At 34.7% G+C, this 57,671-nt stretch carries 55 protein-coding genes and 4 pseudogenes (1 of these 59 only partly in view); 29 read left to right on the top strand and 30 right to left on the bottom strand.

Features of this window, described 5'->3' with window-relative positions; all coding sequences use genetic code 11:
• From CIGNP109_RS04725 to CIGNP109_RS04685, 9 genes and pseudogenes are all read left to right on the top strand, one after another.
• Window positions 1-4: pseudogene (locus CIGNP109_RS04725) on the top strand (flagellin); its annotated part reaches 275 nt to the left of the window's first position; the annotation flags it as partial.
• Window positions 5-242: 238 nt separating this feature from the next.
• Entirely contained in the window at window positions 243-1,310 is a 1,068-nt protein-coding gene (locus CIGNP109_RS04720) for an NAD(P)-dependent alcohol dehydrogenase (protein ID WP_086228393.1), read from the top strand.
• Between the two features lies 1 nt (window position 1,311).
• Window positions 1,312-2,592, top strand: coding sequence for an ArsB/NhaD family transporter (locus CIGNP109_RS04715; RefSeq protein ID WP_086228392.1), 1,281 nt, complete (start codon window positions 1,312-1,314; stop codon window positions 2,590-2,592).
• On the top strand, window positions 2,570-3,139 hold the full coding sequence (locus CIGNP109_RS04710) for a metal-dependent hydrolase (RefSeq protein WP_086228391.1): 570 nt from the start codon (window positions 2,570-2,572) through the stop codon (window positions 3,137-3,139). Before CIGNP109_RS04715 ends, CIGNP109_RS04710 begins: the two co-directional genes overlap by 23 nt.
• Before the next feature lie 131 nt (window positions 3,140-3,270).
• Window positions 3,271-4,626: a hypothetical protein gene (locus tag CIGNP109_RS04705; protein ID WP_236847561.1), complete on the top strand. Its 1,356-nt coding sequence runs from the start codon at window positions 3,271-3,273 to the stop codon at window positions 4,624-4,626.
• 3 nt (window positions 4,627-4,629) lie between these two features.
• Window positions 4,630-5,013, top strand: a complete 384-nt coding sequence (locus CIGNP109_RS04700; RefSeq protein WP_086228390.1) for a YcfL family protein — start codon at window positions 4,630-4,632, stop codon at window positions 5,011-5,013.
• Window positions 5,014-5,032: 19 nt separating this feature from the next.
• Window positions 5,033-5,635 (top strand): penicillin-binding protein activator LpoB, encoded by a 603-nt coding sequence (lpoB, locus tag CIGNP109_RS04695; protein ID WP_442861891.1) that lies wholly within the window; start codon window positions 5,033-5,035, stop codon window positions 5,633-5,635.
• Between the two features lie 20 nt (window positions 5,636-5,655).
• Window positions 5,656-6,999: a DUF6844 domain-containing protein gene (locus tag CIGNP109_RS04690; protein ID WP_086228388.1), complete on the top strand. Its 1,344-nt coding sequence runs from the start codon at window positions 5,656-5,658 to the stop codon at window positions 6,997-6,999.
• 8 nt (window positions 7,000-7,007) lie between these two features.
• A complete protein-coding gene (locus CIGNP109_RS04685) occupies window positions 7,008-8,201 on the top strand; it encodes a CsgG/HfaB family protein (RefSeq protein WP_086228387.1) in 1,194 nt (397 codons plus the stop codon).
• Between the two features lie 112 nt (window positions 8,202-8,313).
• Here the strand turns inward: CIGNP109_RS04685 and CIGNP109_RS04680 are convergent, their stop codons facing one another.
• Window positions 8,314-9,606, bottom strand: a complete 1,293-nt coding sequence (locus tag CIGNP109_RS04680; protein ID WP_086228386.1) for a glycosyltransferase family 8 protein — start codon at window positions 9,604-9,606, stop codon at window positions 8,314-8,316.
• Between the two features lie 90 nt (window positions 9,607-9,696).
• Between CIGNP109_RS04680 and rfbA the strand changes: the two genes are divergently transcribed.
• The 9 genes and pseudogenes from rfbA to CIGNP109_RS04640 all read left to right on the top strand — a co-directional run bounded on the left by rfbA (window position 9,697) and on the right by CIGNP109_RS04640 (window position 17,061).
• On the top strand, window positions 9,697-10,566 hold the full coding sequence (gene rfbA / locus CIGNP109_RS04675) for a glucose-1-phosphate thymidylyltransferase RfbA (RefSeq protein WP_086228385.1): 870 nt from the start codon (window positions 9,697-9,699) through the stop codon (window positions 10,564-10,566).
• Entirely contained in the window at window positions 10,563-11,570 is a 1,008-nt protein-coding gene (gene rfbB / locus CIGNP109_RS04670) for a dTDP-glucose 4,6-dehydratase (RefSeq protein WP_086228384.1), read from the top strand. Before rfbA ends, rfbB begins: the two co-directional genes overlap by 4 nt.
• A 167-nt stretch (window positions 11,571-11,737) precedes the next feature.
• Window positions 11,738-12,135: pseudogene (locus CIGNP109_RS04665) on the top strand (sugar 3,4-ketoisomerase).
• Window positions 12,125-12,535, top strand: a pseudogene (locus CIGNP109_RS04660) (acyltransferase); the annotation flags it as partial. The pseudogenes CIGNP109_RS04665 and CIGNP109_RS04660, both read left to right, overlap by 11 nt.
• A gap of 311 nt (window positions 12,536-12,846) precedes the next feature.
• Window positions 12,847-13,197 (top strand): hypothetical protein, encoded by a 351-nt coding sequence (locus CIGNP109_RS08615; protein ID WP_236847560.1) that lies wholly within the window; start codon window positions 12,847-12,849, stop codon window positions 13,195-13,197.
• A 27-nt stretch (window positions 13,198-13,224) separates the two neighbouring features.
• Window positions 13,225-13,368: a hypothetical protein gene (locus CIGNP109_RS08810; RefSeq protein ID WP_336526414.1), complete on the top strand. Its 144-nt coding sequence runs from the start codon at window positions 13,225-13,227 to the stop codon at window positions 13,366-13,368.
• Window positions 13,369-14,036: 668 nt separating this feature from the next.
• On the top strand, window positions 14,037-14,831 hold the full coding sequence (locus tag CIGNP109_RS04650; protein WP_236847559.1) for a glycosyltransferase family 2 protein: 795 nt from the start codon (window positions 14,037-14,039) through the stop codon (window positions 14,829-14,831).
• A 270-nt stretch (window positions 14,832-15,101) separates the two neighbouring features.
• A pseudogene (locus CIGNP109_RS04645) lies at window positions 15,102-16,190 on the top strand (DegT/DnrJ/EryC1/StrS family aminotransferase).
• A gap of 286 nt (window positions 16,191-16,476) precedes the next feature.
• The gene (locus CIGNP109_RS04640) at window positions 16,477-17,061 is read left to right on the top strand and encodes a hypothetical protein (protein WP_086228382.1); all 585 of its coding nucleotides are present in this window, start codon (window positions 16,477-16,479) and stop codon (window positions 17,059-17,061) included.
• A gap of 450 nt (window positions 17,062-17,511) precedes the next feature.
• Here the strand turns inward: CIGNP109_RS04640 and CIGNP109_RS04635 are convergent, their stop codons facing one another.
• The 4 genes from CIGNP109_RS04635 to CIGNP109_RS04620 form a co-directional block, all read right to left on the bottom strand.
• The gene (locus CIGNP109_RS04635) at window positions 17,512-19,536 is read right to left on the bottom strand and encodes a motility associated factor glycosyltransferase family protein (RefSeq protein WP_086228381.1); all 2,025 of its coding nucleotides are present in this window, start codon (window positions 19,534-19,536) and stop codon (window positions 17,512-17,514) included.
• Window positions 19,529-20,074: a UbiX family flavin prenyltransferase gene (locus tag CIGNP109_RS04630; protein WP_086228380.1), complete on the bottom strand. Its 546-nt coding sequence runs from the start codon at window positions 20,072-20,074 to the stop codon at window positions 19,529-19,531. The genes CIGNP109_RS04635 and CIGNP109_RS04630 overlap by 8 nt, the downstream gene beginning before the upstream one ends.
• Window positions 20,071-21,246, bottom strand: a complete 1,176-nt coding sequence (locus CIGNP109_RS04625; RefSeq protein ID WP_086228379.1) for a glutathionylspermidine synthase family protein — start codon at window positions 21,244-21,246, stop codon at window positions 20,071-20,073. The genes CIGNP109_RS04630 and CIGNP109_RS04625 overlap by 4 nt, the downstream gene beginning before the upstream one ends.
• 225 nt (window positions 21,247-21,471) lie before the next feature.
• On the bottom strand, window positions 21,472-22,863 hold the full coding sequence (locus CIGNP109_RS04620; RefSeq protein ID WP_086224972.1) for a cation:dicarboxylate symporter family transporter: 1,392 nt from the start codon (window positions 22,861-22,863) through the stop codon (window positions 21,472-21,474).
• Window positions 22,864-23,182: 319 nt separating this feature from the next.
• Here CIGNP109_RS04620 and CIGNP109_RS04615 point away from each other — a divergent pair, with 319 nt between their 5' ends.
• From CIGNP109_RS04615 to CIGNP109_RS04605, 3 genes are read left to right on the top strand one after another with little or no spacing between them, the layout of a single operon-like run.
• The gene (locus CIGNP109_RS04615; RefSeq protein ID WP_086224971.1) at window positions 23,183-23,596 is read left to right on the top strand and encodes a DUF1924 domain-containing protein; all 414 of its coding nucleotides are present in this window, start codon (window positions 23,183-23,185) and stop codon (window positions 23,594-23,596) included.
• Between the two features lie 10 nt (window positions 23,597-23,606).
• Window positions 23,607-24,104: a diheme cytochrome c gene (locus CIGNP109_RS04610; protein WP_086228378.1), complete on the top strand. Its 498-nt coding sequence runs from the start codon at window positions 23,607-23,609 to the stop codon at window positions 24,102-24,104.
• Window positions 24,097-25,191, top strand: a complete 1,095-nt coding sequence (locus CIGNP109_RS04605; protein WP_180380017.1) for a cytochrome b/b6 domain-containing protein — start codon at window positions 24,097-24,099, stop codon at window positions 25,189-25,191. Before CIGNP109_RS04610 ends, CIGNP109_RS04605 begins: the two co-directional genes overlap by 8 nt.
• A 77-nt stretch (window positions 25,192-25,268) precedes the next feature.
• Here CIGNP109_RS04605 and CIGNP109_RS04600 read toward each other — a convergent pair whose 3' ends face one another.
• The 9 genes from CIGNP109_RS04600 to CIGNP109_RS04560 form a co-directional block, all read right to left on the bottom strand.
• A complete protein-coding gene (locus tag CIGNP109_RS04600; RefSeq protein ID WP_086228376.1) occupies window positions 25,269-25,568 on the bottom strand; it encodes a hypothetical protein in 300 nt (99 codons plus the stop codon).
• Window positions 25,569-25,878: 310 nt separating this feature from the next.
• Window positions 25,879-27,096, bottom strand: coding sequence for a major outer membrane protein (locus tag CIGNP109_RS04595; RefSeq protein ID WP_086226080.1), 1,218 nt, complete (start codon window positions 27,094-27,096; stop codon window positions 25,879-25,881).
• A 187-nt stretch (window positions 27,097-27,283) separates the two neighbouring features.
• Complete coding sequence (locus tag CIGNP109_RS04590) at window positions 27,284-27,580, bottom strand: hypothetical protein (RefSeq protein ID WP_086228375.1); 297 nt, start codon at window positions 27,578-27,580, stop codon at window positions 27,284-27,286.
• A gap of 55 nt (window positions 27,581-27,635) precedes the next feature.
• Window positions 27,636-28,253, bottom strand: a complete 618-nt coding sequence (locus tag CIGNP109_RS04585) for a UPF0323 family lipoprotein (RefSeq protein WP_086228374.1) — start codon at window positions 28,251-28,253, stop codon at window positions 27,636-27,638.
• Window positions 28,254-28,305: 52 nt separating this feature from the next.
• Window positions 28,306-29,424, bottom strand: coding sequence for an N-acetyl sugar amidotransferase (locus tag CIGNP109_RS04580; protein ID WP_086228420.1), 1,119 nt, complete (start codon window positions 29,422-29,424; stop codon window positions 28,306-28,308).
• A gap of 24 nt (window positions 29,425-29,448) precedes the next feature.
• Complete coding sequence (aroC, locus tag CIGNP109_RS04575; protein ID WP_086228373.1) at window positions 29,449-30,519, bottom strand: chorismate synthase; 1,071 nt, start codon at window positions 30,517-30,519, stop codon at window positions 29,449-29,451.
• Between the two features lie 3 nt (window positions 30,520-30,522).
• Window positions 30,523-31,200: a ribonuclease III gene (rnc, locus tag CIGNP109_RS04570; protein WP_086228372.1), complete on the bottom strand. Its 678-nt coding sequence runs from the start codon at window positions 31,198-31,200 to the stop codon at window positions 30,523-30,525.
• Window positions 31,201-31,211: 11 nt separating this feature from the next.
• Complete coding sequence (gene rnhA, locus CIGNP109_RS04565; RefSeq protein ID WP_086226075.1) at window positions 31,212-31,637, bottom strand: ribonuclease HI; 426 nt, start codon at window positions 31,635-31,637, stop codon at window positions 31,212-31,214.
• Window positions 31,615-32,622: a tetratricopeptide repeat protein gene (locus tag CIGNP109_RS04560; RefSeq protein ID WP_086228371.1), complete on the bottom strand. Its 1,008-nt coding sequence runs from the start codon at window positions 32,620-32,622 to the stop codon at window positions 31,615-31,617. Before CIGNP109_RS04560 ends, rnhA begins: the two co-directional genes overlap by 23 nt.
• A 60-nt stretch (window positions 32,623-32,682) precedes the next feature.
• On the opposite strand from CIGNP109_RS04560, the gene dnaG reads away from it, so the two are divergent.
• Genes dnaG through CIGNP109_RS04545 form a run of 3 tightly spaced genes read left to right on the top strand, consistent with a single transcriptional unit; the run spans window position 32,683 to window position 36,152 of the window.
• Entirely contained in the window at window positions 32,683-34,329 is a 1,647-nt protein-coding gene (gene dnaG / locus CIGNP109_RS04555; RefSeq protein ID WP_086228370.1) for a DNA primase, read from the top strand.
• Window positions 34,326-35,309, top strand: coding sequence for an ATP-binding protein (locus tag CIGNP109_RS04550; RefSeq protein WP_086228369.1), 984 nt, complete (start codon window positions 34,326-34,328; stop codon window positions 35,307-35,309). The genes dnaG and CIGNP109_RS04550 overlap by 4 nt, the downstream gene beginning before the upstream one ends.
• Before the next feature lie 9 nt (window positions 35,310-35,318).
• Entirely contained in the window at window positions 35,319-36,152 is an 834-nt protein-coding gene (locus CIGNP109_RS04545) for a radical SAM/SPASM domain-containing protein (RefSeq protein WP_180380016.1), read from the top strand.
• 195 nt (window positions 36,153-36,347) lie between these two features.
• Here the strand turns inward: CIGNP109_RS04545 and CIGNP109_RS04540 are convergent, their stop codons facing one another.
• The 11 genes from CIGNP109_RS04540 to CIGNP109_RS04490 all read right to left on the bottom strand — a co-directional run bounded on the left by CIGNP109_RS04540 (window position 36,348) and on the right by CIGNP109_RS04490 (window position 44,506).
• Window positions 36,348-36,923 (bottom strand): NAD(P)H-dependent oxidoreductase, encoded by a 576-nt coding sequence (locus CIGNP109_RS04540; RefSeq protein ID WP_086228368.1) that lies wholly within the window; start codon window positions 36,921-36,923, stop codon window positions 36,348-36,350.
• Between the two features lie 175 nt (window positions 36,924-37,098).
• Window positions 37,099-38,241, bottom strand: coding sequence for an NAD(P)-dependent alcohol dehydrogenase (locus CIGNP109_RS04535; protein ID WP_086228367.1), 1,143 nt, complete (start codon window positions 38,239-38,241; stop codon window positions 37,099-37,101).
• A gap of 155 nt (window positions 38,242-38,396) precedes the next feature.
• Window positions 38,397-38,750: a cyclophilin-like fold protein gene (locus tag CIGNP109_RS04530; RefSeq protein ID WP_086228418.1), complete on the bottom strand. Its 354-nt coding sequence runs from the start codon at window positions 38,748-38,750 to the stop codon at window positions 38,397-38,399.
• Between the two features lie 44 nt (window positions 38,751-38,794).
• Window positions 38,795-39,196 (bottom strand): MerR family transcriptional regulator, encoded by a 402-nt coding sequence (locus tag CIGNP109_RS04525; protein ID WP_086228366.1) that lies wholly within the window; start codon window positions 39,194-39,196, stop codon window positions 38,795-38,797.
• Entirely contained in the window at window positions 39,196-39,918 is a 723-nt protein-coding gene (locus CIGNP109_RS04520) for a carboxymuconolactone decarboxylase family protein (protein ID WP_086228365.1), read from the bottom strand. The genes CIGNP109_RS04525 and CIGNP109_RS04520 overlap by 1 nt, the downstream gene beginning before the upstream one ends.
• Entirely contained in the window at window positions 39,915-40,364 is a 450-nt protein-coding gene (locus CIGNP109_RS04515; protein WP_086228364.1) for a cupin domain-containing protein, read from the bottom strand. Before CIGNP109_RS04515 ends, CIGNP109_RS04520 begins: the two co-directional genes overlap by 4 nt.
• Before the next feature lie 438 nt (window positions 40,365-40,802).
• Window positions 40,803-41,219, bottom strand: a complete 417-nt coding sequence (locus tag CIGNP109_RS04510; RefSeq protein WP_086228363.1) for a hypothetical protein — start codon at window positions 41,217-41,219, stop codon at window positions 40,803-40,805.
• A gap of 92 nt (window positions 41,220-41,311) precedes the next feature.
• Window positions 41,312-41,941 (bottom strand): class I SAM-dependent methyltransferase, encoded by a 630-nt coding sequence (locus CIGNP109_RS04505; protein ID WP_086228362.1) that lies wholly within the window; start codon window positions 41,939-41,941, stop codon window positions 41,312-41,314.
• On the bottom strand, window positions 41,934-42,296 hold the full coding sequence (locus tag CIGNP109_RS04500; protein ID WP_086226065.1) for a diacylglycerol kinase: 363 nt from the start codon (window positions 42,294-42,296) through the stop codon (window positions 41,934-41,936). The genes CIGNP109_RS04505 and CIGNP109_RS04500 overlap by 8 nt, the downstream gene beginning before the upstream one ends.
• 10 nt (window positions 42,297-42,306) lie before the next feature.
• Window positions 42,307-42,504: a hypothetical protein gene (locus tag CIGNP109_RS04495; protein ID WP_086228361.1), complete on the bottom strand. Its 198-nt coding sequence runs from the start codon at window positions 42,502-42,504 to the stop codon at window positions 42,307-42,309.
• Window positions 42,479-44,506 (bottom strand): phosphoethanolamine transferase, encoded by a 2,028-nt coding sequence (locus tag CIGNP109_RS04490; RefSeq protein WP_086228360.1) that lies wholly within the window; start codon window positions 44,504-44,506, stop codon window positions 42,479-42,481. Before CIGNP109_RS04490 ends, CIGNP109_RS04495 begins: the two co-directional genes overlap by 26 nt.
• Before the next feature lie 316 nt (window positions 44,507-44,822).
• On the opposite strand from CIGNP109_RS04490, the gene CIGNP109_RS04485 reads away from it, so the two are divergent.
• The 5 genes from CIGNP109_RS04485 to CIGNP109_RS04465 all read left to right on the top strand — a co-directional run bounded on the left by CIGNP109_RS04485 (window position 44,823) and on the right by CIGNP109_RS04465 (window position 53,052).
• A complete protein-coding gene (locus CIGNP109_RS04485) occupies window positions 44,823-46,139 on the top strand; it encodes an MATE family efflux transporter (protein WP_086228359.1) in 1,317 nt (438 codons plus the stop codon).
• Between the two features lie 205 nt (window positions 46,140-46,344).
• Window positions 46,345-46,815 (top strand): cytochrome c nitrite reductase small subunit, encoded by a 471-nt coding sequence (nrfH, locus tag CIGNP109_RS04480; RefSeq protein WP_086228417.1) that lies wholly within the window; start codon window positions 46,345-46,347, stop codon window positions 46,813-46,815.
• A 58-nt stretch (window positions 46,816-46,873) separates the two neighbouring features.
• Window positions 46,874-48,730, top strand: a complete 1,857-nt coding sequence (locus CIGNP109_RS04475) for an ammonia-forming cytochrome c nitrite reductase subunit c552 (protein WP_086228358.1) — start codon at window positions 46,874-46,876, stop codon at window positions 48,728-48,730.
• Window positions 48,731-48,944: 214 nt separating this feature from the next.
• The gene (locus CIGNP109_RS04470) at window positions 48,945-49,925 is read left to right on the top strand and encodes an extracellular solute-binding protein (protein ID WP_086228357.1); all 981 of its coding nucleotides are present in this window, start codon (window positions 48,945-48,947) and stop codon (window positions 49,923-49,925) included.
• Between the two features lie 313 nt (window positions 49,926-50,238).
• A complete protein-coding gene (locus CIGNP109_RS04465; protein WP_086228356.1) occupies window positions 50,239-53,052 on the top strand; it encodes a flagellar hook-basal body complex protein in 2,814 nt (937 codons plus the stop codon).
• 399 nt (window positions 53,053-53,451) lie between these two features.
• Here CIGNP109_RS04465 and CIGNP109_RS04460 read toward each other — a convergent pair whose 3' ends face one another.
• The 5 genes from CIGNP109_RS04460 to CIGNP109_RS08435 form a co-directional block, all read right to left on the bottom strand.
• On the bottom strand, window positions 53,452-54,372 hold the full coding sequence (locus CIGNP109_RS04460; RefSeq protein WP_086228355.1) for a helix-turn-helix transcriptional regulator: 921 nt from the start codon (window positions 54,370-54,372) through the stop codon (window positions 53,452-53,454).
• Window positions 54,369-54,548 (bottom strand): hypothetical protein, encoded by a 180-nt coding sequence (locus CIGNP109_RS04455; RefSeq protein ID WP_086226058.1) that lies wholly within the window; start codon window positions 54,546-54,548, stop codon window positions 54,369-54,371. Before CIGNP109_RS04455 ends, CIGNP109_RS04460 begins: the two co-directional genes overlap by 4 nt.
• A gap of 13 nt (window positions 54,549-54,561) precedes the next feature.
• The gene (locus CIGNP109_RS04450; protein ID WP_086228354.1) at window positions 54,562-55,689 is read right to left on the bottom strand and encodes an HP0729 family protein; all 1,128 of its coding nucleotides are present in this window, start codon (window positions 55,687-55,689) and stop codon (window positions 54,562-54,564) included.
• A 40-nt stretch (window positions 55,690-55,729) separates the two neighbouring features.
• Window positions 55,730-57,142, bottom strand: a complete 1,413-nt coding sequence (locus tag CIGNP109_RS04445; RefSeq protein ID WP_086228353.1) for a dynamin family protein — start codon at window positions 57,140-57,142, stop codon at window positions 55,730-55,732.
• Between the two features lie 15 nt (window positions 57,143-57,157).
• On the bottom strand, window positions 57,158-57,671 hold a 514-nt coding region (locus CIGNP109_RS08435; protein ID WP_236847558.1), incomplete at its 5' end, for a BspA family leucine-rich repeat surface protein.

Below are 57,671 nucleotides of genomic sequence, written 5' to 3'. Positions count from 1 at the left end.
GTAGCTTAAATTTAAATCTTTAATAGCTTAAATTTACTCGCAATGCTTAGCCATTGCGAGGGTTTATTAAATTCTAGTAATATTTATCAAATAACACTTATGTAAAAAATTACTTTATATTTATTAAAAATTTGCAATGACGATTTAAAGTATAAATTTGATTTAAATCATCCTAATTTTTACTAAACTTAGATAAAATTACCTAAATTTAAATAATATAAAATTCAAAAAAAGGTTATAAAATGAACAATATTTTCACAATTCCAGCCACTGGTTATGCGATGTTATCTAAGGATTCTAAATTCACTCCAATTGAATTTACCCGTCATAGTGTAGGAGATAATGATATATTAATTGAAATTCTATATTCGGGAATTTGCCATAGCGATATTCACACGGCCAAAGATGAATGGGGTGGTACGAGCTATCCATGTATTCCAGGTCATGAGATCGCAGGTCAGGTAATAGCTGTAGGTAAAAATGTAACTAAATTTAAAATTGGCGACTATGCTGGAGTTGGTTGTATGGTAAATAGCTGCGGTGAGTGCGAGGCGTGTAAGGCTAGTCAAGAGCAGTTTTGTCAGCAAGGAAAAACAGTTTATACCTATAATTGCCCTGACTTTTTCCATGGTGGCAAGATAACATTTGGTGGATACTCAAGCAACATTGTAGTAAGTCAAAATTTCGCTATTAAAGTTCGAGCAAACGCCCCATTAGATAAAGTAGCTCCACTACTTTGTGCTGGAATTACCACATATTCGCCACTTAAATTTTCTAAAATTAAAGCCGGTGATAAGGTTGGTGTAGCTGGATTTGGTGGGCTTGGAATGATGGCTGTGAAATATGCTGTTAAGATGGGGGCTAGTGTAAGTGTCTTTGCTAGAAATGATAAGAAAAAATCTCAAGCTATGGAGCTTGGGGTTAGTAATTTCTATACTACCAATGATAAAAATATAGTTAATGAGAGATTTGATCTTATCATCTCTACTATACCGACTAGTTATAATGTGGGAGCTTATATAGATCTGCTTAAATATGGCGGAGAACTGGCTATCGTGGGATTGCCGCCGTATTCACAGGCGCCTAGCGTGAGTATAATAGATCTAGTATTTAAAGCGGGTAAAAAGGTATATGGCTCACTTATTGGTGGGATTAAAGAGACACAAGAGATGATGGATTTTTCGCTTGAAAATGAAATTTACCCTGAAACTATAATAGTATCGCCATCGCAAATCGATGAAGTATATGAGAAGCTCACAAATGGCTCTGGGCAGTTTAGATATGTGATTGATATGAAGGCAAGTAACTAGAGTGGCGTTTGCGATTTTTGCTATTTCAATGGCGCTAATTTATACTAGGCCGTTTGGACTTCCAGTGTGGGCTAGTGCGGTTGCAGGTGCGATAGCGGCTATGATGTTTGGCGTGGTGAGCGTCTCATCTGCTTTTGGCGTATTGGCAATGGTATGGGATTCTACTTTGGTGCTAGTGGGGCTAATTATAATTGCTATGGCGTTTGAGCAGATGGGATTTTTTGACGCTTTGGCTGGGAGAATTATTGGAAAATTTGCTAAAGGTAGTGGTGGAATTTATAGAATTGGAACGCTTAAATTTTTTGCTCTTATGATGGGATTGGGTCTATTTGTAGCTACATTTTTAGCAAATGATGGGGCAATTTTAGTGCTAACCCCTTTAGTTTTTGCACTATTTTCTAATACTAAAGATGAGCTAAGTATAACCACACCCTTAGTGGCATTTTTATTATTTTTTGGTTTTTTGAGTGATTTTGGTTCTAATGCTTTGATTATCTCAAATTTAACCAATATCATAACTGCAAAGCTTTTTAATCTCTCATTTAAAGAGTATTTTGAGGCGATGGTTTTAGCCCAAATTTTTGCTTTTATTGCTGCGTGTGGGTTGTTTTGGTTGGTGTTAGCTAGACGACTTCCTGCAGTGCTAGAGTTTAAGCTGCCAGCTAGAAGGATTGGGTCTGGGAGATTTTTGGCGTGTCTATTTTTGCTGATTTTGCTGCCTGTTGGGAGTATGATTTTTGAAGAGATGGAGTTGCCAATTAGCCTATTTATCTTGCTGGTTGCGTTGATTTCTATCATGATGCAAGATAGTGGCAAATTTGCACTTTTTAAGCGTGCACCTTTTGGCGTAGTAGTCTTTAGTGTAGGGCTTTTTGTGATGGTTTATGGTGTTGGAATGGCTGGGATTTTGGAGTTTTTACGCCAAAATATCCAGATGCTTGCTGGGCTTGATAGATTTAGTTCGCTTCTTGGTATCGCACTTGGTTCAAGTATTGGCTCAGCATTAATTAATAACTTGCCAATGGTAATGCTAGGAGATCTTGCGCTTAGGGATTTTGGTGCTGATATGGGGCTGATTTATGCTCATTTACTAGGGTGTAATATCGGTTCAAAGCTTACGCCAATTGGTTCGCTAGCTACGCTTTTATGGCTTGCAAACCTTAAGCTTCGTGGGGTGAAAATATCCCTTTTAGATTATTTTAAATTTACTTTTATTTTTAGCCTTGGCGTGCTATTTGCAGCAGTTTTAGGCTTGTGGATTGGAGATAGTTTTGACATTTAGAACGCATTTAGCAATTGGAGCCCTTGGAGCGATGGGCTTTGTGAGCGCAGTAGATTTAAGCGGTGTGGCAAATTTAGATAAAACACAAACTACTTATGTGGTAGGGTTGATTTTATTTGGTTCTGTTTTGCCTGATATTGATGAGCCTAGAAGCTTTATTTCACGCAAATTTCCACTGATTTCGCAGATTACTGCGACATTTTTTAAACATCGTGGACCAACACATTTTTTATTTATTCCGGTGCTGCTTTTTGTAGCGTGGGCGATTTTTGGACAGATTGCATGGGGGGCGCTAGGATTTGGTATGATTATGCATCATGTCGGGGATATGCTTACACCTAGTGGAATACAGGGATATTTTTATCCATTTAAAAAGCGTTTTGTGGCTCGAATTTTGCCTAAGAAAATAGCAGTAAAGACTGGCTCAACAGTTGAGATGGCTATAGTTTTGCCAGCTATTTTAGCAGTTGATGGACTTTTAGGAGCAAAGATTTTGGGCTTTGATATTGATATGGGTAGGATACTTGGAATTTTAAATTTGATTTAAATTCACCCGCTTAAATCTAAAGATATATAACAAAAGTAATATAAATAATTAATGTAAATTTAATATATAATTTACCATTAATTAATTATATTTTGCGACAATTTTTCGGTAAATTTAAAATTAGGTTATCTATGATTAGAGTTGCTCTTTTGTGTTGGATTATATTGCTTGGATTTAGTGGTTGTGCTGTGCCAAATGCCCTTTCTATCGCTGTTACGCCTGATGATTATATAAGCAAATTTGTGGTGAATGAATGCGATCAGAGCTACTTTGAAAATGAGCTTCAAAAGGCTAAAAATAATAAAGATCCGATATATACTGCTATAAATGCTGCTTCAATAGCTAGAGTTTGTCAGGAATTCGCACTTAGCAATGAGCTTTTGGATATTGCTGAAGATAAATATAAATATGATGTGGATTTAGAAAGTACAGGTAATAAGATAGCTAGAAATCTTGTAGGGATACTTTTAAATGATACATTTAGTGATTATGATGGGAATTTGTATGAGAGAATAATGGTAAATCTCTATAAGGGACTGAATTTTATGAGTTTAAATGACTTTGAAAATGCTAGAGTGGAGTTTAATCGTGCTTTAATCCGCCAAGATATGGCTAAGGAGTATTTCGCTCCACAGATCCAAGCGGCCAAAGAGGAGCTAGAGAAACAAAAAAGCGACCCAAATTACAAAAAGAATTTAAAAAATACTAAATTAGTATATGATGAGTATTCTAGGCTTTTTAAGGAGTTTAAAACTAGTGAAAATTTCATCAATCCATATGCTACTTATGCGGCTTCTGTCTTTTTCTATTTAGATAAGGATTATAAAAATTCAGCAGATAAATTCCGGGAAATAGCTATCGCTAATCCTAAAAATAAAGCGATATCAGCTATAAACAAAAGATTGCAAACTAGAGCCAAAAATGTAAAATCTAAGGGCAAAAAATATATATTTTTAGCTTATGAAGATGGCCTTGGGACTATAAAAAATGAATTTGCTATGAATATTCCATATATTATTAGTGATGGGGTGGCAACTGTGAGTTTATCTTTGCCGATGCTTAAAAAGCGTGATTTTAGCTATAAAGATATAAGCATAAATGGGGTTAAGGCGACTCAAATTAGTAATTTTGATAATATTTTTGCTAGTGAGTTTAAAATAGAGCTTCCTTGGATAATCACTAAATCTATATTATCAGGCGCTATTAAATCCACAACTAGTGCCGTCGTGGCTAGTGAGGTTGGTGGGGTAGCGTCTTTGGCTACAACTTTTTTGCTTTCAGCAACAAATAAAGCTGATATAAGAGTGTGGCAAACTCTACCGAAAATAGCTAGTATCGCTATGGTAGAAAATAAAGGCTCATATACAATCAAAGATAGTAGTGGTAAAATCATAGTTAGTGATAAGATAGATAAGAGCAAAGATGCGTTGATCTGGCTACGATCATCAAATAAAGATATGGTAAAATCCATTATAATACAGAGGTAAAATATGAAAAAATTAGTAATGTTTTTGGTATGTGCTATGCTGTTTGGCTGTGCTGGTAATAGCGATATAGTCTTAGGGGATAATGGCTATAACTCGAATTTAGTAAGCTTAGAGGCGATAGATAGGGATATAGTCCAAGATATCAATCATAGATTTAATGAACTTGGGTTATTGGAGTTTCAAGTTGTTTTAAAAAGTAATTCTGAAATGGATGTGGCCTATAAGGTGGTTTGGCTAGATGAGAGTGGATTTGAGCTTAGGAATCCGGTAGATGAGAGCTATAAGGTTTTGCGTCTCAATGCTAATCGCCAAATCTCTATCAATAAACTAGCTCAAGACAAAAGGGCTAAAAGCTTTAAAATTTATCTAACTACAAAGGGGTTATAAGATGAGAAAATTAACTTTAATGAGTGTGGTGGCGGCAACTTTGTTGCTTAGTGGATGTACTAATCAGCCATTTTATACAGATAATAGTGGCAAAGTCAATCAAGGCGATACAGTTACGCTTGGACTAAGCAATGAGGATTTTGAGTTGGCGGCTGAAACTATGATAAATAGCCTGCTTAGTGATCCGGCATTTGCTAATCAAAAGCCAGGGGTCAGAAAAGTTGTAGCCATAGGCAGAATAGTCAATGATACTGCTCTTAGACTAGATAGTGATAAACTAACTAGGAAAATCACTCAAGCTATGAGAAGATCGGGTAAGTTTGTGCTTACTTCTGCGGTGGCATCTGGTGGGGCGCTTGATAGTATGAGCGAAGATGTTAGAGAGCTAAGGGGTAATGATGAATTTAATCAAAAAACAATAGCCAAAAAGGGAACTCTAATCTCGCCTGATTTTTCGCTATTTGGTAAAATTCGTCAAGATAATATAAGATTAAGCAACGGCAAAATAAAGGTTGAATATCTATTTTTACTTGGTTTGACTGATCTGAATTCGGGTCTAGTGTATTGGGAGGATGAAAAGACAATCAATAAAGCCGGCTCTAGCGATAGCGTAACTTGGTAAGATATTATAAAGGATAAGAGATGAAAAAAATACTATTATCAATGGCAGTTTGTGCGGCTTTGGCTTTTGGGATGGGGGATAAGGCTAATGAGATAACTCAAGCCGATGTGGATATCCAAAACAAATTAAGCGATGCTAGCACGCAAGATATAACGCCTAAAAGCGTAGAAGATTTTTTTGATGAGTTTGAGGATGAATTTGGTATAGAGTATGGTATCACAAAAGATGGCAAGACATTTTATACCGGAGTTAGCGATGTAACGCTAAGCCCAACTGATAAAAGTTTTGCTAAATCTTTACAAAATGCCTATAATAGAGCTCTATTAAATTTACAAGGTGAGTTTGTCAAAGATGCCTTTGGTAGGATAGCTACAAATAGCATAAGCAGATACAAAGCAGATCAATCAGACAACGCTAGGGAATTTGAAGAGTTGCCAAAAGGCGGGACTATCTCTCAAATTTTTGATCAGCTAACGCAGCTAGCGGGTGCTGAATTAAATAGGGCTTTAAATGATCTAGGTGTAGATAGCCAAGGGCTAGAAGAGGTGAGAAAAAAAGAGCTTTTAAAAGATGAATTTACTAAAAATATCGTTACAAAAGCTTTTGGTAATATGAGTGGCTTGGTGCCGGTAAAAACGGTTGTAACACAGACAAAAAGGGGTAATTATAGAATTGGTGTTATCGCTGTAATGAGCGATAAAACTAGACAAATCGCAAAAGATATGAAAAATAAAACCTCTTCACTCATAAAAGCAAAAGGTGGTAAGCCAGTAGTAGAGTATCTACCAAAAGAAAAAGCCGGTTTTATACAAGAGTATGGAATTAGGCTAGTATATGATGAGAATGGTGCGCCTATAATTTTAAGCTATGGAAATTGGGGTTATATCCCAGATGCTAATATTAAAATAGCAGATAGACAAGAGAGTATAGCCAAAGATACCGCCGCAGCACAAGCTGATGCGGCTATAATAGAGTTTATCAATACTAGTGTATCATTTAGCGATGAGAAAGAGACAGGCGAGGCAATAAATCAAAATATAAAAGAGACAAAAAATATTCTCTCAGGTGATACGCAAATTCAAGAAGAGACATTAGAAAATATGATAGATAGAGTCTCTAAAACCATACAAGCAAAAGCTTCAGGTCAAATCCGTGGGATACAAACGCTAAAAAGATGGGATTATACCGATGAAAATGGCGTGGAATATGTAGGTGTAGTGAGATACTACTCTTATGCTAATTATCTAAATATCACAAACGCCATATCAGATAAAAAGGGTTCAAACGCTACTTCAAATTCCGCTACACCAGCTAAGGCTACTCAAAGAAGCTCAAAAGTGGTAAATACGATAGATGATTTCTAGGGTAGAGTATGAAAAAATATCTATTTATATTTGCTTTTTTGGCTTGCGCTTTAAATGCCGAGGTGGTAACTCACACTAACACCAAAACAGCTATGGGAGAAGGGCATGGCCTTACAAGAGAAGAGGCTATAAATAACGCTATTATAGAAGCTATTGGCAAGATTAACGGGGTGAATATAAACTCTATAAAAAAATCAAACACCCAAGCGATAAGCGATAATAGCGGCTCAAATATCGTAGATGCCTATTCAAATGATATCAGCAAAGCCACAAAAGGCAGAGCCGATAGCTATGAGATTATCAGTGCTAATCAAGATAGCACAGGCAAGTGGGTAGCAGTAGTAGAGATAAAAAACTCAAAAACCACCAAAAGCTATAAAGCTCCAGGCCTTGATAATAAACAAAGAAGAAGTTTAGCGGTATTTAATGCTAGTTATGGAGATACTAGAGGGCTTGGCGAAGGCTTAAAAACTCATATAATCTCAAATTTAACTAAATCAAGAAAATTTAATATCCTAGATAGAGATAATGGCGGATACTATGAGATGGAAAAGGCTTTGATTAAAAGTAGCAATGCTAATAGCGATGAAATATATAAGCTTAAAAATGTGCTTGGTAGCGATTATCTTATGATTTTTGATATTAAGGCCGCACAAGCTAGAACAAAACAGAGTAATCTAACTGGCCAAAATATCACAAAAGCGGAATTTGTGGTGGATTATCAAGTGATTTTATTTGCCACTAGGGAGGTAAAATATAGCAATACTCTTACAATGAGTGTAAGCGTAAAAGATGATCTAAAATCAAATGAAGAAGCCTATAAAAAAATCGCTGATAAGATAACAAGCGATATATTAAATGCTATTTATCCCTTAAAAATCGCTAGTGTAAATGGGCAAGAAGTGGTATTTACACAAAATTTAAATGTAGGCGAGAGATTTGAGTGCTTTTCTCAAGGCAAAGCTCTAAAAGATAGTTACACCAAACAAAGCACAAGCGATATGAGAGTAGAGAGCAAGGCGGGTGAAGTCGAGATAACAAGAGCTACACCAAAGCTTAGCTATGCTAAGATCATAGATGGCCAAATGAAAGAAGGATACATTTGTCGGCCATTAGGTGGTGGTTCTGGTCCAGGATATAGCGAAGGTCGTGATGCAAACTACCAGTTAAATGATGGTGGCGGCGTGAATTTGGGATTTTAGGCTATTTTACCAAACTTTGCGAATTTAAAAAATTGAGTATTAAAAAATTCGCAAAGTTGGGAATTTGAGAAGTTAATACTTTGCGAATTTACGCAATTGTGCGGAATTTGGCTTATAGAAAATTTTTTGTGTTGTATTTGGTAAATGTCGTTTTCATTTTATAAGCTTTTAATATCACGCTTAGAGGGCTCTTTTTGTGTCTTTTGGCGTGTATTATCATCTCGCCTAAAATACAGCAAAGCCCGAAAATATCATCTGGAATTTCGCTATTTAAATTTAGATTATCTAGTGGTTTATCTATCAAATTTTTTATCACAAAATAGCCAAAAACGCTTTTTAAAGCTCTTAAAATCTCAAAGCCTAAAGTAGCAAAAACCTTATACTCATTTATGTCATTTCTCATAGCCATAAGCTCATCTCTAAACTCTGGTGTGCTAGCGGCATACTCCCACCAAATATCATTGATATTTCGATTTTGGCTATCGATATAGCTTTTTAAAAACCGCCAAGGCTTTTCGCCATAATGGATGATTTTAGGCTCTTTGTAGCTTTGCATAAACTCAGCCCTAGAGCAGTTAAGGCGGTGATTTTGCTCATCTTTACAGATCGCAAAACAGAAGCTAATGGATGAAAAATTATAGCTAATAGGTAGCTTTAAGAGCTTATTTGCTGGGATTGTAGCGTTTAATAGATCTTGATCGGCGGCTTTTATATAGGTGGCATTTTGGGCTAGGGATTGGCATTTTTGTTCTATTTTATTCTCTATATAAGCCTTTGTGTTGATGAGTAAAAATCCAGCATTGAAGTAGTCATTTGTAAATTTATGGGTGATGATTTGGTTATTTTGTTTATATTTCATTTTGCGTTTTTTGCTTCCGGGGTCATTGATAGCAGCTAGGATATTATCCTTTAAATCAATAGCAAAAAGCTCCCTTAAATCGCAAAGGCAGAGCATATCAGAATCTAGATATAAGCATCTATCCACGCTTGGGTTGAGATAATTTTTGAGTTTTAATCGATAATAAGTCAAAAAATTGCTATGCGCTGCCCCAGAGATTGGAAAGTTAGCAAATTCTTTATCATCTATTATATGGATTAGAATTTGGCATGGATATATTTGATTAAGCTCGTTTTGAAGGGCTTTTAGTTTATTTTGAGTTTGGCTTGATATATTATCGCTAAGAATGTGAAAGATATAGCCTTCTTGCTCTTGCTCACTGTTTAAATCATCAAAATTAATAGCCTTATAACTGCTAAATGAGCTATCTTTTGGCGCTTCAAATCCACTATTTTGGCATATATCCTTAAAGCTTAAATTTATATTTGTATTTTTAATTATGCTATTTATAAGCACCGCTGTGTATTTGATATAATTTTCATCTGCGCTAAATACTATATGGAACATTTTAAGCCTTTTTTATGTATAATTGTGTCAAATTATAGCAAAATATGGTAATTTTAGAGATTTTGGAGATTGAGATTTTAAGGAGTATTTGTGAAAGGTATAATTCTAGCAGGTGGAAGTGGCACAAGGCTATATCCTAATACCATAACTCTTTGTAAGCAGCTTTTGCCGATTTATGATAAACCTATGATATATTATCCATTATCTGTATTAATGCTATCAGGGATTAAAGAGGTATTGATAATATCCACACCAAAAGATATAACTAGATTTCAAGAGCTTTTTGGGGATGGAAGTTGGCTTGGTATGAATATCGAATATTGCGTTCAAAACTCACCCGATGGCCTAGCTCAGGGGTTGATTTTGGCTGATGGTTTTGTAGGTAGTGATGATATGGCAATGATTTTAGGTGATAATGTATTTTATGGACAAGGCTTTACACCTATGCTTCATCAAGCCAAAAATGATGCCAAAAATGGATTTGCTACTATATTTACCTATCATATGAAAAATCCACAAGCATTTGGTGTAGTAGAAATGGAAGGAGATGGCAAGGTGCTAAGCTTAGAAGAGAAGCCATCAAATCCTAAGAGTAATTTTGTAGCTACTGGATTGTATTTTTACGATAATAGTGCTATAGATATCGCTAAATCTATAAAGCCAAGTGCTAGAGGTGAATTAGAGATAACTGATGTAAATATAGAGTATTTAAAACAAAATAGATTAAAAGCGCAAGGCTTGGGCAGGGGATTTGCGTGGCTAGATACTGGGACTCATGATAATTTGCTTGAAGCGGGGAATTTTGTCCAAACCATCGAGCTAAGACAAGGGTATAAGATCGCTTGTATAGAAGAGATAGCTTTTAATAATGAATGGATTGATGAGGAGATGCTTTTAAAACGAGCTAAGATACTAGATAAGAGCGGGTATGGAAGTTATTTAAGAGGATTATTAAAATGAGAAATATATTGATAACTGGTGGCGCTGGATTTATAGGTAGTAACTTTATAGAGTATTTTATGGATAAATATAGAGATTATAATATTATAAATTTAGATCTGCTTACATACGCAGGAAATTTGGATAATTTATCTAGCGTGGCAACAAATCCTAATTATACATTTATCAAAGGTGATATTTGTGATATAAATTTAGTTAAAAATATATTTAGAGATTATAATATTACAGATGTTATTCACTTTGCGGCTCAATCTCATGTGGATAACTCTATTAAAACTCCAGATATTTTTGTGAAAACTAATATAAATGGGACTTTTAACTTGCTTCATTGTGCTTATTTAAGCTGGTTTGATGCACCATTTACACCAAAAGAGAGTAAGAAAAATTGCATATTTCATCATATTAGTACTGATGAGGTTTTTGGCTCTTTGGGTGATAGTGGATATTTTACAGAGGATACGCCTTATGCGCCAAATTCGCCTTATAGTGCCTCTAAGGCTTCAAGCGATATGCTAGTTAGGAGCTATCACCATACTTATGGATTAAATACATTTATCACTAATTGCTCAAATAATTATGGACCTAAACAACACAACGAAAAGCTAATCCCAACTATAATACACAACGCCCTAGCAGGTAAAAATATCCCAATTTATGGCGATGGCAAAAATGTACGAGATTGGCTATATGTGTTAGATCATTGTAAGGGGATTGACGCTGTATTTCACTCTAAATTTTATGGAGAAACCTTCAATATAGGTGGAAATAGTGAAAAGACAAATTTAGAAGTAGTTGGTGAGATTTGCGCTATTTTGGATCGTATTTCTCCTAAGGCTGATGGAACTTCATATGCTAATCAAATTTCTTTTGTCACGGACCGTGCTGGACATGATAGGCGATATGCGATTGATTGTAGTAAAATAGCCGCAAAATTAGGATGGAATCCAAAAGAGAGTTTTGCAGACGGAATTCATAAGACTGTAGAGTGGTATTTAGGCAAGTAGAAATGCAATATAAATTAATTGATTTGAAATATTATGATGATAAAGATTTTGTATTGATTGTATTACAAAAATATCTGAATTATTCATATAAATTATTAATTTTTTTAAGTTATTGCTATTATAAGATAGATGGAGGGAGGGTGCGAGAATACCCTTTTAACAAAATAATGAACTATAAAATCTTAAATTTCAATGTCATAGGCGATGGGCGTGGTAAATTAGTAAGCTTAGAATCTTTAAAAATATCCCATTTGATATCAAAAGGGTATATTATATCTATGATACAAATACAGAGCCTAGGGGCTTTCACGCCCATACTAGACTTGAGCAAGTCGTGGTAGCACTAGCTGGAAGTTGTGAATTTGAGCTAGATGATGGGAAAAATAAAGAGATAATTAAGCTAAATTCGCCTAATATTGGTCTATATATCGGGGTAAATATGTGGCGGATTATGCGTAATTTCTATAATGATTGTAGGCTAATGGTTTTGGCTAGTGATTATTATCATGAGAGTGAGTATATAAGAGATTATAATGAGTTTTTAAAGGTAGCAAATGATTCATAAATTATCAGAAGTCCAAAGCCAAAATATTGGAAATAATACAAATATTTGGCAGTTTTGTGTGGTTTTGTCTAGAGCAGTAATAGGTGATAATTGTAATATTTGTTCGCATTGTTTTATTGAAAATGATGTAATAATTGGAAACAATGTAACAATAAAATGTGGTGTCCAAATTTGGGATGGAATAACAATAGAAGATAATGTATTTATCGGGCCTAATGTAACATTTTGTAATGATTTATATCCAGGCTCAAAGCAATACCCAACAGAATTTGCTAAAACTATTATCAAAAAAGGTGCATCTATCGGTGCTGGTGCTGTAATTTTGCCTGGTATAATTATAGGAGAAAACTCAATAATCGGGGCTGGAAGCGTGATAACTAAAGATGTTCCGCCAAATGCTAGAGTTATAAATAAAACTATAGATGATTACAAAAGATTGAGCTTAAATACCGGAATTGCTTCTGTAGGGGGGTATAAGTTAAACTATATTACTAATAAGCATCTATTATTTTTAAATTTTAATAAAACATTAAAGGTGGCATAGATGTTTTGCGGTGTTTTAAAAGGCAAGAATATTTTACTGAGACTTGTAGAAACTATTTTAACAAGTGAACATTATAATGAGTTTTTAGTGGAAAATGAAAAAAATACTTAAATAGATATTTATTTATCATAATAAAGAAAAGATTTTTAAATTTAAGGATAAATAAATTGAAATTTTGTATAGCAGGAAAAAATAATATAGCTGTTAATGCTTTGGATTATTTGATAAATGAGTTGCACTTTTGCAAGGAAAATATTTTTGTCGTTATTAATAAAACAGATAGCGGCGTTAATTTATGGCAAAAATCATTAAAAAAATATGCACTTGATAATAATATTAAAATTAAAACATTAGAAGATTGTTATGATATTAAAGATTTAATATTTCTTTCATTAGAGTTTGATAGGATCATAAAAATAGAATTTTTTAAAACTAAGAAAATGTATAATATTCATTTTTCATTGTTGCCTGCATATAAAGGAATGTATACATCTGCTTTGCCAATTATAAATGGCTAAAAATATTCTGGTGTAACATTACATAAAATAGACAATGGAATTGATACTGGAGATATTATCGATCAAATTAAATTTGAAATAGATTTAAATGATACCGCAAGAGATTTGTATTTAAAATATATAGAAAATTCTTTTATCCTTTTTAAAAAAAAATATAAAAAATATTCTTGAAGGCAATTTTATCTCAACATCACAACAAGCAATAGGTTCTTCTTATTATTCCAAAAAAGCCATTGATTATTCTAATCTTAAATTTGATTATAAAAAAACTTCTTTTGAAATATATAATCAATTAAGAGCTTTTATCTTTCCGTAATATCAGCTTCCGACAATAGATAATGAAGAAATATTTAAAGTAGAGTTAACAAATACAAAAGGAGATTTTTGTAATATAAAAAAAGAATCTTTTTATGAAATTACCGGTATTGATGGATATATAATAAAAGCTTTTATAAAAAGATAAAAACAGCATAATTATAACTAAAGCATTAAGATTTTTGATTATTGATGGTTTTAAGGTAAGAAAATAAGATTTTTAGAATTTTGCTTGAGTTTGTGCAATGAAATATTTATTAACTATACAATAGATATGCCAAATTAATTATTGATGGGGTATAGTTCGCTTTTTATGAGCTTGGATTTACACAAAGCCACTTTGATGTTAGAAAAGATAATGTCAAAGTTATAGCATTTCACAAGAGATTTGGTGCTATAATTAATGGCGAAGATGATGAAAATTATTATTTTAAATTTACTTTAGAAGATTATATAAAAATACGAAAAAATATGCTAAATTTTGTAGCGTATAGTTAAATTGAATTTATAAAAGGATAAGTGTCGTGGCTAAAATTTCTATATTGTGTCCTAGCTTTAATCACCAAAGATTTATCGCAGAACATATAAAAAGTGTATTAAATCAAAGTTTTAAAGATTTTGAGCTTGTAATTGTTGATGATTGCTCTACTGATGATAATGTAGCCCAAATAAGCCAATTTAACGACCCAAGGATTAAGCTAATTAGGCATGAGTTTAATAAAGGGATTAACGCTGCTTTAAACACAGCATTTGAAAATGCTAATGGCGAATATTTAATGTTTTTAGCTGGGGATGATTGTTTAGAGCCAAATGCCCTTGAAGTTATGATAAAAGAGCTAGAGAATTTAGATTATATCGTGTTTTATCCGGGCATAATGCGAACTGATATAAATGGCAAAAAAATAGAGCCTTTTAATGTAGAAATTAAAGATAGATATAAGATTTTAAATACTATATTTATGGAGCAAAATTGTCTATGGTCTCCTGGTATGTCAATGCGTAAAGATATATTTGCCAAATATCTATATCCGCTTGATACCTCTATGTGTTTGCATCAAGATACCCAAATGCATGTTAAGCTATTATTAAATATAGAGCCTAAATTTTTAGATGAGAATTTGATTTTATATAGATTTGATGATAATGTAGGTAATATTAGCAGATCATTTATAAGCCTTAGTAGAGATCGTATGGAGACTGAAATTTTGATGGATACATTTTTAAATATAGATGATGTAAATTTATTAAAAAAAATATTTGCCAAAGAGATTGATAAGACAAAATTAGAGCCTAAAATAGAGTATTTGGAGTTTTTTTAGGTAATATGGCGCTTTTAGCTTCTGAATGGTATCGTAAGGTTTGGGGATATCATACTATAATGCGATCTTATAATACTAAAGCCAAAGCTGAGGCCTTAAAAAAGAGTATAATTTTGAATTTAAAGATTATTTAAATTTAATAAAATTTATGTGCGAAAATAATGAGGTTATCAAATTTAGAAATAAATATAAAAAATACAAAAAATTATCAATCGCCTTAGGTGGTTTGAGTGTTGTTATCTTAGTATTTTTAATTATCGGAGTAATTTTATGATGCCATTTCTAGATTTAAAATCAATAAATTCCAAGTATAAAGATGAGATAAAAGCTAGGATTGATGGGGTATTAGATAGTGGTTGGTATCTACTAGGTGAGCAAAATAGGAAGTTTGAGAGCAATTTTGCTGCGTATTGTGGAGCTAGATATTGTATAGGTTGTGCTAATGGCCTAGATGCTTTAAGGCTCATTATCAAAGCTTATGGATTTGGCGAAGGCGATGAGATTATAGCTCCAGCAAATACATATATAGCCAGCATTTTAGCTATCACTGATAATGGATGTAGCCCAGTGCTAGTGGAGCCAGATTTGGATACATACAATATCAATCCAGATTTAATAGAGGCCAAAATAACTGATAAAACCAAAGCTATTTTGGTCGTTCATCTATATGGTCAAGCTGTAAAAATGGATAAAATTTGGGCTTTAGCTAAGAAATATAATCTCAAAATTATCGAAGACTCAGCCCAAGCTCATGGTGCGTATTATAATGACAAAAGAGTTGGGAGCTTAGGCGATGCGAGCGGATTTTCATTTTATCCAGGGAAAAATTTAGACGCATTAGGCGATGGTGGCGCTGTGACTACAAATGATGAAGAGTTAGCACAGAAAATTCGAGCATTAGCCAACTATGGTTCGCATAAAAAATATGAAAATATCTATCAAGGAGTAAATTCTAGATTAGATGAGATCCAAGCTGCTGTTTTGGATGTGAAATTAAAATATTTAGATAGCGATAACGCTAAACGCAAAGAGATAGCGCAATATTATTTACAAAATATTAAAAATCCATTAATTTCTTTACCGCAAACTTATAGCTAAAATTCGCATGTTTGGCATGTGTTTGTCGTGAGGGTTAAAGATAGAGCGAAATTCCAAAGCTATCTAAATGATAATGGAATTCAAACCATCATCCACTATCCGATCCCACCACACAAACAAGAGTGTTATAAAGAGCTAAATCACCTTAGCTTTAAAATAACTGAGCAAATTCATAGCGAGATTATTAGCATTCCAATTTCGCCTGTGATGAGCGATAGCCAAATACAAAAAGTTGTAGAAGTGGTGAATGAATTTAAATAGATTAAAAGGTATATAATGAATAATAGCGAAATTCAAAATTTAAAAGATGGTGTCCAATCTACTTCTTTTTATATATTAGATAAATTCAAAATATTTCAAATAGATAAATCGCTAATGGGGAGTTAACAATAGCTATAAACTATTAAAAATACCAATTTTCCAGACTAAATCTATACAAAATGGCATAAAAATTAGATTATTGCCATTTTTGCCTATACGGCTTAGTTTTAAATTAACAAAAAATACTTCCTATGATCTGTTAGATGAGCATTACAAGCAAACTCTTATGAAATTAAATTCACGCTTTAAAAATGGGCAAATGCATATATATGGCTATACTAAAATGGATAAATTAGCCGGTATTAAATGCAAAAATAAGACAAGAAAACAAATTTTATTATGTCCTCATCATATTATCAATACTAAAGAGTTAGATCTTTCTAATTTTTTAAAATATTCGGATTTCTTTTTAGAGCTACCAAAATTATATCCAGATGTTGATTTTATTTTTAGACCACATCCATTGTTAAAATATAATTTAACCAAGTATTGGGGAGAGAGCAAAACTAATAAATATTATGATCAAATAGCGGCTTACTCAAATGCTATATATGATAATAGCGAAGATTATTTGGAGACATTTGCTAATTCCGATGCAATGATACATGATTGTGGTTCTTTTACTGCGGAGTATCTATTTACTAATAAGCCATGTTGTTATATGTTAAAAAATGTTGATGATATCAAGAGAAAATTCTTACCTATGGGGCAGAAGTGTTTGGATAATTATTATAAAGCATTTAATAAAAATGATATTTTGAATTTTATTGATAATGTTGTGATTAAAGGTATAGATCCAATGAAAAACTAAAGAGATAAAGGAATTAAGATTAAATTATCCAAATGTAGCTCAAATTATTGTTGAGCATATAATAAAATAAGAGAGATTGTAGATGTTAAGATATAAAAATATAGCCACTATTATATAAAGTGAAATTTTAGTAAAATTTATATTAATAGGTAAAAATTAATGAAACGAATTATTACTTTTGGAACATTTGAAGGTTTTACAAAGAGCTGCGAATTTGGGTAGTGAGTTATTTGTTGGAGTACCATCTGATGCATTGAATTTTTCTAAAAAAATCGCTATCCTATATATTCTCAAATGGAAAAATAGAGATAATTAAATCTTTAAAATACGTAACTGAAGTATTTTTAGAAGAGTCATTGGAACCTAAAAGAGAATATTTACTAAAATATCAAGCTGATATTTTAGTAAATAGTATTTTTAATTTAAAATAATTTAAATTAAAAATACTATTTACACATAAGCTTGTATCTCCCACCCATCTAGTGCTGTTTGTAGCGTATCAATCGTAGTTTCTACCATTCCAGCCAAGCTAAAAAAGTAATACCCATGCTGGCGTACATATTCAAAAATTTTCTTATCACGTTCGCCTTTATTATTTTCAGGTTTTACCATTAGCGCCATAAATTCTAGCTCTTGATGAATACAAAAGTTATATGCGGTATACATATAGACATCATTAAAGACTTTATCACTCTGTAGTGTCGCCTTTAGTCGCTCGATTCTATCTTTTAACTCATAAAATTTAGCATATCGTGGCTCCTTGTTAGCGGCTAAATCTCTATCGGCACTCTCTACTAGCTTGCTAATTTTCTTAAATAGTTCAGTAATTAATGCTTGTCTATCCTTGCCAACTTTGATGAAATTTTCTATTATTGCTCTTTGTTCGCTTAGTTTTTGTTGGCTAAGTTTAGGCGAAATAGGCTCTGGTTTTATCAGCTCTTTTTTAACTCCAGCACCTATTAATTGGCTTACAAGCTCACCAAAAGGCATCTCAATAGCTCCTTTAATCCTAGAGCCGCCCTCAGTAGCATTATATACTTTTACATCTGTATAGGCATTTAAAGCATCAATCATCGCTTCAAAATAGTTTCTAAAAAGATCCCAGGTTTTAGTGGATTTTACCTGCGTTTTGCCGCCATAGCCTAGCACGGTTGTGATATTTGGTGTATACTCTTTAGAAGCGATAGTAGGTGAGGTCTCGCCAAATACCATTCCCCTAGCATGTGTGGTGCCATCGCTTGCCATTGCTAAATCCTGCCCGATAAATATGATTTGTTTACAGCCTAGTTCTATAGCCAAATCAAATGCAAAATGCGCTGTACTAGGACCTTTACACATATAGTTTTTACTATCCTCGCCTAGGGCGTACTCAAATTTAAGTGGCTTATGAGCAAAAACTGCATTTCTACCTTTTAAAAGTCCGATGGTATTTGGATGAATAAGTGAACTAGCTACAAAGGTTATACCATTATCAAATTCACTCGCTTTAGAATTAAAAAATTCACCACTTTCAACAATTCTCTCCATTGTAGTAACAAAATCTGGCTTAAGGTTATTAAGCTTTAATATCGGATATGAAGCATCAGCAGCGATAAGAATAGCATATGGCGCAACCTCTCTTAAAAGCTCAAGCTGCTTAGTTAGACTAGGTCCAGTAGAGACTATGATGGCGGTTTTATTGCGGTTAGTATTTAGATTTAAAACATCTTTTAGGCTATAATTGGCATAAAAATGCGGCATATTTGCTACGACATGCTTCATCCCTATAAGGGTATCTTCGGCTGAAGTTCCGGCTGATTTGATACCTAAAAGCTGGGTGTTTAGTAGGCTTTTATTTATAGCATTTGCGCTAGATTCATAATTTTTAGCATAGTAATCATTATAGATATGAAAGTCATAACTTCGAACATTATAAATAACATCTTTTGAGCCACAAATTATATGTAGATATGACTCATTTAAGTAGCTAGTACAAAGTGGCACAAAGCGATTCTCACGCATATCTTTGCTAAAATCATTTAGATGAAGTACTATAAAAAATATCTCAATCTCAGGCTCAAATACTATAATCTTTTTATGATTTTTATTTTCTAGTAGGGCTTTGTAGAAGTTGCCATTACCAAGACCATAGAAAAATAGCGATGGATAAAGAGAATACTCTTTTTTAAATTTGTTTAGCATATCGTTAGTATGAGATGCTGGTGAGCCGCTATAAAGTGGCTCTTTAGTGTGAGTGTTGATTATATTGATATCTAAGCTACTTTTACCAGCAAATACATCAAATTTACTATTGCTTTTTAAGTCATAAACTGCCTTTGCTAGGTTGAAATTTATCTGACAAAGGGCAATTATATTATTTATAAATAGTGTTGTTCCGCCATTTGCTCTTATATCTTTATCGATTGCTTGGTGAAACTCTTTAACTGCATTTGGGTCAACTTGGTGGTTGTAATTTTTATTAAATATATTATCCATTCCATCGCCTTATTAGATTGTGTTTGATTTTTAAGCTATCTAGCCATTTAGCTATTATGAAATTTTCAGCCTCATCAATGCTGCTAGGCTGAGTGTAATATCCTAAAATTGGTGGAACAATCCCAACGCCAATACTAGCAAGTTCGGCCATCTGGCGTAATGATATAGCATTTAATGGTGTTTCACGCACAGCTAGGACTAAATTTTTTCGCTCTTTTAGCATTACTGCAGCTGCTCTTAAAAGAAGATTATCGCTAATACCGCAGCTGATTTTAGCTAAAGTATTTATAGAACAAGGCGCAACTATCATAGCATCAAACATCGCTGAGCCGCTAGCTGGAGCTGCGCTAATATCATTTATATCATAAATTTGAATTTTGCTATCAATTTTTTGGCTTAAATTCTCTTTTTGCATAGATAGTGTAGCGTTTTGAGTTATAATTAGGTTAGTATCTACGCCTAGAGAATTTGCATTATTTGCTAGCTTGATTCCAAGGTGAGCGCCACTGGCTCCGCTGATTGCTACTATTAGCTTCACTCTATTATATGTCCTACGAATTTAGAGTAATTATCTATTATATCTTTACCTTTTCTAAAGCCTAGAGCGCACCCTTCAAAGGCAAAAAACATTCCAGCTTGATAGCTATCGCCGTTTTCATCTTTAGCAAAATCAGCAAATTCTTGATATAAGAATTTCCCATTTGCATATTCTCCGCCATTTTGTGCTGATATAGTGCCATCACTTTCTATTATAGAGATATTAGCGCCCTCTCTGGCTAAAAATGGCTTTTTGACCTGTTTTTTACCTTTTAATGGCTCAAAGCTTGATTCTAGAAGTAGCGGATGATTAGGATATAAATCCCATAAAATTTTCATAATTCCTTTACTTTGAAATAATAAAGTATAGGCTGGATTTAAGATTATAGCCTTTTGGTTTTTGATTATGTTTTTTATGATTAGTGCTAGGTCGCTCTCATCAATAGCAATCATCTCCCATGGAATTAGTTTAAACCAATACTCCCAGTTTTGCTCATTCCAAAATATCCCATTTTCATCATCAAAGCTCACTTCATCAACAAAGGCAAAATCACACTCAAATCCAGCATCTCTAGCAGCAGATTCTAGCAATCTTGTAGTATTTTCATCTTCAACACTTCCGGCTATAGAGCTAAAGAGAATTTTCCAACCCTCATAATACTCATCAAATGCGCTAGTATCTTCTTGAAGCGTTACAAGGCGTTTGAAATTCTCTACTAAAGCCTCATATACATCATTAAACTGAGCTGCTTCATCAAGATTGTTAAATTTAAGCATTGCCCATTGGATTATCGCTGTTTCAAAAAGACTCGTAGGCGTATCGGCGTTAAATTCAATTAATTTAATAGGCTTACCATCTATGCCACCAGCTAAATCAAATCTACCATAAATATGCCAATGAACATCATTTTCCCAGCTAGCTTTAATAGTATCAACTAGATTAAATGGAATCCCAAGCTCATGGAATAGATCATTATTAATAACATACTCAGCAGCCGCTACATACATATCATATAGCTCATTTGTCGCTTCATAAAAGGCCTCGGCTTCATCTTGGGTTATGCTTACTAGCTCATTAGATATATATCTGCTACCATCAAGATCGGTATGCCAGCCAAATCCGATACTCTCTAAATATCCATTATCAAGTGGTTTAATTTTTTTAAGCTTCACTTTTGTCCTTTTAATAGATTGATTTTAAATGCTTATTATATTTTAATAAATTAAATTTGAGCTATATTTTATAAATGATTTTACTATAGTTTTTTATCATTGTAAGGAGCTTGAAAAGTGTGGTAATTTGTAGCAACAATCAAATATTTTACTTATTTTTATATTAAATCTAAATTTTATATAAATTTTACTGAATTTAGATAATAATATTTAATTTTGCTAAATTTAGGCTCTCTTTTTTATCTCAAGTCTCTCAAAGTCAAACTCATCAGGGTGATTTATAGCATAATTAAACTTATTTCTATCAATTTTTTTATCCCAGATTCCTACGATTAGACAAGCGACTGCGTTGCCACAGAGATTTCCCACCGCACGCATCTCACTCATAAATTTATCAACCCCAAGTAGCACCGTCACAGTCACCACAGGTATGACATCATGCATAGAACCAAGCGTCCCGGCTAACACCACAAATCCAGATCCCGTTACGCCCACAGCGCCTTTACTAGTAACCATCAAAATTAGTAAAATACTAAGCAAATGTGAAAAACTAAGCTCTATATCAAAAGCTTGAGCCAAAAATATAACGCAAGATGATAGATAAATATTTGTACAATCTAGGTTAAAAGAGTAGCCAAAAGGGGTGATTACGCCGACGCAGCCTTTGTGAATTCCGGCACTTTCTAGCTTTTTCATAAGTGGAGCTAAGGCGACTTCGCTTGAGCTAGTAGCGAAGACAACTAGCACTTCTTTTGCGATAAAGCGCATAAATTTAAATATATTTACCTTAGCTAAGTAGCAAATCACGCCAAGCACAACAAAGATAAATATCAAACACGATACTAGCATAGTCCCAAGCAGACTTAGCATACCAATGAGACTCTCAATCCCAAATTTACCGATGAGATAGGCCATCGCACAATACGCCGCTAAAGGGCTAAGCCACATAAAAATACTAAGGATTTTTAGCACCCAGTGTTGGGCTTTTTCAATAGGTTTTATGAAAAAATCTTTAATTTTCTTTGGTGCGAAGCTTAACGCAATTGCTGAAATTAAAGCCATGAAAAGCACTTGAAGTGTATTAGCTTTGATAAATGGGGTGATAACGATACTTAGGGCTAAAAGGGCGTTTTTAAACACACCTAAAACAAAGCCAAATCCGCTAAGCGTACTTAAATCATCATAGGCAAAAAGCGGAGTTTTTGGCACTGCGTTTGCTAGTATCGACCAGATCGAGCCTACATCTTTTGAGACCCCAGAGAATTTCTCTACGCTACTAGGATCAAAGGAGTTAGCATCTAAATGCATTCCTACGCCAGGCTCTAATAATAGCGAACCTAAAATACCAACAGCCAAAGCCACCGTGCTAACTACTTCAAAGTATATAAAGCCCTTTAAACCTATACTTCCAAGGTCTTTCAAGCTCTCTAAACCCACAATGCCAGCAATAATAGTAAGAAAGATAATGGGCCCTACCATCCACTTTAAAATCATGATAAAATAGTCAATTCCAAATTTACTATCAATGCCAATTTGCGGAAAAAAATAACCTACGAAAATACCAAGCACTATTGCTAAAACAACCCAAAATGCAAGATTTTTAAACACTCCAAGCATACTAAAACCTTAAAAAATAGAGAATTCTAGCACAATAAAACTTAAATTTAGCAAGAAATCAAGGTGAATTTCAGATATAACTATATCATCGTAAAAATCAATATCGCATTACAAATCAAAATAATTTATTATCTATTCTTTAAAGCCATAGGCCAATCTCTGTGGTATAATCTGAAATTTCATATGAAATCACCAAAAAATGAGTTTAATAGCAATATTATAAATATTTTTTAGCTAATTTTATAAAAATAAATTTAAATTTAACAACCGCTAAACAATTTAGATTTATAATATTCCCTTATTATTTTAAGGAGAAATTATGAAAAAATTAGCCCTAGTCTGTCTGTGTGCTTATGCGCTCAATGCTACTTCGTTTAATGCACCTATGAGTGAGTATATAACAGAGTTAAAATCCGAGGCTCTAAAGCTAGATCCAAATTTCAAAGATTTTGATGCTTTAAGGGGTGAGAAAATCTTCACAACCAAGCATATAGGCAAAAATTCTCAAGAGCTTTCTTGCCAAAGTTGCCATGGTAACGACCTCAAAAAAGAAGCTACCAATATATTTACTAACAAAATTATCCCACCGCTCTCACCAAGTGTGAATCCATCTAGGCTAAGCGATGTTAAAGAGGTGAAAAAATGGCTAAAAAGAAATTTCAAAGATGTCTATTTAAGAGAGGGAACCGCCATAGAAAAGGGCGATGTCTTATACTATCTAATCAAACAATAAAGGATAAAAAATGAGATTTTTACTATTTGTATTTATAGCGATTTTAAGCTTAGAAGCAAAGGGGCCAGATGTAAGGCCGGTTAATAATGAGCTATATAAAAAAGAGTGTGCCACCTGTCATTACGGCTATCAGCCTGGACTTTTACCGACCCAGTCGTGGGAGTTTATAATGCAAAATTTAGAAAACCACTATGGGAGCGATGCGAGCATTGATGATGAAACGAACAAAAGCATTCTTAGCTATCTTTTGGCAAATGCTAGCCAAAATGCGATGAACTATAAAAGAAGTGCGAAAATCACAAATTCCCTAGAAAACGGCGTTTTATACAAGTCAATAACTGAAATTCCATATCATATCAAAAAGCATAGAAAGATAGAAAAATGGATGATAACGCAAAAAGAGGTCAAAACTCTATCTAACTGCACAGCCTGTCACAAAAAAGCCGATCAAGGTATTTATGGTGATGATAGCGTGAATATACCAAATTATGGGGTTTGGCGTGATTAAAAGCTATATTTGGAGTTTTGCGGCGAGATTTTCTCATCTTGCCTTGATACTTAGCTTTGCTCTTGCTTATGTGTTTAGCGAATTTGATGATTTGGTGTATTTTCACGCTGCTTTTGGTGTGATATTTGGTATGGCGATCGTATTTAGGATAGTTTGGGGATTTGTAGGGACAAAATACTCTAAATTTAGCGATTTTAAATTCCAAGGATTAATTAGCTATTTTGGCTCATTTTTGGGTAAAAAAGAGAGATTTATCGGTCATAATCCCGCTTCAAGTATAGCAATTATCATTATATTGGCCCTTGGATTTGTCTGTGTGCTCTCTGGATTGGTGCTTTATGGCGTGGATAAAAATAGCGGGATTTTCGCTTTTTTATACGATAGTTATGCGAAATTTGAATTTACAAAATCCATCCACGAATTATCAGCAAATACCCTTTTGTTTGTAGCGATTATTCATATTTGTGGGGCTTTGATAGATAAGTTTATACACAAAAATGATTCTGTAAATTCCATGATAACAGGCTATAAGCTCACTCAAAATGATGAGAGTATAAGGGCAAATTTAGCTCAAAAAATATTTTGTTTTGTCTGGATTTTAGCTATTATCGCAATATTTTTATATATCTTTAATAAAGATAATTTTATCTTAAAATCTCACGCTTTAAAGGTAGATTATAGCGCACAAAATGCCATATTTGCCAAAGAGTGCGGTAGCTGCCATATGATATATGCACCATTTTTGTTACCTAAAAAATCATGGGAGATTATGATGGCAAATTTAGAAGATCACTTTGGTGATGATGCTAGTGTAGATGAAGAGACAAACAAAGAGATATTAAATTTCCTAAGATCCAATTCGGCTGAACAAAAAGGCAATAAAACAGCATTTAATATACTAAAATATGCTCAAAACGACCAAAATATCGCCATCACTCAAAATCCATATTGGATAAAAAAGCATAGAAAAATAGATGAAAAAATCTTTTCAAAGAGCGATATCAAATCCAAAGCAAATTGCGCAGCTTGTCATAAGGGGATCGAAAATGGGATAATTAGTGTGATTGAGTATGAAAAGATAAGATAATTTTTTGATTTAATTTAATGCTATAAATCGCCGTTTTGTTCATCTGATAGTGATAAATTTAGAAAATAGATTTTAAACTATTCAACACTTTGGGCTATTTTTTCCATTTTGGCTAGTAGTTTTGAGCGTTCATTATCATCTAAATTTCCATATAAAAGCTGATTCATAGCTTGCATAAAATCAAATGTAGCAAATAATTTAGCATCGTTATTTGCTTCTTTGGTGGCATTTGAGATAGCGGAGCTGGTATCGCTAGACCCATTTTTTATCCCTTCTAAATTTTGTAAAATTTCATCAAATTTGCCACTTTCATCAAATTTGGCTTGATTTGTGGCTATTTTTATTAATTTTGTGGTTAGCTCATTGCCTATTGTCATATTCTAGCCTTGTATTGTGAATTTGCACAAGCAAATTTTAGACCAAATTTCACCATTAATTAGCTTGACTAAGAAGTAAAACAAATTTATTTTTACACTTATTAGAGTTTTGAAAGGTTGTTAAGTCAGTGCGTACTCAAAATTTTCGCCGTCGTTTCATCTATAAGATAAAACGCCTATTGTGAAAATTTTGTCGCAAAGCTGGGCTTAGCTCAGCTGCGAAGTAAGAAATATGGGTCACCCACTTAAGGAAACCACCCTAAAGGGGTCGCATTCGCTGGTTTTGTGCATGTGGGGCTTTGCTATAAAATTAAAAATTATATCTAGCCTCAAATCTTAAATGTTTATAATCTCCTGGATCTGAGTCTCTATTAATATATGAATACCAAGCTTTAAAATTTAGCTTTTTGCTATATTTATAATCCACTCTAGCTACGGTTTCATACTTATTGGTAGTTGAGTTGTTTAGTTTGTGTGTTACTTCGCCAGATACATAATCAGCACCTACTCTTACTTTGTTAGCAAATGTATAGCCAGCTTTTAAAAACCAATGTTTACCTTCGCCAGTTATGAAAGAGTATTCTAGTATATCTTCACCAGCGTCTATAAAACTACCTTGGTCTTCAAATGAGATTAACGACACTTTATCTGTATCAAACCATACATAACCAGCATTCGCATCAAAGCCAAAAGCTTTAGCGCCAGCTTCTATAGCTGCAAATTTAGCATCATCTAAAGGCACCCCTTTTAAACCAAAATTTTCTGCCCACATACTTGAAGTGGCATATTGAGCTTGCAAGCTTAGGTCTATATCAGCTATATTTGTTCCTATTAGTAAATCAGTAGCATATAGTTGAGCTACGCTATCAATAGCGGCATACCATAGTTGGAAGCTAACTAGATCATATGAGCCAATAGCAGCTACACTATAGAGATTTCTATCGGTTACATATTCTGGTTGCTTGTAGTTTTTCTTGCCGATTAAAAAATAATTTGTTAGAATATCACTATCATTTTGAAGGTTATCAAATGCCATACCAGTTAAAGTAAGCCCGTTAATATCGTTATTAAGCACTTTAATACCAGTACCTACCATATCATCAGTAAAGAATGTGCCTAGCACTTGGCGACCAGCTGTGATAGTAGTGTTGCCAGCTTTGTATCCTAGATAGAATTGGCGAACATTGAATGTTTGACCATAATTATCATAGCTAAAGCCTGTATCCTTTGTCCCTACCTGGGTAGCAGCGTTATAATTTTGGCCAGAGTTATCACCGCTATCATATCTAAAGCCGATAACGCCAAAGAAGTTATCATCTAAAGCAGATTGAACATTTATTTCAGATGTAAATCTATGCCTATTAATATCAAGAATATCATATTCACTATCATAGATATCATACCTATATCTTGAATACCCTGATATATCTATATTTTTAATAGTCTCTTCAAGCGTCTTAGCGTTTGATACGCTTGAGATGGTAGCTACGCTTATAATAGCAAATAAGCTTAGTTTGACTAATTTCATTTTTATCTCCATATTTAAATATAAATTTATAAATTGTAACAATTTATCATTTAATATTTACTAAAAATTTGATAAATTATTATCTATTATTTACCAAAATTTAGCAATCTTTATAAGTGATTAGCTTAAATCAATAGCGGCAAAATCACTAAATTTCTTTGCTTATTAGCGGTAAATTTGGGCTATATTAAACGCTTTTTGCGATTTTTTCCATTTTGGCTAGTAGTTTTGACCGTTCATTATCATCTAAATTTCCATATAATAGCTGATTCATCGCCTGCATAAAATCAAATGTAGCAAAGAGTTTGGCATCATTATTTGCCTCTTTGGTGGCATTTGAGATGGCTGAGTTTATATCGCTAGAGTTGTTTTTTATCCCTTCTAAATTTTGTAAAATTTCATCAAATTTGCCACTTTCATCAAATTTGGCTTGATTTGTGGCTATTTTTATTAATTTTGTGGTTAGCTCATTGTCTATTGTCATATTTTAGCCTTGTATTGTGAATTTGCACAACACAAGTAAATTTTAGACCAAAATATCAACCGCCAGTGGCTTGGGTTGAGCCACTTCCGCTTCCACCACCAAAAAATCCGCTTCTAGCGTTGCTACCGGCTTTTGTAGCAGAAGTTGCGGTGGAGGCTTTGTTAAAGCTATTTACACTTCTGTTGTATGTGCTTGGGTTGCTGTATGCGCCTTGGCGTGAGTTTTGGTAGGCTGGGTTATTAAAGAGTTTTGAGCCGATCCAACTACCTATGATCGCACCTGCTGCGCTAGCTAGGATCGCTTCGCCTAGACCTAAGCCACCATTTCCGCTACTTAAATTTGAGTTTGTCAGACCGCTTGTGCCGGCGTCTATTTTGGCGTTTTCTTCTTGAAAAAGTTTGTCTATTTCAGCTTGGCTTAATAATCTTTCACTCATTACGCCATTGGCATCGCTCTCACGCAAAAATACTCTTGTATCATTGCTTGGGAATTCATCTGCTATTTTATAGCTTCCATCGCTTGTTTTTTCTATAAATACGGTTGCGCCTTGTTTTTGGATAGTTTGGGCTGTGTTTGTGCTATCAGACTCGCCACATCCTGCTAAACCAAATGCTATTATAGCGCCCACACCGCTAGCTATGCTTATATCTTTTAATCTTTTGATATGCTTCATCTTTACCCTTTAAATTAAAGTGAAATTATAAAAATATAGATTAAATTCAAATTTAACTTATCCCATATTTTAGTTTATACTCGCCAAATTCATTTTTAGCAAATATATCTTTGTTATAGTGTTTTTCTATAATTTGCCAAAATTTGGATTTGCTAATGCCTATAAAATTACAAAAATCCTCCACGCATCTAGGGTCTAGCGCGTGGTCTCTCTCTTTGACTAGCTTTATTGCTTTATCTCTACTCATCAGTCCATATCTAACCAACCTAGCAGCGTAGTCAGTAGCCATGGCGTGGCCAAATTTAGGATATTTCATCCAAGCATGGACGATATATGCTACGCTATCTACTTGATCGAAATCTTCTACAGTGTGAGCTCTATCCCATTCGCTCTTTAAATCGCTAAAGCCTCTGCTTTTAGCAAAGATATAATTAGAGTATGAATTCCACTTGATAAAATAGCTTAAATATATAGGCTCAAGGCTATCTATATCCAAATTTGAGCTATTTGGGTCATAGAATAGCTGTAGATCTTTAAGGTCTATATCTACGCCACTTAAATCAATATCGCTTGCTACGCCATTTAAAAATATATCTTTAGCGCTTGGAGTCTCTACTGCGTCGCTACCACCATACTCGTAGCTAACATTTTCGCCATATACCAAAAGCGGAGTATTAAATTTCGCCGCCATAGCAAATGGATAACTATATATAAGGCGATCTATATACCATGTTGGTTTGCCGTATTTTTCAAATGTGTAGAGCATTAGGGCTTTTTGGGTTTTGATATTTGGTTTTAAAGATATTATATGACAACCAAATTCTTCGCTTAAATTTCTTAAATTACTCTTACCAGCTTTTGTCATTGTGAAGTTATCCTCAACGCTAAAAAGCACCGGATTCATCCCTAAAACCTCTTTCATGATATGGACTTGAAAGTGGCTATCCTTACCGCCACTTACGGCGATGGCGCAGTCATAGTCATTTTTGCCATTTCGGCCTCTGTGCTTATCGCATAAAGCCTCAAGCTCTTTAAATCTAGATTTGTAATCGATATTTTTCTTATTTTCGTGATTTATACACGCACTACATTTAACTCTTCCATCATCTAAGGTAGTAAATTTAATCCCCGGTCTGCTATCAGGCATAACGCAAAAATCACAATATCGCATTACCCCCCCCCCTAAAATCTCCATTCATCTATATATCCTTTTTAAATTATTTAAATTTGAAGTTGCGTTTAAAAGCAACATATCAGCTATAACTAGCCTTGCCATTGCTGTAGCTACCACGCTCCCACGCACTCCAATACAAGGATCGTGTCTGCCACGCAGCTGGCATATCGTCTCATCGCCATTTAAATTTAGAGTTGGTTGAGCCTTAAAAATACTCGGCGTTGGCTTAAAATAGCTCTTAATCACAATATCGCTTCCATTGCTAATACCGCCTAAAATCCCGCCACAATGATTGGTTATAAAGCCGCTTTTATCCATGTAATCATTATTTTGACTTCCAAGCATATTAGCCACGTTTATCCCATCTCCTATCTCTACACCCTTTACTCCATTTATCCCCATCATAGCACTAGCTAAAGCAGCATCAAGCTTATTATATAGCACTTCGCCTAGTCCAGCAGGGGCGTTTTTGATGATAGTTAAAACACTAGCCCCAAGGCTATCATTTGAATTTTTGGTATTTAATATTAGCTCTTTAGCACTCTCTTCTGTGGCTTCATCAGCCCAAAAAATCTCACTAGAATTCGCAAATTCAAAGTCGATTTTATCAGCTTTTATATCGCCAATTTGCCTTACGCAACTTTGGATATCTATATCAAATTCTCTTAAAAGCAATCCCGCAAACGCCCCGCCAGCAACCCTTGCTACACTCTCTCTAGCGCTACTTCTGCCACCACCCCTATGATCTCTAATCCCAAATTTAGCAAAATATGTATAATCAGCATGCCCTGGGCGAAATAGATCTTTGATATTATCATAATCTTTGGAGTGTTGAGAGGTATTAGCCACTATAAAGCCAATAGGGCAACCGGTGGTAAAACCATCATAAATTCCGCTTAAAATCTCTATCTTATCACTCTCTTTTCTTGAAGTGGCGTATTTGCCACCGGGGCGACGCCTATCAAGCTCACTTTGGATAAAGCTCATATCGACTTTAATACCAGCTGGAATTCCATCTATAACCCCACCTATAGCTACGCCGTGACTTTCGCCAAATGTGCTTAATCTAAATTTAGTCCCAAATGTATTCAATAGCTATCCTTTCATTGAATTTAGTATCTCTAAAGCCTTTAAAGCGCAAGCCTGCTCGGCTGATTTTTTGCTATTTCCTATGGCTCTTGCGATCTCTTTGCCCTCTAATATCACCGCCATTTCAAAGCTCTTTTTATGATCTGGCCCACTTGAGCTTATTAGCTCATATTTTGGTGCTAAGCCTATCTTGGCTTGAGTGAGCTCTTGAAGAGTTGTTTTGTAATCTTTAGTTAGATTTAAGCTGATATCGGGGAAATTTGCTTCTAATAAAGCTATAAATATGCTCTTCACTTTTTCTAATCCACTCTCTAAATATATAGCCCCCATCAAGGCTTCTAAAGCATCGCTTATTAGGCTTTGTTTCTCTCTGCCGCCGTTATTTTCTTCGGCGGTTGAAAGATACAAAAACTCGCCAAGTCTTAGCTCTTTGGCTATCTTAGCAAGGCTATCTTCATTGACTAGTGAGGCTCTTAATTTACTTAGGTCGCCTTCGCTTTTACCTTTAAATTTGTGATATAGATACTCACCTACTATCAAATCCAACACCGCATCACCTAAAAACTCAAGCCGTTCGTTATTAATAGAGCTTTTGATGCTTTTGTGAGTTATGGCCTCTTTTAACAAATTTATATTTTTAAATTTATATTTTAAAAGCTTTTGAATCTCTCTTAGTTTATCCATAATAATCCTTTTTAATCCTTTGTAAGCTTCATCGCTGCATCTTTGGCTAGTTTGTCACATAACTCATTTTGTGGATGGCCGGCGTGGGCTTTGATCCAGTGGGCTTTGACTTTGTGAATTTGAGTTAATCTATCTATCTCTTGCCAAAGTTCTATATTTTTAACATTTTTAAAGCTCTTCTTTTTCCATCCATCTAGCCAAGAGTTAATCCCATTTGCAGCGTAACTACTATCGGTGTAGAGATTGACAATACAAGGCTCTTTTAGGGCTTTTAAGCCATTAATGATGGCCAAAAGCTCCATTTGGTTATTTGTAGTATCTCTTATGGCTCCGCTATCATTTTTGGTATATTTTTCATATTCTAAGATATAGGCCCAGCCGCCATTTCCAGGATTATTTAAGCAACTACCATCGCTAAAAAGAGATACTATTTTCATCGCTCTCCTTTATAACATTTGGGATAATAGCACAACTTCCTAGTCTAGCGCAGTGATTACACCGATAAAAAAATAGCGGATATGAGCCTTTACACTCCTTACAGATATAGTTAAAACTTAAAGTAGCATTAAGGTTATTATCCCTAGCGACCTTTAAAAGATTTAGATTAAAATCAGTGATTTGAGCGTTATTTAACCCCTTAGCGCTATAAAGTTCTTTATACTCATCACCATCTAAAACCACATCATTAAGATACAAAATATCTAGGCAGTGAGCTAAATCTGGCTTTATATTTATTAAATTTACATCCTTGCCATTTATGATAAAAAGCTCTAAAATCATACGACTAACTAGCTTAAAATCATTAGCAAATTTAGCCATTTTAGCAACTTTTTGTTCAAATTCCATTTGGCTATTTTTAAGCTTTAGCGCCTTTGTATAGGCAATCTCTTGGGCGACATCTACGCCTTGTTCTTGTAATGCATCAAGCACTTCTAGGCTCTTATCGTGCAATCTAAGCTTTTCAAATCCAAGCCCAAGGTGGCTAAGCGCATCAATATTTTTAGGACTAATCTTAATAGCTTCTAAAAATACTTCTATAGAGCGCTGCATAAATCCAGCTTTTAAATAGGCCTTGCCTAAATTTAAAAATATTAACTCTTTTTGAGATTTTGTGATTGCTTTTTGAAGGGCGATTAGATAAATGGCTATAGCTTTATTAAACTCTCCGCTTCTAGCAAAAATTCCAGCAAGTGCATTAAGTGAGCCTGAATCAATATCAAGGCGAATTAGCATATTTTGATATTTTTGGTCTAGATTGCTTTGAGATTGAAATTTATTGACAAATTTATCTATGCTATTTTTTTGATCTTTAAGCGAAAAAACTCCCCAAAAATAGCTAAAAATAGCTACCAAAAGAAGCACGCTAAAAAGCACAATAAGTCCAAAAATAGGATCTCTATACTCAATGAAAAAAAAGTCCAAACCAAACTACCTTGCTAAATTTAATGGCGATTATAGCTAAATCAATGTATAATCTCGCTTATGATATCTAAAAATAGTATAGAAAATTTAAAAAATATAGTTGATATTGCTGATGTTGTAGGCAGTTATATACCGCTTAAAAAATCTGGTGCAAATTTTGTATGTGTCTGTCCATTTCATAATGACAAGCATCCATCAATGTCTATAAGTCCTAGCAAAGGGATATATCACTGTTTTTCTTGTAAGGCCGGTGGTGATGCGATTAAGTTTGTAATGGAGTATGAAAAATTAGGATATGTTGAAGCTATTGAAAAATTAGCAAGCATATATAATGTCGCATTAGAATATACAAGCAGCAAAAATGAATCAAAGATAGATAAGAAAATTTTAGAGAATTTAAATTTACACTATAAAACACTTTTATACAAAAATCCTGAAGCTCTAAACTATCTAAAAAGTCGCTCCATCACTGATTCTATCATAGAAAAATGGGAGCTTGGCTGGGCGGCATCTTCGCAAAATACACTAAATTTACTTCAAAATGAAAATATCGAGCCAAAAGAGGCCTTAGAAGTTGGTGCTATAAAAGAGAATGAAAATGGATATTATGCTAGTTTTATCAATCGCATAACATTTCCTATATATAATCATCTTGGGAGTTTAGTAGGCTTTGGCGGTCGCACCATTAGCGATAATCCGGCCAAATATATCAATAGCCCACAAAGCCAAATTTTTGATAAATCTAAGATATTTTACGGATATGACAAGGCTAAAAGCGAGATATATAGATCTCAATCAATGGTGATTTGCGAAGGCTATATGGATTGCATTATGCTACATGCTGCTGGAATAAATAATGCCGTAGCAGTTTTAGGTACAGCCCTTACTCAAAAGCATATACCTTTAATACAGCGTGGAGATATCAAAGTAACTCTAAGTTTTGATAGTGATAGTGCTGGAATTAATGCAGCCTTTAAGAGTGCAAGGCTACTTATGGAGCATCAAATAGATGGTAAGGTAGTATTAATTAGTGGTGGCAAGGATCCAGCCGAACTAGTAGCAAGTGGTAAGGAGATGGAGCTAAGAGATATGCTAAGTAGTGGTGTGGAGCTTGGTGAGTTTTATATAACTCAACTTGTAAAAAATTTAAATCCCAAAACCCCAATAGAGATAGCAAAATCACTAAAAGTTATTCAAGAGTTTAGCTTTGGTTTAAATCCAATTGTAGCTGATGCGTATGTGCCTTTAGTATCTACACTTTTAAGGATCGATCCGGGCTCATTTAGACTAAGTAAGACTACAAAAAGAAGAGATAATTCAAATTTGGCAAAAACTCAAACAAATACTCAAATTCAAAATCTTCCAGTTATAGAAAAAAAGGATATCGCAGAGCTATCAATTTTAAAAAATATGCTTAAAAATCCTGAGTATTGTCAGATTGTAGAGCAGTATTATGGGGTTGAAATTTTTAAAGATAAGGCTACATATAGAGCAGTTATAGGTTCGCAAAGCCAAAATAATGAGCATATAAGAGAGCTAGAGTTAAGCCAAAATTTAGAAGAGTATAAGAGTGTAAATGAGCTTCATAATGCTATTAGGCCACTTGCTATTAGGTATTATGAAGGGCTTTTAAAGGGTGGCGGGCTTAGTATCGAAGAGATTATCGAGTGTAAAAAAAGAATATCAATATTAAAAGGAAAAAGATGAAAAGAAAGTGTTTAGCGCTATTTAGCGGTGGCCTTGATAGTATGCTAGCTATAAAATTAATTACAATGCAAGGTATTGAGGTTCATGCTTTGAATATAGATATAGGATTTGGCTCAGATCCGGTTAAAAATGAGATATTAGCTAGACGCGCAGCTATGGCTGGAGCTAGTTTTGAGAGTGTAAATGTGCGTAGCAAATATCTCCAAGATGTGCTATTTAATCCTAAATTTGGATATGGGAAGCAGTTTAATCCATGTATTGATTGTCATGGATTTATGTTTAGAACGGCTGTTTCTATGCTTGATGATTATAACGCTAGTTTTGTAATTAGTGGAGAAGTCGTAGGCCAAAGACCGATGAGTCAGCGAAATGATGCGATGGTACATGTCAAAAATCTAGCCGATGATAAAGATGATATAGTGCTTAGACCATTATGCGCTAAGCTTTTAAAGCCGACAATGCCAGAGCGTGAAGGCTGGGTAGATAGAGAAAAATTGCTAGGATTAAATGGTCGTGGTAGAAACGCTCAGCTAAATTTGGCTAAAGAGTTTGGATTTGATGAGTTTGAAAGCCCTGGTGGAGGCTGTCCATATACGATGGAGGGCTTTAGTAATAGAATTAGGGATTTTATCAAATTTGATAATAATATGAGTGAAGATGACCTTCAAAGCCTAAGATATGGTAGGCATTTAAGGCTACCAGATGGCGCTAAAATGATAATTGGCAGGGATCAAAATGATAATAATAAGCTTGAAGCTTTAAAGCTTGAAAAGATGGATAGTATAAATTATGATGGAATTATAGGAGCGCATAGTTTTATAGATAAAAATGCAAGTGATTTAGATAGAGCTTTGGCTGCAAAATTAGCAATTAGTTATTGCAAAAGCGAACCAAATGTAGTGTATAAAGCCAAAATAGGTGATAAGATTATAGAAGCTACAAAATGCGACAAGAGTGAAGCTGCAAAATATTTTATCTAGGTTATTTGAGTGGCAAAATTCCAAAAAGTCTATATAGAGATAAGCGATATTTGCGGATGTGAGTGTAGCTTTTGTCCATCTGTAAATTTAGCTAAATTTGGCTCTATGGATTTGGGGCTTTATGAGCGGATTTTGTCACAGATAAGGGGCAAGACAAGGGCTATTTGCCTTCATCTTTTAGGCGATCCATTAGCGAATTTAAATCTAAATCAATATCTAAGCTTAGCTTATGATAATGGCTTTAAAATAGATCTAGTTACAACGGGCAAATACCTTAAAAAGCATGATTTTAGCGCACTTAGCAAGGCTCATCAAATTTCATTTTCTCTAAGTGCCTTTGTGGATAAAAATGCTAAATTTAGCGAAAATTATATAGATGATTTACTAGCTTTTTGCAAATTTACTCAAGAGATAAAAAGTGAAATTTTTATCAATTTTAGAATCCAAAAACATATGATAAATGAGCCTAAATTTGAGATGATTAAGGCTAAATTTGAGCAGTTTTTTGGGGTGAAAATTGGTTGTAATGAGAGTAGAGTTCGCCTAGCTTATAAGATATTTTTGGTTTTTAAAGAGTATTTTGAGTGGAGAGAGCCAAACTCACAAAATCCAAGTAAATATTGCCACGGCCTAATCTCGCAAATCGGCATTAAAAGTAGCGGAATCGTGGTGCCTTGTTGCGTAGATGCTAGCGCTAGGATAAACTTAGGCAATATCGGCCAAAATAGCCTAAATGAGATAGTAAATTCCCCCAAAGCTAAGGCTATAATAGATGGATTTAAACAGGGAAAAGCGATAGAAAATCTATGCCAAAAATGCGAGTATAAAGCGACTTTGGACTAAATATCGCTTATTGTTTTGAAATTTTCAAATCCTAGCAAACTTATCCTTACTCAAGATAAAATTCAAATTATTTAAGCAAATAAAATTTAACTTTTTAAATTAATTTTAAGCCAGAGAGTCTTAAATTTCAGCTCCTAACCTTTTTAAACCTAGCAAATTTAATCTATAAAATCTCTATAAATTCGCTAAAATTCTCTAAAAATTCGCCTTTATATGTGCTTTATAGTTACTAATATACTCATCAATCTTTGGATTTTTAACTACATCATTACAGATGAAACTAGGCAGCGCCTTCATCCCGCAAAACTCCATTGCCTTATGCATAGCAAAGGTTACGCCATCGCACCCACGCCCTTCAAAAAACTCATTTTTGTCGTTAAAGGCCGTAATTGGCGCATTCCAAGTGGTGCTTATCATGTATTTTTTATTTATAGCAAGTCCGCCTGTACCATATCCATGCTCAGGGTCGCTTGCGTGCCTGCCATCGCTTTTTATCAGGCTTGCTGCTGCTGCCATAAAAACTTCATCAAGGTATTTTTTTACTATCCAAGGCTCACTCATCCACCAGCCAGGATATTGCCAGATTATCACGTCACTTTCTAGCACTTTTTTTACCTCAGTTTCTATGTCGTAGCCATCATCTATTCTTGTGCGTAGAACTTCGCATCCTTTGGCTTTTAGCTCTTCGCTTGCTACATCACAAAGCAAGGTATTTAGCTTGCCACCGCTACTACCAAAATTTTTGCCACCATCTAAAATTAATACTTTCATTTTTGCTCCTTTAATTTTGTGATTTTGGCGATATTTTAAAACATTTTCCAAAACAACTATTAAATTCACTCAAATATGAGTTAAGAAATTTGGCAAATTTATAACAAATTTTAAAATTTCTTATAAATTTAAGCTCTTTTTATCTTAAATCTCAAAGCCCAACTCATCACAGAGCTTAAAAGCTCTTTGGATCGATCACGAAGCGATATCTAGCCTTTTTTGCTACTACATCACGCCAAGCCTGATTTATCTGCTCACCAGTGATTTTTACTATATTTGGGCGAACTCCAGCTTTAGCGCAAAACTCAGCCATCTCCGCAGTCTCTTTCATACCGCCAATTAAACTAGCATTTAAATTTACTTTTGTGCTAGCTAGATTTAAGGTTTGGGTTTTTTGGCTGAAATTTATAGGCATACCAACTAGAGTGAAATTACCAAAAGGCTTAACCATCGCAATATATGGCTCCATCTCAAATTCATAAGGAATAGTGCTAAGCGCAAAATCAAATTTAGCCCTAAACGGCGCTAAATCATCGCTACTTTTTACTAACACGGCTTTTGCGCCCCAGCTCTCTATATCTTTGATTTTACTATTAGTAGTTGTAAATGCCGTTACCTTCGCACCCTTAGCAATAGCGATTTTAATCCCAAGATGCCCTAGGCCGCCAATACCGATGATCGCTACATTATCACCTTTTTTCATATATTTCATTATAGGCGAGTAGGTGGTGATTCCAGCGCACATTAGCGGTGCTGCCTCATCCCAGCTAAGCTCATTTGGGATATGGATAGCAAAATGCGAATTTACAACAAAATAATCGCTATATCCGCCCTGACTTATGCCAGTAGGCTCTTTAGGATATGGATACCCGTAGGTAAAAATCGTATTTGGGCTGTATTGCTCCTCGCTCCCAGCCGTAGCGATATCAGTGTTATCTACCATACAGCCTACACCAGCCCGGTCACCGATTTTGAAGTTTTTGACATTTTTACCCACTTCACGCACGAGACCTACTATCTCATGACCGGGTACTTGTGGATAAATTTGCTTACCCCAATGCCCTAGCTCTGTGTGTATATCACTATGGCAGATACTAGTAGCCATCACTTCTATTAAGATATCATCATCGCCCACAGCTCTACGCTCAAATCTCCACGGTCTTAACTCACCACTCTCATCAAAAGCCGCCCAACCTTTACAAGCGATATTTGGTTTATTTGCTGCGCCAAAAATATTTGTACCAGCACCGATTGCTACGCCAGCAACGGCTGCTTTTGCTAGAAAATCTCTACGATCTTTATTTTTGATTTCATTCATTTTTTGCTCCTTTAAAAGATATGAAAAATTATAAAATATTACACCAAGTGTAAGTCAAGAGATTTTGAGAAATTTAGTAAAATTTTATTGAATTAAATAAGTTTTTGATAAATTTGTAGAATTCCTTGAAGTTTTGGAATTCCAAAAAATTCATATCATTTTAAAGATAGCCTTATCTCCACGCTGCTTGTGCCTAGTAGCTTTTTTAGTTCATCTTTGCTTATGCCATCTAATTTGCCAAGGCGAGTTAGCGACCATGAGTTTGTATCGTAGGCTAATACGAAAGTTTGACCGCTATAAAGAATTATATCGCAAGGCTGCATTGTGATTTGCTCATCATTTCGTGGCAACGGCGATGGTAGTTTGCCGCTTTTTTCAAAGCCACCATAATCACTAGCATTTATGATGATATCGCCTTTTTTTAGCTCTTTATATAGAGCCAAAGCCCGGCTATTTTCGGCCAAAACAGCCTTTAACTTTTGCTCTTTTATGGTAACAAAAATCTCCATTTTCTCTCCTAAAACCAAGCTAAAAAGACAAAAAAGCGATAAAATCACTCGCATTTTTTGCCCCCTTTGGCGTGTGGGTCGCTTTTGGCTTTTATGGCAGTTTCGTAGAATTCAATTTTTTTATCCACGCAAAGAAGTGCTGATTTTATCTCATCAAGCTCATTTAAAATTCTACTTTTTTCTTCTTTTATCATCGCTAGGCGAATTTCTAGCGTGCTATCGCCTTTAATAGCTAAATTTATATACTCTCTAAGCCGTTTAACGCTCATACCCATTTTACGAAAACGCACAACCCATTCTACCCACTCTATATCATTCTTGCTAAAATACCTAATACCGCTAGGGCTATGCTCAACCAAAGGAAAAAGCCCATTATCACACCAATAACGCAAAGTGCGTGGGCTTACGCCTGTTTTTTGTGAGACTTCTATGATTGTGTATGCCATTATTTGCTAGCCTCTATTACAGCGGTGGTGGCATTTAGTGAGCGTGGATAGCCTATAAGAGCGATATTTGCGTTGATTAGGGCGATTAATTTTTCTTTATTTAAACCTTGAAGAAAAATAGCTTTTGCGTGAGCTTTCATCTGTGCTGATGTATCTCCTTGAGCCGCTAAAAGAAAAAATGTTATAATCTCACGCTCGATAAGGCTTAAAATCTCAGTTCTAGCGTAATAATCCCCAAAGCAATTTTGGCTTAAATACCTGCCGATTTGTGTGTAGTCGCCACTCATACTCTGCGTAGTAGCACTGCCAAAAAGCTCTATTTGTAAATTTTGCCCATTTTTAAGTCTATTTTCATCGCTATCTAGGGCAAAATCTGTGATTTTAACCCCTTTACGCTTATAAATTTCACTTGTAACAAAGATAATTTCCCTAATCCTAGCCATACCAAGATACGCCGTGCTTTGGCGTAAAAGCTCCATTATCTCATCAGCCTTTAACTCGCTTTTTTCTACTCTTTCTTGCCATAGTCTAAGCGAACCAGATGCTATTATCACAGCTAGATTACTAAGCTCAATCTGCCTAGGACTTAGGCCAGCTTGTATGGTATCATTTTTACTACTTTTCTCAAAGTTTTTAAATATCGCTTTAAGCGTTGTATCTTCTATATCTGCACTCATCAAAACACCCCCAAACACCGCAAAAACAGCTAAAATCTTTTTCATTGAAGTTCTCTTAAAGCACTTTCATATTCTTCGTCGCTTACTTTTTCTAGCCAAGTAGTTTTATTTGGCATACCCATGACTGAGATGTGTGCCATTTGCGTGGTTTTACCACCTGCGTGAAAATGCTTAGCGTCGCTATCTATTTTGATAATTGCACCAGGCTGGGCTTTTATAGCTTTTTGCCCCTCTATTTTCACTACTCCTTCACCGCTTAAAATGATTAGAAGTTGGCCCTTTTCGTGTGTGTGCCAATGCGTTCGAGAACAAGGCTCGAATGTTACTAAACTAGCATTAGCACTTCTACCACCACTAGCATCATCAAAGGTATTTAGATAAGTAGTGCCGGTGAAGTATTTGCTATACGGATTTATCTCGCCACGCTCAAATGGCAAATCTTGCGAAAAAGCCGCTGCTGTAATGCCAAGAGTTAGAATTGTTTTTTTCATTTTGCTTCCTTTTTTTAAAAGTTTAGCAAAAATTATAAAACATTACACCAAGTGTAAGTCAAGAAAATTTAGAAAAATGTTGTAAAAATATGATTAATTTTGCTAAAGTGTTGGCTTAAGCTAGTGGTCATAAATACGCAAAAGCTCTTAGAGATTATATGATATTTTAGCAAAGCATCACAGCGATAAAATCTTAAAAATAATAATTTGAGTTTAAAATAGCTTTTGGCTTCTGTGATAAAATTAGTGTAATTTTTATATCAAACATTGCTTTTATAACTCATCTCTAAACACGCTTAAAGAGTGCCATATTAAGCTACAATTTATTTTTGCTGATTTTCATCTATATAATAAAATAATTTTAACTTTAAAATTTACTATTTTTATCCACACAATTTTGGTTAAATTTGGCCAAAACTAAATTTAACCATAGAGACTTTATCTAGTTTTTTGTAAAGCCTTAGTTAGCAAGTTTTCGCCTAATTCAACTGGCTCGGTAAGACCATATTTTGACACATAGTTTATTATATCTGTTACATCTTGTTCGTGTTCGTTTTTATCCATTATCTCACCATAAGCTATTTTACCATCGCTATTTCTATTATTTTGTATTGTTTTATTTAGCTCCTTTTCTATGCTATCACTTGCGTATTTGCTAGTAGAACTCATTGTTTTATGTTTAGCTTGAAAATCTCTACTATATTTCATATAGGTTTCTGTGCTGTCTAATGTGGCAACTTTTAAGCCTATATAATACATTCCGTGCGAAGTAAAACCAGAATTTGTATTTGCCAACTCATTTTGACTTAACTCATCATAAAGCGCATACTCAAGTTCTACTAAAAACTCAATCAAACCAATACTATCAAAAAGCGCTTCATTTGAGCCAAAAAGATTTAGCTCAAATGACTATTTAAATTTAAAAACCAAGGACGAATTAGAAGCACTTATAGCGAGGCAATGACTCTAATACAAACACAGTTTTGCCCTGGTGTCGGAGCAAACTCGCTACTTTCATCAATATCAACAATTTTAAAGCCATTTTGGATTAAATTTGCTTTAAATATATCTTGGTCTATAAATCGTCGGTAGTGACCATCGCTGATGAACTCACGCTTGCTAATGGCTTTGCCAATACCAAATTTACTATCATTTATACTTCTAGCCTCTACAACAAAAAGCCCGCTAGACTTAAGTAAATTTTTGACATTTTTTATCAGCCCTTGCTCAGCGATATCATCAATAGCATGTAGCGTAAAACGGCTATAGCATATATCAAATTTATCTTTTAGGTTAAGTGGCGCAGTAAAATCAGCACAAATCCAGCTAGTTTTTTGGTTTTGTTTTTGCAAACTCTCAATAGCAATATGCGAACCATCGATAGCTACAACATCAATACCTTTAGCGTTAAAGTATAAAGAATCCCTACCATTACCACAGCCAAATTCGATCAAGCTTGCTTTGTTTTTATTGCGCAAAAAATTATTAAATATAAATTTAGCAAATTTGCTAGGCTCTTTAATCTCATCGTGTTCTAAGCTATAAAACTCATCCCAATATGCACTATCTCTAAGCATTACTCACCGCCCCAAAAAGTATCACGCCCCAAGCTAGCACCGCCGTGCAAATAGATATAAATACAGCCGCACTCCCACAATCCTTAGCTACCTTAGCTAGTGGATGAAAATCAGGACTAACAAGATCTATACAAGCCTCAATAGCGCTATTTAAGCACTCCATCGCAAGGATAAAAAGCAAGCTCATTCCAAGTATAATCTGCTCTATGCTACTAAGTGGCAAAAACCAAATAGCTATAAATAAAGGAGTAATTATAAATAACTCAATTTTAAATGAGCGCTCATTTTTCCACATTGCAGCTAATCCGCTAAGTGCGTAAATAGTATTACTATAAAAGTGATACTTAGGTTTCATTTAACTCCTTCTAGCGATACCCTTTCTTTTTAGCCCCGGCTAAAATCACCTTAACTTGCGGATCATAAAAGGCTTTGGTGTTGCTATTTGTATTATAATTATCGCCTTCATTCCAAGTTAGCAGATCTATATCTACTTTTTTGCCATTTTTGTCTATTTTAAATTTAGCTTCTTTTATAAAATCATAAAGATAATAAGCAAAACTCAAGGCCGATATATTTCCGCTTTGAATGGATTTGATTAATCTGAGCTATAATTATATCTTTTTTATCGTTTAAATCTTCTTTAGAGTAGTATGGAACATAATAGCTAGTATAATATCCATTTTGTTTAAATGGCTTTAAGGATTGGTAATTTGAACTTTCTATAATCAAATTTGATTTATCGAATTTAATCTCATCGCAGATTTTATCTAACTCTTTTAGGGCTGATTTTTCATTTTCTTTGGTTAGATTTTTAAAATCTAACCAAATATGTGGGCTATACCCCCCCCCATTTTGATTGTTAGCGATTTGAAGCATATCTTTTAAATTTAAACCAATGCTATATTTCTTGCCATCATGCCCAACATCAAAATAACCATCTATAAAATGCACATCAATCTCAAAATTTTGATAAATATTTTTAAAATCTACCATTTTCTTAGGCTCATCTGTGCGGTGCAAGTAAATTTTACTTGGTGAAGCAAATGGATAATCAATTTTTAACTCTTTATCATAATTTTTTCCAGAAAAAATTCTAATCCTATTAGCATCAAATTCATCGCTAAACAGACTCCTACTAAGATCCAAGTCATCGCTAAAAATACCCAAAATATCCATAAATCCATGTATAAAATCATCACTCATAAATGGCTTATTTTGGGCTTTTTGGATCTTTTGTATTAGTTGTGGATTGCTAGATTTAAATTTATCGCTTAGATATATCATAAATGGAATTTCAACCATATATCTAGATGCCATAGTGGAGGTATGCCCTTTAAACTCTCTAAAATCATATACTTCATCAGCATGATCGCTAATATAAAAGATAATCGCATTTTCATCTTTATAGAGTTTAAAAATTTCACTTACTACATAGTCATTATAGGCTATAGCATTGATATAGTTTAGCTTCTCTTTTAGCCCTTTATTGCTGATTTTATCACTATTTGGATAGATATCTAAATTGGCATTTTTAAGCTCATCCATAACAAAATATCTTACATTTTTGTTATTTTTATCAAATCTATTAGCGTAAGCCATATGTGTCCCCATAAGGTGAAATATATGAAATTCCCTATCAGCTTTGACTCTGTATTTGCTATACACTTCTAATAACTTTTCATCAAAATCATTTTTTAACTCAAGACTAGTGCCAACCCTAGTAAATTCTCTAATATCAGCCCTACTAGATATAACCTCAGGTATATTACCAAATACAGATACGGATTCTTGATTGCTAAACCATTGTGTTTTATATCCGGAGATTTTCATTAAATCTATGATATTCATATGCTCATACCATTTGGAGCTTTGGCTATTTTCATAGTTGCTAAATGTTAAAAGCTTAGCCAAGGCCGGATTAGTATGCGACTCAGGTGCAATGGTATCACTAAACTCAAAGAGATTGCCACTAGCTTTTAAAGCGTTTAAATTTGGCGTGGTATCAAGTTTAAATCCATATAAGCTTTGGTAGTTTCTTTGAGTTGATTCACCAATGATTAATACCACTTTTGGAATTTGGCTTTTTATAGTTAGGTTATAATCTTTTTTCATTTGTGTATCTAAGATTTTAGCTAGCTTTTTAAATTCATTTAGATAGCTATTTTGCTCTGTGATTGTATCTTTGATAGTTACAAACCATCCACCAAGGATAAATTTATTAGGCTCTAGGTATCTTGTCCCTTTGGAGAAAATGGCAATTGATATGATGAGAAAAAGAGCGAAATATATTTTAGGATTTAATGGTTTTGGGCTAAATTTTATAGGAAAATAGAAAAACAAAATAGAAACCCCAATAAACCCAAACACCGCCAAAGCTACATTAAAACTAAAATAGCTTTGCATAAACTCAATCGCCTCATTAGGCTCAGTAGAGAGAAAAGTATCAAAGAATATAGGATTTAAAATGTTTGAAAAATTCATAACCAAAAATATCTCAACAACACCGATAATAGCGTAGATAAAGACAAAGCTAAGTTCTAAAATATTTTTGAGTTTAACAGGCAAGAAGCTAAAAAGATAAAATAAGCAAAAAACTAATCCAAAAGTCTGATAAAATATCTTAATAAAGTGCTTTATACCCCCCCCCTATACTTGGTTCTAGCAGAGCCAAAAGCATAGCATTGATAATGGCAATATACCAAATTCTACGATTTAATATCACCTTAAACATCCTTAATGTGTGAAATTTTGAGCCAGAATTATATCTAAAATAAATTTAATATTACAACTAAATAATCATAAATTTAAGCTATAAATAAAATATATTTTATATTAAATTTGATAAAATAATCTATCTAAAATCCCATAATTAGGCGGTCAAATGTCCTCTAAGCAACTATCTTTAAAAGCCCTTAGCGTGCCTATATTTTTTGAATTATTTTTGCGGTATTTATCGCTTATTATCAACACCTTAATGGTCGCAGCGCACTCAAATTTCTTAGTTGGTGCTATGGGTGCGGGTAATCAAATTTTAGATATTTTTATCACGATTTTTACCTTTTTAAGTATTGGTTGTTCAGTAGTTATAACTCAAGCTATCGGCGCTAGAGATAAAATTTTAGCCCGCAAAGCCATCCACCAAAGCCTATTTTTAAACTCTATTTTAGGCTTAATTTGTGCTGCTGGGATAGTGTGGCATGGTGAGTTGATTTTGGAGCTAATGAATGTCCCAAAAGAGCTAATGGCTCAAAGCTCAATCTATCTATATATGCTTGGAATTTGCCTATTTTTTGATGCGGTTGGGATAGTTTTAGCATCGATAATTAGGGTTTATAATAGAGCTTATAGCGTTATGTTTGTTACTATTTTGATGGATGGAGTTACACTTATTGGCAATTATTATGTATTAAATTTCACACAAAGTGAGCTTTTTGGTGTGGGATTATCCACTATAATCGGCCGTGTGGTGGCTATAATTATTTTGATATTTATACTCATTTATATACTGAAATTTATACCTAAATTTAGCGAATTTATCAAGCTTGAAAGAGCCGTTATAAACAAAATTATCAAAATCGGCGGCTGGTCAGCTGGGGAGAATCTACTTTGGATAGTCCAATACACAATCGCATTTGGTTTTGTCGCTAGTTTGGGCAAAGAGAATTTAAGCGTCCAAACTATCTATTTTCAAATTTCGCTATTTATAATGTTGATAGGTCAAGCAATCAGCGTGGCAAATGAGATTATAATTGGCAAATTAGTCGGCGCCAAAAAGCTACAAATAGCATATAAACACACTTGGCGAGCCTTGTATATTAGCGTTTTGGCGTCATTTTTGGTAGCATTTACTAGCTTTTTAGCCCAAGATGAGACAATGAACGCACTAAATTTAAATCCAAGCTTAAAAGAGCTGATGATACCGCTATTTACGCTATCAATCTTCCTTGAAGTAGTAAGGACATTTAATATCATAATGGTAAATTCACTTCGTGCTAGTGGCGATGCGAGATTTTGCTTTTTTAGTGGAGTGGTGTTTATGTTTGGGGTTTCGTTGCCTGTTGGATATATTTTATGTTTTAATTTTGGGCTTGGTATTTTGGGAGTTTGGATTGGATTTTGTGCTGATGAGGCGCTTCGTGGATTTGTAAATTCTTGGCGTTGGAAGAGCAAAAAGTGGCAAACCAAAGCCGTTGTATAAAATAAGATAAAAAATATATTAATTAAAATTAAACTAAATTTAGACGAAAAAAATGCGAATATTGAGCTTTTAAACCATCGTAAAATCGGAATTTAAGTTTATTTTTATTGACAAACAAATTAAATTTCATTACAATTTCATTTACATTTTTATCTTTTTGGGGAAGGAGGATAAAGTGCAAAGTAGTAGTAAAAACTCTACATTTATGTGGTTTTTAGTTGTTGTAGCTATCATTATCATAGCTGCTGGATATACTTTTTACAATGCTAAGGGTATGTCGTATTTTAGCGATGATAGTGCTGCTTGTAATAACTGCCATGTCATGAATGATGTATATGCTAGTTGGCGTAAAAGCCCACACTCAAGAGAGATAAACGGCAAGCCAATAGCAAGCTGTAATGACTGCCATTTGCCTAATGAATTTGTAGATAAATGGATAGCCAAAGCCCAAAGTGGCATATCTCACGCTTATGCATTTACCTTTAAGCTAGATGATTTACCGCAAAATTTCACTGCAACTAAAATGAGTAAAAATATGGTTCAAGCAAACTGCGTTCGCTGCCACTCTCAAATGGTATCAGTAGTGGTAAATCCAACAACAAAGATAAATCATGCTAATGAGCAGCTAAGCTGTGTTAAATGCCACGCTAGTGTAGGCCACACTCGTGGATTTTAGGCTGATTTATGAACTTTGGCAACAAAGTAAATTTAATTTCACAGAAAGGATATAGAGTATGAAAAAGGCTCTTTTGGCGATATTAGCCATTATTGTTTTGATCGGCTTTGTTTTATTTAACAAAGACATCTCAAGCAAAAAAGCTCAGCCTGATATGGCTGGTGCAATCTCTAAAGATGTGGTGACTATGAGTGATGATGATCCACGCTTTAATGTCTGGGGCAAAAATTTCCCTGAACATATGGATATGTATCAAACAGTCGAAACCGAAGCACCGTTTGAGACTGAATTTGGCGGTAATCACTCTTATTCTAAATTGATTAGATATCCGCAACTTACAATTTTATGGGCGGGATATCCATTTTCGATAGACGCAAATGAAGAGCGTGGTCACTTCTGGATTCAAGTAGATCAAATGGATACAGCAAGAAACAATAAAGATTTCTTAAATTCACATGGTTTTGCTGCTTTTAATGGTCAGCCAGCTGCTTGTATGAATTGCCATAGTGGTTGGACAAAATGGCTAGAAAATAACGCTGCTTTAGGTGATACTCCTCGTGAAAAATGGGTTTCATTTAATAGTGCTAAATACTGGACAATGGTCAAAAATATACCAGCTCTAGAAGGCATCACAGAAAATAGCCCAGAACACAGCGGCCCTCATGGCGGTAAAAGAATGGGTGTTGCCTGTGCTGATTGCCATGTACCAAATACAATGGAACTTCGTGTAACTCGTACAGCTCTAATTAACGCTTTAACAAAATGGAGAGGCTATGAGCCAGATCCTGTAACAGGTGTGAAAGCTACTAGAAGTGAGATGAGAAGCTTAGTTTGTGCGCAATGCCATGTTGAGTACTATTTCCGCCCAACAGGTGAAAAAGTCAAAACTATCGGTGAATCAATCGCTAGTGATACAGATAAAAAATGGTGGAACGGCACTCAAAAAACTTATGATGAGTTTGATAGCTGGAGAGATGGCAACAAAGCTACTGAAATTGAAGTTGCTGGTATCGAGCTAGTATTCCCATGGAAACAATGGGGCAAAAATAAACCATTTAGAATTGAGATGTTTGATGAGTATTATGACGAGAATGTAACTCGCTCTATATTCCCACAAGATTGGGCTCACAAAATTACTAAAGCACCAATGCTAAAAATCCAACACCCAGAAACAGAGCTATACTCAAGCTCAGTTCACGCAGCAAATGGTGTTAGTTGTGCTGATTGTCACATGCCATATGTAAGAAAAGGCTCAAGCAAAGTGACAAATCACAATGTTACTTCTCCGCTTAAAGATATTAACGCTGCTTGTAAAAGCTGCCACACTCAAAGCGAAGAGTATTTAAAAGCGCAAATTCAAGATATCCAAAGATCGATCGCATTTGACCTAAGATCAGTAGAATACGCTACAGTAAGCCTAATCAACGATATCAAAAATATGCGTGATAGATTAGCTGCGCTTCCTGAGTTCCAAACAGATGGAAAAGCAGATGACAAAAAAATCTCTGCAGTATTAAAAGAGGTTTTAGAACTACACAGAAAAGGCCAAATGAGAGGCGACTTCGTAGGTGCTGAAAACTCAACTGGTTTCCACAGCCCAAGAGAAGCTAGTAGAATGCTACTTCAAGCGCTAGAAATGGCTAGAATGGGTCAAACTAAACTAGCTGAAATAGCGCTACAATACGGATTTAGCGATTTTAAAACTAGCAATTTAGGTTTTGAAGATATCCAAAAGTTAAATCCAGGTGAAATTCGCTACAAAGTAGATCTAAACGACGCTCGCCAAAGCACAGCTAAAGGTCATAAAGCTGGTGATAGATATTATGAACATGATAATATCAATGATGACCCAAATGCGAAGCTTTTAGAGCTAGACAAAAACAACAAACCTTATAATCATAAGGTACTTGACTAATCTATAAGCTAGATAAGGCGGGGCTTAGGCTCCGCCTCTTATATTTATAAATCAAATTTCATTCTATTAAATCTAATAATCATAATACAACTATTATCACTTTTTATATTAATAAAAAAGAATTTATAATTTTATTCATAATTTTGATAATTAATATTATTATAAGTCTTCCTTAGCTACTATTTTACAATCAAATCAACAAAAGGAAAAATAGATGAAAAAATTACTTTTAACTGCGGCTTTTGCTTGTATGGCTTTAGCTAATGAGATAAATTTATATAGTGGCAAAGGGCTAGATCCAAAACTTGCTAATATGTTTGAATCCCAAACGGGAATTAAAATAAATATCATAAAAGATAAAGAGCAAATGGCTAAAATGAACACACCAGACTCTAAGGCTGATCTATTTATGGGTATGGATGTAAGTACATTTGCCAAATTGCAAAATGATGACAAGCTTGCTCCAGCTAAATCTAAAATTATTGATAGTATCGTTCCAGCAAATTTAAAAGATGAAAATAATGAATGGATAGGGCTATCTAAAAGAGCTAGAGTAATCGTCTATGACAAAAAGGCAATTGATCCAAAACTAATCCAAAATTACGAAGATTTAGCAAAACCAGAGCTAAAAGGCAAGCTATTAATGCGAACATCAAATGTCTCATTTAATAGATCTTTACTAGCTTCTATCATTGCAAATGATGGCGAAGATAAAGCCAAAGAGTGGGCCAAAGGCACTCTAAATAACCTAGCTAGAGATCCAAAAGGCGGCGATAGAGAACAGGCTCGTGGCGTATATGAAGGAATTGGAGCAGTAGGCGTGATGAATAGCTACTATATTATCACGCTACTAAATTCTAAAAAGCAAAGCGATCAAGAAACGGCCAAGAGTCTAGGCGTAATATTCCCTAATCAAGATGGCCGTGGAACACATATTAATATCACTGGAATCGCTCTTTTAAAATCTAGCCAAAACAAAGACGCAGCAATTAAATTTATCGAATTTATGCTAAGTAAAGAGGCTCAAGAAATTTTAGTATCCACAAGCCACGAATACCCAGTAAATAAAGATGCCAAACCAAGTAAAGAGATTGCAGCATTAGGCAAATTCAAAGAAGATAGCATATCGCTTAATAAAGTTGCTAATGAGCTAGAAAACGCACAAAAAATCTATAAAGAACTAGGCTGGAAGTAATCTAGCACCATTAAAAGCATTATACTAGTAAGCTGTGGTGATTTTATATTTTTATGGTGCAACTAGCCACGGCTAAAGCCTTGCTTTGTGGAATTTGTTTTAAATTTGCTTTTTTATTATATTTAGTAATGCCACAAGGCAAACCCATTATATCCTATTTTTTAAGATCTTTTTTATGATTTAAATTTGGCATATCATTAAATAGGCGTAACAATCTTACGCCATTACATAAAATGCCTCAAAAATTAAAATTTGGAATGCTATTTGCTTAATAAGCCAAAATTAAAATAAATTCTAACACAAAGGATAAATTATGATGGGAGCATTATGGTCTGGAGTTACTGGTCTTCAGGCACACCAAGTAGCGATGGATGTCGAAGGTAACAACATCGCCAATGTAAATACCGTAGGCTTTAAATACTCTCGTGCGAGTTTTGCTGATCTATTTAGCCAAACTCAAAAGGTAGCCACCGCCCCACAAGGCGACCTAGGTGGTAAAAACTCTATGCAAATTGGCCTAGGCTCCACGGTTAATACAGTTACTAAAATCTTTAAACAAGGTACAATCCAAACTACTGATAAACAAAGCGATATGGCTATCCAAGGCGATGGGTTTTTTGTCGTATCAGCTGATGGTGGCAAGACCTATATGTATACTAGAAATGGCGACTTCAGCCTAGACTCTCAAGGTAATTTCGTAGATCGTAACGGCTATGTAGTCCAAGGCTGGATGAGAAACGAAGATACCGGCACCATCGATCCTACTAGCCCATTAAGCAATATCATAATAGAACCTGGTATGGCTATGGAGGCTAATCCTACTAGCGAGCTAGCTATAATAGCCAATCTAAACTCAGGCTCAAACATCGGAGCTAAAAACTCACCTATCTATACTCTAGACCATTATAATGATTTTTTAGATGCTAATGGTAATGGCCTATGGGAAGATGGCGAAACTAAGAATCCAAATGACCTAAGCAACAACACCTACTACATAAACTCAAATAAAGAAGTAGCGGTAAAAGAAGCCGGCGTAGACCTAGGTGTAGTATTTAATGGCTCAGGTGAAGGGCTAAACCTAAGAGAGGGCCAAGGTATATGGGTTAGCTACGCTGATGCAAAGGCTACATTTGGCGAGCTTCCAAATAATGCTGGGCAAGGCACTAACAAATATAAGCTACATATCTCAATCAACGGTATAGAGATACCAGCTACTGAGCTAACTAAGATGGATGAAGTAGTCAAAAAGATAAATGACTATACGCCTCAAACTGGAGTTATAGCTACGCTAAATGGTGATAAAGGAATTCAGCTAACAAATACAAATAACCAAGGCACCACCGATGCTACTAAAAATATCAAGATTAAAAAACTAGAAGGCGATACCACATCTATCCAGACAACTAGCGTAATCACAGCCTATAAGTATACCTACTCTACAGGCGCTGGAAAGACTGCTGATCATAATTACAATGACGGAGCTGCTAGAGTGGTAAAGACTACAGAGGATCTAAGGCGTGCTATGCAAACAGATGCTAGAGAGTATGTCAATTATAGTGGCTCTAATGTCTCAAATGCCGTAAATGGTGCGACATACTTTGTAAATGCTGTTATAGCTAGGATTGATGGCGGACAAGGTGGTTTTAATCCTGCTGGGGGTCAAGATACAATAGAGCAAGCTATTGAAGATCTTAATAATAATATAGATTATAAAACTTTATTTGCTAACCTTAAAGGTAAAGGCGTAGTAACTGAGCCAATTTCAGAATCGGCAGTAAGAAGTATTAAAAAGATAATAACCGATATAGAAGCTATCGGTGCGGATGCTGGAAATCAATACAATAGTGTAAATGATCTAAAAGAAGCATTAAGGGGACTAATCACAGATGATAAGCTAGCACAAATGGCTCAAGATGAGTGGGATTCTCCACTAGATGCTGATGGTGCTGATATCTTTGATAAAAATGTTGCAGATGGTTTGCCTGCCCCAGCAGCAGACGGCTCTCATGCTAATGGCACATATAGAGATATAAATCTAAATGATGGTGTGCAAGTAACTGTAAATGAAAAAGGGCAATTTGTCTTTAGAAATCCAGCTGGTGATGCAAGCTACGGCCAAAACGATGGACACACAATCCAAAATGCTCAAAATCAACCAGGAGGTACAAAGATAAAAGATAGCGCAGATGCCTACACTGATACCAATGGTCAAAAGCTAGTCCCATCAAATCAAGACACATACACCAACGACTACGCTATGCAAATAGCAGTAAGCGGCTATAGTAATGCAGCTCAAAATGTAAATGAAAACTCAGCTCTAGCTGATGTATTTAAGGCTCTTGGTGGGAGTCTGGCCACAGGTACAGGTGAAAAGGTATCAAGCAACCTAACAATGTCTAGCCACGCAGCTACCACTGAGATATATGATAGCCTAGGGTCGAAGCATGAGATTAAATTTGAGTGGAGAAAGGTAAGCTACAGTCCAGAAAATGGAACCGAGTGGTCAGTCCTAATCCAAGTCCCAGAACCAGGTGTACTAAATACTGATGGTAGCGGATTTTCTAATGTAGTATCTGGTTCAGCTAGATTTAATAATGATGGAACCTTGCTAGGATTTACACCTACTACTTTATCATTTACGGCAAATAACGGCTCAGCACCAGGACAAGGTATAGAGCTAAACTTTGGTAAAATCGGTGACTCTAATGGCCTAAGAAGTAACGACAACCCAAGCGCTACTGATAATATAATCCAAGATGGCTATACTGCTGGTAACCTAGTAGGTACTAGAATTGATGAGGCTGGTACTATCATAGGTAGCTTTAGCAATGGTAGAAGCTTTGGACTAGCACAAGTAAGCCTAGCAGTCTTTAGTAATAACGAAGGCTTAGAGAGTAGATCTGGAAATATCTTTAGTCAGACTGCCAATAGTGGCGATCCTATCTTTGGCGCAGCTGGAACTAGCAGGCGTGGGACTATTACAGCAAGTGCTTTAGAGATGAGTAATGTGGATTTAAGTAGGGCGCTAACTCAGCTAATCGTAGTCCAAAGAGGCTACCAAGCCAACTCGAAAACAATAACCACAAGCGACCAGATGCTTACTAGCTTATTACAAATCAAACAGTAGGCTAGGTAACATTGCGGGGTTTCCCCGCTTTTATCGATATAGAGCTTTTGCTAAATATTTAGCAATATTTTGAGTTTAAACCCTTACTACGCTAAAATTAACCTAATTCATTGGAAATCATTATACCGCAATTGAAATCAAAAATAATCAAAAAACTAATAAAGTATGATAAAAAGGGAATTAAAGCAAGTTATAAAAGATTGATTGAAGCTTAAAAAAGCTTAATTGGTGGAGTTAAGCACAGCCAAAGCAAAAAGCGACTTAAAAAGAAGATTTAACATATTTATCCTTAGAAGTGAAATTTGGGTGTTATTTTACAATTTTAAATACAATATTTGGTTAAATTTGGCTTTCTTGCGGCGAGATTGATTAAAATTCGCCGCAAAAAATGGCGGCGGATTAAGCTATATCGCTTATTGGTTCATCATTTATGTAGGATTTTAAGATATCTTTTAGCTTTGTCTCTAGCTCTTGGGGTTCGATGATTTTGATATATGGGATCCAAGCTTTTATAATGTTTAATAGCTCATTATCAAAAGCAAACTCTACATCTAGCAAAATTCCATTTTCATCATCTTTGATTAATTTATAGCTTTTAAATACTTGCTTACGCCCAAAATACTCCCTAGCCTTGGGCGAAACTAGGATTCTAGCGTTTTTTAGACTAGTGTTAAACCATTTGAGATTGTTTGATTCTATGCGTTTTAAAAATGTATTTGATGGGGTGAAGTGCTGGTCTAGTGGCTTGTAGCTTTTGATTTTAGATAGGGTGAAGTGCTTTAATTTGGCCTTTTCATCACCTAGGAGATACCAGACACCAGCTGTATTTATGAGCTTATAGGGTTTGATGGTGCGCTGTGAGCCATTGTAATAAAAGCTGATCACGCAGTGTTCTAAAATAGCATTGCTTAGGAACTCAAATAGATCTTTTAACTCTTTGGAGTCTTGCTTTGGTTCGCTTGATACGATAAGGCTTTTAGAGATTGTGGCGCTTAGTATATCAGCTATCATTGGGGTGTCGAGCTTGGGGTATAGATCGGCTACACCGCTTCTTTTAGCGAAGGTTTTGATATCCCCAAAGCTTAGCAATCCATCTTCGTATTCTGTGCGTGAGATATAGTATTTTCCATCTTTACCTTTTTGTATATCTACGGCGCAATACTCTTTTAGACGCGCGATGTCTCTTTGTAAGGTTCGCAAACTAAGATTAAACTCACTACAAAGCTCGCTAGGATTTAGCCCTTGACCCAGATATAGCATTTTGAGCATTATCATGAGTCTGCGGATCATATTTTCGCCATTTGAGCCATTGGAATTCATCGGCCGCCTTTGAGTTTGCCTATGAGTTTGTCTATGAAATTTCCGCTAGAAGGGATCATTATTGTATCGCATTTTGGGCAGGAATAAAAATTTATCACACAGCCAGCGGTGATTACTTTTTTCTTGCCACATTTTGGGCATTTTAGGGTTTGGATATGTGGGACAAAGCCGTTCATTTTCTCTCCTTTTTTAAATTTGTTTTGAGTGATCTATTTTGGACTTTTTGTATAGGGCATTTAGCTTGGATTTTAGCTCCAAACAAGTTATCAAAATACTCTCTTGACCTATGCCTAAAATCGCATTTCTGATCTTTTGGGTCTCTTTTATGGTGGCGTTTTTGCCGTGGATATTTTCGTTTCTAATATCTTTTAAAATATGCATAAAATTAAGTATTTTATAATAAAAGCCATTTTTTATATCATTTGGGACTAGGTTTTCAAAGGTGGTAGATATCTCGCTTTGCTTCATCAAATAGCCATATGAGCCTAAATTTGGTTTATGTGTGAAAATATCTTTTAGCTGATATTTTATACCTTGGACATCATATCTGATGGTTAAAAGTCCAGAATTATTATAACACAAATAGGCAAAAAGAGCTTTAAAAAGAGAGTAAAATTCTCTCTCAACGCTCTTAGAATACTTCACCAAAATAGAGCTAAAATCATTTGACATATTTTCTTGGTTTTGTATGTATTCGATCTCGGCCAAAACTACCGCATCTATGGTATCGCTCATCAGTTTATCGATATTTGCGCCAAAGCAGTATCTAGATAGGGTTTTTTTGGTTTTTAGATATTTTTTGGTTTTATAGATATCTGTGTGGTGTAGGGTTTCATCTTCGAAATAGTTTTGGTCTTGGTCGATGATGAGCGGATATACATAGTTATTGCCATATAGGGCGTAGGTGTGATTATCACGCAAAGGCAAGGTGATACGGGATAAAAAATAATCCCTCACACTCTCAAATTCATTTCTATAAATTTCACGCATATCTGTGATAACAAACCAGCTCTCTACTAGCAAATTTTGCTCTTGATAATACTTAGGCGCTATGGCGGTATGGTCATCGCTACTGATCTTTACCACCTTAGCGACATATAAATTTGAATAATCCGTGATAAAAAGCTGAGTGAAGCTATCAGGATTTGTATCACTATATATCTTTTCTAATTCGCCCTTAAAGGGGTGTGGCATATTGTTGTTTTTGACTCGCACCTTGCCAAATGCCACCTTGCCGCACTCTTTTAGAATATCTAAATGCGCCTTTATCAAATCGCTATTATATCTTGGGTTGTATAGGATTAGGAGATTATGCATAATTTATCCTTTTATCTCTTGAGCTTTTGCTTTCATAAGCTTATTTTACTTCAAAGTTGAAAAAACCAGTTTTTTGGACAGCAGAGTTTGCCTCTTGGATAGCCTTTGTTTTTCCTTTTGGCTTTTTAGGCAAATCATCCTCATCGTCTAAATCAATGGTTTTTCTAAGGTCGCTTAATTGCTCTATATCTTTTGTGGTGATTTTGTTAGCATCAGCATCCCAGTCATACACAGCACCAAAAATAGCATCAATAGAACTTTTAAGCTCTTTAAAAGCCTTTGTTAGCTCTTTGAGAAGTTTTTTACACTCATCGCTATAAGTGCTACTAAATATGCTTTTTAGATTTTTAGCGTATTGATCTACTTTAAAAGTATGTTCTTCGTTTTCTTCATCATCGATATATGCCATCTCTATGGTGATAGAGTGTAAAACCGAGAAAATCTTGTCATTATCGTCTTGCTTTTTTACCAAAGCTTTTTCGTAGCTTTGATATACTCTTATTAGATTTGTCATTACATTTTCTTGGCTTTTTGAGTGCTTATTACTTATTTGAGAGAGTATAAAGTCAAATAAAGAAAGCTTATGATATCCATACTCTTCTATATCCGTTGAGCTATATAGGCTAATTCCCTCATACTCTATACCCTCCATATCTAGGGTATCTTTTAGATTTTCTAGCACTTCATCTAAATCGCTTTTAGGTCTTTTATCAGCTTTTGTTATTATGAAATATAGCTTTTTGTTCTCTAATCCTATTGAATTTAAAAACTTTATATCGCTTTCAGTGATATTGCCCCCACTTGCATCACAAGATATGAGCCAAAGCAAGCTCGAAGAGTTAGCTAGAAATTCTTTAGCTGTATTGAAATCTTGGGCTCTGTTGCCATCGTTATTTGGATTGTATCCTGGGGTATCTATAAAGCAGATATTTTGGTATTTAGGGTCATTAAACTCACTGCTAACTACCAAAAAAGGTAAAATATCTTTTAGATTAAAGCTAAAATCTAGTCTATTATCTGCATTGTGTGTAAGACGAGAGAGAATATCAGGGGCAATTTTGCCTAGATTTGCCACTCCATTGTTTTTAGAAATTCCGATAATCTGGTCTTTATCGCTTGACATTACATAGCTTGGTATTGCTGTTGTAGGGTCTATAGAGATAGGTAGTTGGATATCTTTTGATTTTAAAAAGCTATTTACAAAGGCTGATTTACCTGCGCTAAATCCACCGCCAACTGCTATAACATGCTTTGAGAAAAGCTCAGCATAAGCTGCTATAATAGCCATTTCACTCTCAATAGCTTTTAAATTTAATACCAAATCTCTTTCGTTTTCTACGGCTATTTTTTTGGTAATATCATAAAAGTTATTTAGATATTTATTGAAACTGCTTAGAGTTTGATTGTTTGGCTTGGCTGATAAAATTTCGTTTATTATTTGTAGTTCTTGCATTGTCTCTCCTATTGATTATTTTTTATACCATTTTGGTAGTCGGTATAATCCATTAGCCCTAAAAAACATCCAATGCATATCAGCTACACTGCTTACATTCCAGTTATCAAGCGGTTGGTTGAACCTAAAGGCACCTTGAAACATACCGCTCATATTTGTTACTTTAGACACATCCCAATCATTTAGCGGTTGGTTGAAGCTAGTGGCATCGTAGAACATATAGCTCATATCAGTTACATTAGATACATCCCAGCTAGATATATCTGAGTTAAAATTTACAGCACCAGCAAACATACCACTCATATTTGTTACATGAGATACATCCCAGTCTTCTATACCACTAAAATCGCTTCTTTTATTACCATTAAATAAACTAGAAAAATCACTCACTTCGCTTATATCTATCTCGCTTAGCTTTACACTCTCACGGGAGACTAGCTTTCTAAGCTCTTCTTTAGTTTCTGGGTGGTATTTATACTCGGTTGGGTTTGAAGTTTTTTGGGATATTGCTCGGTTTCGCATTTTAGTG

The sequence above is a fragment of the Campylobacter sp. P0109 genome (assembly GCF_002138755.1).
Taxonomy (GTDB): domain Bacteria; phylum Campylobacterota; class Campylobacteria; order Campylobacterales; family Campylobacteraceae; genus Campylobacter; species Campylobacter devanensis.
The sequence above is the reverse complement of the archived record's forward strand: the minus strand, read 5'-3'. Positions and strand labels throughout refer to the sequence as shown.

What these genes read in the sequence shown, in the direction of transcription:
- CIGNP109_RS04720 (WP_086228393.1), top strand. Translation starts at nt 243, where the DNA reads ATGAACAATATTTTCACAATTCCAGCCACTGGTTATGCGATGTTATCT.
- CIGNP109_RS04705 (WP_236847561.1), top strand. Translation starts at nt 3,271, where the DNA reads ATGATTAGAGTTGCTCTTTTGTGTTGGATTATATTGCTTGGATTTAGT.
- CIGNP109_RS04700 (WP_086228390.1), top strand. Translation starts at nt 4,630, where the DNA reads ATGAAAAAATTAGTAATGTTTTTGGTATGTGCTATGCTGTTTGGCTGT.
- lpoB (WP_442861891.1), top strand. Translation starts at nt 5,033, where the DNA reads ATGAGTGTGGTGGCGGCAACTTTGTTGCTTAGTGGATGTACTAATCAG.
- CIGNP109_RS04690 (WP_086228388.1), top strand. Translation starts at nt 5,656, where the DNA reads ATGAAAAAAATACTATTATCAATGGCAGTTTGTGCGGCTTTGGCTTTT.
- CIGNP109_RS04685 (WP_086228387.1), top strand. Translation starts at nt 7,008, where the DNA reads ATGAAAAAATATCTATTTATATTTGCTTTTTTGGCTTGCGCTTTAAAT.
- CIGNP109_RS04680 (WP_086228386.1), bottom strand. Translation starts at nt 9,606, where the DNA reads ATGTTCCATATAGTATTTAGCGCAGATGAAAATTATATCAAATACACA.
- rfbB (WP_086228384.1), top strand. Translation starts at nt 10,563, where the DNA reads ATGAGAAATATATTGATAACTGGTGGCGCTGGATTTATAGGTAGTAAC.
- CIGNP109_RS04640 (WP_086228382.1), top strand. Translation starts at nt 16,477, where the DNA reads ATGAAATTAAATTCACGCTTTAAAAATGGGCAAATGCATATATATGGC.
- CIGNP109_RS04635 (WP_086228381.1), bottom strand. Translation starts at nt 19,536, where the DNA reads ATGGATAATATATTTAATAAAAATTACAACCACCAAGTTGACCCAAAT.
- CIGNP109_RS04620 (WP_086224972.1), bottom strand. Translation starts at nt 22,863, where the DNA reads ATGCTTGGAGTGTTTAAAAATCTTGCATTTTGGGTTGTTTTAGCAATA.
- CIGNP109_RS04615 (WP_086224971.1), top strand. Translation starts at nt 23,183, where the DNA reads ATGAAAAAATTAGCCCTAGTCTGTCTGTGTGCTTATGCGCTCAATGCT.
- CIGNP109_RS04610 (WP_086228378.1), top strand. Translation starts at nt 23,607, where the DNA reads ATGAGATTTTTACTATTTGTATTTATAGCGATTTTAAGCTTAGAAGCA.
- CIGNP109_RS04600 (WP_086228376.1), bottom strand. Translation starts at nt 25,568, where the DNA reads ATGACAATAGGCAATGAGCTAACCACAAAATTAATAAAAATAGCCACA.
- CIGNP109_RS04595 (WP_086226080.1), bottom strand. Translation starts at nt 27,096, where the DNA reads ATGAAATTAGTCAAACTAAGCTTATTTGCTATTATAAGCGTAGCTACC.
- CIGNP109_RS04590 (WP_086228375.1), bottom strand. Translation starts at nt 27,580, where the DNA reads ATGACAATAGACAATGAGCTAACCACAAAATTAATAAAAATAGCCACA.
- CIGNP109_RS04585 (WP_086228374.1), bottom strand. Translation starts at nt 28,253, where the DNA reads ATGAAGCATATCAAAAGATTAAAAGATATAAGCATAGCTAGCGGTGTG.
- CIGNP109_RS04580 (WP_086228420.1), bottom strand. Translation starts at nt 29,424, where the DNA reads ATGCGATATTGTGATTTTTGCGTTATGCCTGATAGCAGACCGGGGATT.
- rnc (WP_086228372.1), bottom strand. Translation starts at nt 31,200, where the DNA reads ATGGATAAACTAAGAGAGATTCAAAAGCTTTTAAAATATAAATTTAAA.
- rnhA (WP_086226075.1), bottom strand. Translation starts at nt 31,637, where the DNA reads ATGAAAATAGTATCTCTTTTTAGCGATGGTAGTTGCTTAAATAATCCT.
- dnaG (WP_086228370.1), top strand. Translation starts at nt 32,683, where the DNA reads ATGATATCTAAAAATAGTATAGAAAATTTAAAAAATATAGTTGATATT.
- CIGNP109_RS04550 (WP_086228369.1), top strand. Translation starts at nt 34,326, where the DNA reads ATGAAAAGAAAGTGTTTAGCGCTATTTAGCGGTGGCCTTGATAGTATG.
- CIGNP109_RS04540 (WP_086228368.1), bottom strand. Translation starts at nt 36,923, where the DNA reads ATGAAAGTATTAATTTTAGATGGTGGCAAAAATTTTGGTAGTAGCGGT.
- CIGNP109_RS04535 (WP_086228367.1), bottom strand. Translation starts at nt 38,241, where the DNA reads ATGAATGAAATCAAAAATAAAGATCGTAGAGATTTTCTAGCAAAAGCA.
- CIGNP109_RS04530 (WP_086228418.1), bottom strand. Translation starts at nt 38,750, where the DNA reads ATGGAGATTTTTGTTACCATAAAAGAGCAAAAGTTAAAGGCTGTTTTG.
- CIGNP109_RS04525 (WP_086228366.1), bottom strand. Translation starts at nt 39,196, where the DNA reads ATGGCATACACAATCATAGAAGTCTCACAAAAAACAGGCGTAAGCCCA.
- CIGNP109_RS04520 (WP_086228365.1), bottom strand. Translation starts at nt 39,918, where the DNA reads ATGAAAAAGATTTTAGCTGTTTTTGCGGTGTTTGGGGGTGTTTTGATG.
- CIGNP109_RS04515 (WP_086228364.1), bottom strand. Translation starts at nt 40,364, where the DNA reads ATGAAAAAAACAATTCTAACTCTTGGCATTACAGCAGCGGCTTTTTCG.
- CIGNP109_RS04505 (WP_086228362.1), bottom strand. Translation starts at nt 41,941, where the DNA reads ATGCTTAGAGATAGTGCATATTGGGATGAGTTTTATAGCTTAGAACAC.
- CIGNP109_RS04500 (WP_086226065.1), bottom strand. Translation starts at nt 42,296, where the DNA reads ATGAAACCTAAGTATCACTTTTATAGTAATACTATTTACGCACTTAGC.
- CIGNP109_RS04485 (WP_086228359.1), top strand. Translation starts at nt 44,823, where the DNA reads ATGTCCTCTAAGCAACTATCTTTAAAAGCCCTTAGCGTGCCTATATTT.
- nrfH (WP_086228417.1), top strand. Translation starts at nt 46,345, where the DNA reads ATGTGGTTTTTAGTTGTTGTAGCTATCATTATCATAGCTGCTGGATAT.
- CIGNP109_RS04475 (WP_086228358.1), top strand. Translation starts at nt 46,874, where the DNA reads ATGAAAAAGGCTCTTTTGGCGATATTAGCCATTATTGTTTTGATCGGC.
- CIGNP109_RS04470 (WP_086228357.1), top strand. Translation starts at nt 48,945, where the DNA reads ATGAAAAAATTACTTTTAACTGCGGCTTTTGCTTGTATGGCTTTAGCT.
- CIGNP109_RS04465 (WP_086228356.1), top strand. Translation starts at nt 50,239, where the DNA reads ATGATGGGAGCATTATGGTCTGGAGTTACTGGTCTTCAGGCACACCAA.
- CIGNP109_RS04460 (WP_086228355.1), bottom strand. Translation starts at nt 54,372, where the DNA reads ATGAATTCCAATGGCTCAAATGGCGAAAATATGATCCGCAGACTCATG.
- CIGNP109_RS04455 (WP_086226058.1), bottom strand. Translation starts at nt 54,548, where the DNA reads ATGAACGGCTTTGTCCCACATATCCAAACCCTAAAATGCCCAAAATGT.
- CIGNP109_RS04450 (WP_086228354.1), bottom strand. Translation starts at nt 55,689, where the DNA reads ATGCATAATCTCCTAATCCTATACAACCCAAGATATAATAGCGATTTG.
- CIGNP109_RS04445 (WP_086228353.1), bottom strand. Translation starts at nt 57,142, where the DNA reads ATGCAAGAACTACAAATAATAAACGAAATTTTATCAGCCAAGCCAAAC.